The sequence below is a fragment of the Neobacillus sp. KR4-4 genome, from assembly GCF_042136325.1.
GTDB lineage: Bacteria > Bacillota > Bacilli > Bacillales > Cytobacillaceae > Neobacillus.
In genome coordinates, this window is record NZ_JBHHJU010000019.1 from 57672 (window position 1) to 107922 (window position 50251).

The following is a 50251-nucleotide window of genomic DNA, read 5'->3' on the forward strand; positions in this document are numbered from 1 at the left end:
GCTGTATGAGTCAGCAGAAAAGGGCGAAGCAATTAAATTAAGTGAAGATGTAACTGTATAAATAGTCCAATCAAAGAACAGCGGTTAAAGAAATTTAACCGCTGCTTTAAAAAAAGGGGTTGTTTGTTAAATGAGTAAAATAGGTTTACAGTTTTTTTCTGTTTGGAAAGATGCTGAAAAAGACTTTTTGGGAACGTTCCAAAAAGTAGCTGGTCTTGGATATGAAGGTATTCAATTTGCAGGCTTTTATAATACTCCAGCCAAAAAGGTTAAACGGTTATTAGATGAACATGAAATGGCTGCTGCCGGTGCACATGTAGGGATTCACCAACTATTACAACCAGGATTAGAAAATATTTTTGACTATCATCAAACCATTGGAAATAACTTAATTATTTGCCCGGCTATTCCAAAGGAAATGCGCGAGACCGCTGATGATTATAAGAGAACAGCAGAATTATTAAACAAAATTGGAGAAGCATGCAAAAAGGCTGGCTTCATTTTTGGTTATCATAACCATGACTTTGAATTTGAGAAATTTGGAGATAGAACGGGTCATGAACTGCTATTTGGTAACACAGAGCCTGATTTGGTAAAAATGGAACTAGATTGCTATTGGGCTAGATTCGCAGAATATGACCCAATAGAAATTATTCGAAAGTATAGAGATAGAGTCGTGTCACTCCATATCAAAGACATGAAAATTGTAAACGGTAAGAAGGCCGGCACAGAAGTTGGCAAGGGTATCTTTGATTATGCCTCTATTATTAAAGCAGCGAATGAATATGGTGTGGTATGGTTCACAGTTGAGCAGGAAGAATTTGAAGGTGATCCTTATGAAAGTCTTGCAGAAAATGTAGACACTCTTAAACATTTACTGGCGGAGGCTGCGATAAAATGACATCAATAACTCCCCGCTCGGAATATCCAAGACCAGATTTCACAAGAAATGAATGGCTCAATCTTAACGGACCATGGAACTTTGATTTTGATGATCATAATCGTGGTTTAAGAGAAGAATGGTATTTAAATCACCATTTTTCTAATAAAATTATCGTTCCATATGCATTTCAATCGAAATTAAGCGGTATTCAAACGAATGAATTCCATGATGTTGTTTGGTATGAACGGTGCTTTACCATTCCTGAAGAATGGCAGGAAAAAAAGATCCATCTTCATTTTGGAGCGGTTGATTACCGGGCAACAGTCTGGATTAATGGAAGATTTGTTTGTGCCCATGAAGGCGGGCATACATCGTTTTATGCCGATATTACTGACGCTCTAATTAGCGGAGAAAATAGAGTAGTTGTAAGGGCAGAGGATAGTTCCACTGATTTGGAACAGCCGCGGGGGAAACAATATTGGGAAGTCGACTCTGGCGGAATCTTTTACACAAGAACAACAGGTATTTGGCAGACAGTTTGGCTTGAGCCGGTAAGTCCATCCTACCTTGATCGTGTGAAACTTACTCCGAATATTGATACAGGTGAAGTCTCGATAGAATATATTGTCCAAAATAGGAAGGGCAAACAAGAACTCGAAATCGAAATTACTTCCAAGGGCCAAATTGTTGCCAATGATAAGGTCCAAGTTCATTTGGTTCAACGGAAAAACAAGCACATAGTTTCTCTTGAAGATTTCGCAAACGGCGAAGGAAAGTTATGGAGTCCAGAAACTCCGCATCTTTATCATGTAGAATTCCGTCTCAAAGAAGATGATGTACTTTTAGATAAAGTGCAAAGTTACATTGGGATGAGAAAAATATCTATACAGGATGGAAAAATTGAGCTCAATAATAAGCCATATTATATGAAACTTGTCCTTGATCAAGGGTATTATCCTGATGGCCTGTTAACAGCCCCAACAGATGAAGATATAAAAAGAGATATCGTTTTAACGAAGGAAATGGGCTTTAATGGGGTCAGAAAGCATCAAAAGGTAGAGGAACCGCGGTACTTATACTGGGCAGATCAATTAGGACTGCTGGTGTGGGGTGAAATGGCCAATAGTCATACCTTTACAGACAGGTCAGTAAAACGTATGGCCTCGGAATGGCAAGAAGCAATTGAACGGGATTATAACCATCCGTCTATCGTTGCGTGGGTGCCGTTAAATGAGAGCTGGGGAGTACCGCGACTAAAAAGGGATCCGCGCCAGGCCCATCATTTAGTCAGCATGTATTCCTTAACAAAATCGATCGATTCCTCCCGTTTAGTGATTTCAAATGATGGCTGGGAGCATACAATTTCAGATATCCTGACCATTCATGACTATGAAGGGGAAAAGGAAGTTCTAACAGAACGTTATTCAGCATTGGAGAATGTCTTAAAGTATACCCCAGCGGATCGTTCTTTATATGTAAACGGCTTTCAATATCATAATGAACCGATTATGGTTACAGAGTTTGGCGGTATCGCCTATCAGAAAAGCGACTGGCAGGGGTGGGGTTATACCGCAGCATCAAATGCTGATGATTTTATTAGACGGTACTATCATGTGGTCTCGGCATTGTTGGAGTCTCCACTAGTCCAAGGTTTTTGTTATACCCAATTCACAGACATCGAGCAAGAAATCAATGGACTATTAACCTATGACCGGCAGGCTAAAGTTGATCTCAATATCATTCGTACTATTAATGAGGGTAAGAAGCTAACCTTTACTGAATAACGATGACAGGAGTGTTTCGTTTGTATTTTACAGTTGAAAAAATTGAGAAATATTTAGGAGAATTGAAGGGTTATATTTACAAAGAAACAAAAGCAATTCCGGCTTTTCAATACAAAGAGTGGGAGTTTGGTGAAGAGGATAAATATGCCTACAAAACAGATTTTGATGACCGAAACTGGGAAAATTTTCAGATTGGAGATTCCTGGGGCGGCTATGATAAATCTGCTTGGTTTCGTACTACCGTCTCTATACCTGAAGAATGGAAGAATGAACGAATAGTCATCCACTTATTAGTCGGCCCTCGTGACGGCGGTGGGTCAACAGCTGAGTCATTATTATATGTGAATGGTATTCCATTACAAGGAATTGATGTATGGCACGAAGAAGCATGGCTGCCGCCAGAGCTTCTGCAAAACAATCAAATTCAAATTGCTATTAAAGCATGGAGCGGGGTGTTAAATCCACCTGACCGCCGAAGATTTAAAACAGCAAAGCTGGCCTGTGTCGATGCAGCGACAGAAAAATACTATTATTTAGCTCACACTCTCGTAAATACGGTAAAGGTTTTGGATGAGCATGACTTAAGAAGAACAAAAATGCTTCAATTATTAAATGAATCGATTTTAAAGGTTGATTTCTTAAAGCCTGGCACAGACTTCTTCTATCAATCCATTAAGGAAGCGTATGAATTTCTAAAATCTAAGGTCGATCAATTAGGGGAATTGAATGAATTAAAGCCATTAGTCACAGCACTTGGCCATTCACATATTGACATGGCATGGTTATGGCGTTTAGTTCATTCGCGTGAAAAAGCTTCGCGGACATTTTCAACGGTATTACATTTAATGCGCCAATATCCTAATTACAGATACATCCATACTTCTCCGCAATTATACAAATATTTGAAAGAAGACTACCCTGAAATTTTTGCGAAAGTCAAAGAGAAAATAGCCGCCGGTGAATGGGAAATAACAGGTGGTATGTGGATCGAGCCCGACACAAATGTACCAAATGGAGAGTCCTTAATCCGTCAAATCCAGTTTGGGAAACGGTTTATGAAAGAAGAGTTTGGGGTTGATACAAGGGTCGTTTGGCTTCCAGATGTCTTTGGATACTCATGGGCATTACCGCAAATCATGAAAAAGAGTGGAATTGACAGCTTCATGACGACAAAAATTAGCTGGAGTCAATATAATCGATTCCCATTTGATACGTTTAATTGGCGCGGCATCGATGGAACGGAAGTGTTCACGCACTTTATTACCACACCTGAAGAGGGCGCAAGGCAGTATACGTATAATGGCATGGTCGAACCTGCCAGCGTGAAAGGGATTTGGGATGCCTACCAGCAAAAGGAAGTAAATGATGAGCTATTACTTGCCTTTGGCTGGGGGGATGGCGGCGGCGGACCAACAAAAGAAATGATCGAAGCAGCCGAGGCTATGAAAAATCTGCCGGGTCTTCCAAGAGTTCAAATGGATACAGCAGAACCCTATTTTAAAAGGTTAAGAGACCGTGTGAAGGATCAAACATTACCAGTTTGGGATGGGGAATTATATCTAGAGTATCACCGGGGGACCTATACATCGCAAGCGTCATTAAAACGGGCTAACCGAAAAGCGGAGTTTACCTATCACAATGCGGAATGGTTAAGTGTCCTTGCTGATCAATTAACTCATCAGGCCAATTATCCACATACAACATTAAATGAAGGCTGGGAAATGCTGCTTCTTAATCAATTCCATGACATATTGCCAGGTTCATCCATTCGTCAAGTGAATGAGGATGCGCGGAAGGATTATGCAATTGTCCAAAATATTGGGGAAAAGGTTCTTAATGAAGCAAAAAGTTCGATTGAACAAAACATTCAAATAGAGCAGGACGGCATAGTGGTATACAATTCTCTTTCTTATCCACGTGATGGGTTCATTGAATTGCCAGTGTCACCAATCATTACGGAAGCAACCACCATTGTTGATGAAGAAGGAAATGCTCTCCCGGCACAAGTAATCCAAGAGGCGAATACACAAAAGGTGTTAATTCATGCTAAAAACCTACCAGCACTAGGATATAAAACCTTTAACTTAAGTAAGGGTTCCTTTTCAAAGTCCGGAATTGTGGTGAAGAAGGATTATATTGAAAATGATTTTTATCAGATTCGTTTTAATGAAAAAGGTCAGATTATTTCCTTATTTGATAAACGCACAGCCAGAGAAGTTCTTGCTGAAGGTGCAAGGGGGAACGTCCTACAAACATTTGAAGATAAACCGATGAATTTTGATGCTTGGGATATTGATCTTTATTACCAAGAAAAAATGCGCGAGGTTGATAATTTAGCGGCAGTTGAGGTTCATGAAGAAGGTCCTGTTCGCGGAAGCTTAAAATTCACTTGGAAATTCTATGATTCTACTATTACACAATATATAAGTGTTTATAAAAATTCTCCTAGAATTGATTTCCGCACGGTGGTGGATTGGCAGGAAAAACAAACCTTATTAAAAGTCGCGTTCCCTGTTAATATTCGTTCAACCAAAGCAACCTATGATATTCAGTTTGGGAATATAGAACGCCCAACTCATTGGAATACAAGCTGGGATCATGCACGCTTTGAAGTGGTGGGGCATAAATGGGTGGATATCTCCGAAGGGAACTACGGGGTGAGTTTATTAAATGATTGTAAATACGGTCACGATGTTAAAGAAAATGTTTTACGGTTAACATTAATCAAATCGGCGATTAGCCCTGATGAGACAGCGGACCGTGGCATTCATGAATTTACATATAGCTTAGTACCGCATACGGGGGATTGGCGCGAAGGAAATATTGTGAAAGAAGCGTATAACCTAAATGTTCCGTTATTAGCAGGTGAACTTAAAGCGAATCAGACTGGGAGCTTACCAGCAACACATCAATTTGTAGAAATTGACAATGACCATGTTCTACTAGAAACCGTCAAAAAAGCGGAGGATGATGAAGCAATCATTGTACGTTTCTATGAATATAAGCAATATAGGAATCAAACAAATGTCTCCTTTGCAAAAACAATTAAAAAAGCGGTTGAGTGTAACTTGATTGAAGAAGAAGAAAAGGAAGCTGATTATCAGAATAAGACTCTTTCATTCTTCGTTTCACCATATGAAATTAAGACATTTAAAATTTGGTTCTAACTTTAAAATGAAAGTCAAAATAGAAATGGAGACAACGATGGTAGAATTAAGATTACTAAAATCGGAATTCGAGTACGCACAAGCGATTCAATTAGCGGACAGAGTGTTCCGGGATGAGGATCATATATCAATGGGGGAGGCCTTCCCCCTAGTATTTTCACCTGAACTAAATCAATCATATGGAGTATTCATTAATAATGAACTAGTCTCCTTTATTGGGTTAGTGCCTTCAGTTATTCATCTAGATGCTGCTGAGATTCAGGCCTATTCAATAGGTGCCGTATGTACCCACCCAGACTATCGTAAAAAAGGCTATGCCAGCATGCTTTTAGATAGGGTGTTTACACATGTTCAGAGGGCGGACGCTTCCATTTTATTTGTATCAGGCAGTTTACCAATATATATAAAAGCTGGTTGTTCCTTTTACGGTAAATTAAATAAATATGAAATAAATAAGGGAGATTTACAAGTAAGGGGTGACTTCTTGATAAGAGAATTATCCCCATTTGATTGGTTTTATTTACGAAAATTAGGTCAATCTCGACATGTTTATTTTGAACAAAGTATAAATGATTTTTCTATCCTGAATAAGGCGGCTGGCTTTGCCAGTATCCTTAAGATGGAACACAAGATTTTGGCTGCTGAATCTGAAAATGAATTAAAGGGTTTTATCATTTTTGGTGTTCCAAATTCATCATCAGAATCTGGAGAGCAGCCAGCACGGGTGATTGAATGGGGAGGGGAGCCGGAAGCGGTTAAAGCTATTTTAGCTCAAGCCTTCGAGAAAGGAATAAGTTCATTGAAATTTTCCATTCCTACATACGAAAGAGAGCTTAATAGACTCCTAGACACGATTGAGAAAACAGCAGCACCATTTCCAGGCACTAGTAAAATTATGGACCTAGATTTGTTATTAAAACAAATACAACCTTTCCTTCATGGAAAAATCAAAATAATAAATCATGATATGAGAAGCAAAGAACTAATATTCAACCAGAAATCAGTAGTCTTAGATAATGTTTCGTTAGAAAAATTAATCCTTCAAGGCGATCCAAATCTTGACGCTTATTTAAACGATATTTTTCCCATACCACTTCCATTCCCTGAAGGCTTAAACTATGTATAAGGGGTTATGAAATTATGAGTACTTTATTAATCCGTAATGTTCGTTGCGTAAACGAAACTGAACTTAATCGTAAATCCCTGCTTATTCATAATGGTAAAATTGAATCAATCCATAATGATGAAGAATCCTTAGTTCGTAAGGCTGATTCTGTCATTGATGGAAATGGGCAATTGCTTATCCCTGGCATGATTGATGTACATATTCATGGGGCGGATGGTTTTGATATGATGGACGGCACTATTCGTAGTGTGGAAGCCGTTTCCAGAGCCTGCGCTCGAACAGGATGTACTTCTTTCTTAGCAACATCTGTATCGTCTTCATTCCATGACCTGCTTAAAATGATAAGAAATGTAAAAGAGGCGGCCGGGAGAGAGCCCGGCGCCGGGATCGTTGGCCTCCATATAGAAGGACCCTATTTAAATGTGAAGCGTAAAGGAATGCAAAATGAGCTATATTTAAGGCATCCTGAATTGGATGAAATGAAAATCATTTTAGAGGCATCTGGTTCGCTGCTGCGAATGGTGACACTAGCTCCGGAACTGCCTGGCGGTCTTGAAATGATCCGTTTTTTAAAGAAGCAAGGAATCATTGCGTCGGTTGCTCATTCTGACGCAACCTATGAAGAAGCAAAAGCTGCATTTCAAAGTGGTGCCAGCCATGTAACTCATTGCTTTAATGGAATGCGGCCCATTCATCATCGTGACCCAGGGGCGGTCATCGCTGCTTTTGAGGATAGTGCTGTTAGTGTACAAGCTATTGTTGATGATGTGCACCTCCACCCTGCCATTGTAAGGTTAATGTATCGGGAAAAGGGCCCAGATCATATGGTGCTTATTACAGATGCTCTTCAGGCTATGGGGATGGGGGATGGAACCTATTTATTCGGAGGGCATGAGGTGAAGGTGAGTCACGGAGTCGCTACATTAAGTGACGGTACACTTGCATCAAGTACTGTCACAATGAATCAAGCAGTAGAGAAAGCAGTTCGATCGGGAATCCCTTTGAAAGATGCTGTTACAATGGCAACAAAGACACCTGCAGACATTTTAGGATTGTCCAATAAAGGCAGGATTGAACCAGGAGCAGATGCGGACTTAGTCCTTATGAATGACCAATTCGAAGTGTTGTGGACTGTTGTGAATGGAAAAATGGTCTATAGACGAGATTAGGGAAATTTTCACGATAAACAGGCATGAATCCACTTAGCTGGATTCATGCCTGTTATTTAGGAAGTAAAACCACGTAAATAGTCTATCGAACGTTGAACATCCTCACCCATCGTCCGGCGAGGCTGAATACTGTCGGGATGCCATAGTTCGAGTGCCAGCCAACCGTTATAGTGAATGGAATCTGCAGAAGACATTAAGGAAGAGAAATCAATATCTCCTTCAAGCAAGTCTTCGGATGGCAGGTTCCCATGCTGGTTACGTAAATGAAAAGCATAAATCCTTTCTGGATAGGTATTGACCCACTCAATCGGATTGCATCCAGAAACAAAAGCCCAGCCAGTATCAACGCAAAGTCCTACACTCATATCTGCATATTGGACGACCGATCGCAGGTCACCTGATGCATTGTGATTGTCAGCAGCATGATTATGCAAGCAAACCCTTAGCCCCAATGGGGAAACAAGTTCAGAAATACGGGATAAGTTTTCACCTTGCTGTTTAAAATGGTCCTCCGACTTGGCAATAACATTTTTCCAATTGATTGGATCAGCATTTAGTAACAAATCAGAACCTTCAACAGCTGCTAAACGTTCGGCGAAAGGCAAAATCGACCGCTCCACATCAAGAGTGTTAAATGGTACGTGTAATGGGAGGCCAATATAGGAGGCGGAGACTGCCAAACCATAGGAACGTGCTAATTTAAGTTTTTCTGTATCGGCATCAATTTCAACAGCATCTAGTCCTGCTTCGGCACAAGCACGGAAAAGTTCATCCCACTCAGGTGTTTTGCCATCTCTTTTCCAACGCTCAGCCCAGCCATACATATTTGATGAAAATCCTCGAATGTTCAAATAATTACCCCCTTCTGAATTAAATTAATCGTTTGTTTTTCACTCATTCTCGCGGCATTATATAGAGATGTAATACAGTGGAAATTATTCAGAACCTGCTGATTGACGTTTGCGTGTGAGTCAAGACCTCTAACTTTTCGATAAAATTGAAGAAGAGGGTTTTCAAAAATAGTGAACTCACTCCGAGGTCCGGTTTCAACTTGTTCCTCAACAATTTTTCCCTGCATATCGTATCGTCTGTAGACAGGCTGTCGTGAATCGAATGGCGTCCAGCGAACTGAGCCTATTGTCCCTTCGATTTCCGCCCTTACGTATTCCTCACCATGAGCACATGAAGCTCTTTCATAATGAACATGGACAGGATGATTATCGCAGATGTATGTCATTGATGCCCCAACATGTGTTTCCACATCAAATGGTGTATCTAAGGGGTCAATTTCTGTTATGGGTTTGGCCGTCCAAGCGGAGTTTACTTCTATAACGTCCGGATGGAGTATGTCATTCAAGGTGGCAAAGTCATAAGGTCCCCAATCCATTAGAACACCTCCGCCGCTTTGGGTTGAATCAAGAAACCAGCGGCTTACAGGCTGGTATTCAATTCCGGAGCGACTTCGTTCCCACTTGTTTACAAATGTAACATGATAAATATCTCCGAGACAGCCGGAGCGAATGATATTTTGACTGCTTCCATGTGAGGCATTCCCTTAAAACGGACGCTGCAGCAGCCTAGTAACCGATCATGCTTTTCTGCAAGCTGAACCATCTCTTCGGCTTGTGATAGATTCATAGCAAGAGGTTTTTCACAAAGGACATGGCGGCCAGACATGAGTGCCAACTTTGCTGGATCTAAATGCGCCAATGGAGGGGTGCAGATGATTACGATATCATCATTTTCGACCGCTTCAGAGTTAAGCATTTCTTCCACGTTTGTAAAACCAATTGCTTCAGGGAACTGATCACAGAAAGCAGCCAGTGCGATAGGATTTGTATCAGCCACTCTCAATTTAACCGGTTCGGAAAGTTTCTTTGCCGTTTCTGCATGTGTACGACCGATGACACCCGCGCCTATAATATATAATCTCAAAACAATCACCTCAGTTAGAATTAATGGTTCCACTCTAACATAATCAAAAAATTAGATTCTCCTCCAATTAGGATAAATACTAATCAAATTGTACAGAGGAAAATTTGTTAAAATAGTATAGGGGTGAAAAAATGTACGTTGAACATTTACAATTACAACGCTCGTTTGCATTTTGCCGAGTCTGGGGGTCAGATGAAGAGCATGATTTACATATTCATGATTGTTTAGAAATTGGGGTTGTGCTTAAAAATGAGTTGGAATATCAGTTTAATGATCATACTTACATTGGCAGGCCAGGAGACGTGTTCTTGTGCCGTCCTTTCGAGCCTCATTGGAGTTTTTCTAAACCTGATCAACCGTTCGAATGTATTCTTGTTCTGTTCACACCCTCTTCCGTCCATAAAATTCCAGATGGTAATCAGCTAATTAAGCCCTTCTACACCACGAAAGGTGTTCAGCCCTTAATACCTGCTAACACGAATTTCGCAAAAACAATAAGTAAAGCAGCGACTTTAGCTGTGGAAGCTCAGGAACAGGGGAAGGAAGCCTGGGTGACTCATCAATTCATGCATTTTATTGATATTTTGTTACAGGTGAATCAGTATGTAAAAGAATCTCAATCTACGGACGTTCACAAACTGCCGTCTTCTGGAATTGTTAAAGCCGTGGGGTACATGCTTGATCATTATCATCTGCCTCTTGATATTGAAAAACTATCATCGCAGGTAGGATTAGGGAGAACAATGTTTTTTTAAGAGTTCCGCCAGTTGACAGGCCTGACTCCCAATGAGTTTCTTAATCGGCTCCGGATACAGAGTGCTAGCGATTTACTTCGTACCACAAATAAAAGTATGATTGATCTCGCCTTTGCAAGCGGATTTCAGTCATTAAGTGCCTTTAACAAGCAATTTAAAAGATATACCGGCCAAGCTCCACGAGAGTATCGTAAGAAGTCTAATACATAAGAAAACCTTTTATTTGCATTATACAGATGGATAAGTAATAGTTATACTATCTAGGTAAAGTTCAAATTAAGAAGGAGATTAGCAATGGCAAATCATAATAAAAATAAGAAAAAAGAAGCAAAATCATCATCTTCCTTTACTTTTTGGATGATCGGATTGGTTGCCGTTTTTATTTTAGGTTTCATTTTTCTAGGCAATCACTCTAAACAACAAGATAAAACCACATCTACAAAAATTAATTATAGCAATCAGCCATACATTGGTAAGGAATCAGCGCCTGTTTCAATTATTGAATTTGGTGATTATAAATGCCCTAATTGCAAAAACTTTGGCAAGGATGTTGTACCTATTATTCAGAAGGAACTAGTTGATACCGGTAAAGCAAAGTTTTATTTTATGAATGATTCGTTTATTAACGTTGATTCCGAACGATCAGCAAAATTTGCGGAATCCGTATACGCGGAACTTGGCAATGATACGTTTTGGAAATTCCATGAGCTCCTTTACGAAAAACAGCCCGAAGATACCAAATATGAGAAAATGGACGTTTTTACAGAAGAATTTTTGACTAATACCTTAAAAGAAATGGCTAGCGATAGCGATGTTGACAAGGTCGTAAAGAACTTTGATGCTAAGAAATCCAATGATGCTTGGCAAAAAGATATGGATTACGCTGAAAAATTAGGTGTTACAGGTACCCCAACCCTTTACGTTAATGGGGAAAAGTTTGAAGGACAAACCATTGATGATTTAAAAGACATGGTTGAAAAAGCTGCAAAGGGTGAATAAGCATGAATAAGTCCTTACTTCTCGCCTGGATAGCAGCCATCATTGCCACGCTAGGCAGTCTCTACTTTAGTGAGGTGATGCACTTCATACCATGTATGCTCTGTTGGTATCAAAGGATATTTATGTACCCGTTGGCGATCATCCTCGGAGTCGCAGTTTACCGGAATGACCGAGGCATCTATAAATACGCACTTCCGTTGTCTATCATCGGTCTTCTAATCGCTGGATACCATACCTTATTACAGAAAATACCATATTTACAGCAATTTGAAATGTGTACAACCGGAGTGCCTTGTTCCAAGGATTATATTAACTGGCTTGGCTTTGTTACTATTCCGTTATTAGCTTTGATTGCATTTACGGTTATTACAATCTGCTTAATCATTATCTCTCGCGGCAAAGAGGAAAATAGGGATCAATAAAAAAGAGCGGTGAAACCAAAAGGTTTCCCGCTCTTTTCAGTTGTCAGCAAAGCATCAATTAGTACATAAAGGATGCGCCAACAATGATTAATAAAATAAACAACACAACAATTAAAGCGAAGCTGCTGTTATTTCCATGTCCCATAGTAATCACCTCCTCCATTGATGAGTTATTACAATGTATGTCAGAAGGGAAGGAGCTGAAATGGACAAACGTTGACTACTAGAAAGAAATTAATTTATTGAGGAAAAACGTTTGCAAAATTTTGATAAATAAATAATTTAATAGAGCATTTTATTGTAGTATAATAATATACAGTTATTTGGATTATTGGAAAAGGCAGTCATATTTCTTAGGAGAGGTGTTAGGCTATGGCAAGAGTTTTAGTAGCAGGTGAGATCCCACAAAAGGGGTTAGAGATGTTGTTAGAACATCACGAGGTTGAAGTATTTTCAGGAGAGAAATTGATATCTGATACAGAATTAAAAGAGCGAATCAAAGATAAGGATGCTCTTCTCAGTTTATTATCTACCCCGGTAACAAAAGAGGTAATTGACCAAGCCCCTGACCTAAAAATCATAGCAAACTATGGAGCTGGATTTAATAATATTGACTTTGAATATGCGGCATCTAAAGGAGTCCCGGTTACCAATACTCCTATGGCGTCTACTGCTGCAACGGCAGACTTAACTATTGCCCTTTTACTTGCCTCAGCAAGGAGAGTAGCTGAAGGGGATGAAGTCTGTCGGACGGTTGGTTTTAATGGATGGGCCCCTCTTTATTTTCTAGGAAGAGAAGTAACTGGGAAAACTATCGGAATTATTGGATTTGGTCAAATTGGCCAAGCGGTTGCAAAAAGAGCAGCTGCCTTTGATATGAAGGTTCTATATACGGGTCCAAATCGAAAAAGCCAAGAAGTTGAACAAGCCCTAAACGCGACCTACGTATCTTTTGATGAGTTAGTAGCAGAATCAGATTTTATTACGATAAACTGTTCGTATAATCCAACATTGAAACACATGTTCAGTACGAAGCAGTTTGAAATGATGAAATCAACTGCCTATTTAATTAACTGTGCCCGTGGCCCAATCGTTGACGAGGAGGCACTAATCCAGGCCTTATCAGAGAAACAGATTGAGGGAGCAGGAATTGATGTATTTGAATTTGAACCTGAAATTAGTGACGGTTTGAAAAAGCTGAAAAACGTTGTATTAACTCCGCATATCGGGAATGCTACTTATGAAGCACGCGATGCTATGGCGATTATGGCAGCGGGAAACATTGTTAAAATGTTAAACGGTGAAGCACCATCGTATGTGGTTAATGGGGTTAAAGAAACAATCCTCGTTTAAAATCAAATGATTAGCAATAAAAAAGACGGCAGCTGCCGTCTTTTTTTATGAATACTGTGGGCGGAGTTTTGACCGTTTATTGACGTGCTGCTCGGCACTTAAAGCTGCAATCGCCCCGTCAGCTGCTGAAATAACCGCTTGTTTTATCGGTGTTCTTCTAGCGTCACCGCCAGCGAAGACGCCGTCAACATTGGTACGAAGGTACTCATCTACTAAACAATAGCCTTCTTCATCGCGGATAATCGCTCCTTTTAAGAAGTCTGTTCCTGGCATCATTCCGCCGAGGTATAAGAAAATTCCATCCACGTCCCATACCTGCTCTTCTTTTTTATCGGTAAGAACAACAATTTGCTCCACACTCTCTGTTCCAATAATTTCTCTTACACGATGACGTTTATAAATTTCTACATTTGCGTTATTTTCCAAAGCAGAAAGATCTACATCGCCCTTTAATTCAGTTGGAATTAACAATTTCACTGTTTTACAATACTTGGCCAATGTTTCCGCCTCGTGGATGGCTTCATCATTATCACCAACAACAGCGACCACTCTGTCCTGATAAAACGCGGCATCACAAGTTGAACAATAGCTTACACCACGTCCTGTGTATTCTTCTTCCCCTTTAATCTTTCCGGAAGGCGCTTTTGCCCCTACGGCAATAAAGACACTTTTAGCTTTAATGGTCCCTTCGGCTAATTCTATCTTTTTTAATTCCTCTGAAAAATCAACCGATAGGACAGTTGAACGAACAAATTCTGCTCCAAAATCCTTTGCTTGTGACTGCATTCTTGTTAACAGTTCAAGCCCTGTTACTTCTTCACGTACGCCAGGGTAGTTCGCGATTTTATGGGTGATTGCGAGTGTACCAGCTTTTGGAGCTTTATCGATCACGAGTGTTTTTAGTTTCCCTCGGGCCGCATAAACAGCTGCAGATGCTCCTGCGGGGCCGCCGCCGATGGTAACAAAATCATAGACTTCTTCAAGAACATTTTCATTGACTGCTTGAAAAATAGTATCCGCATTTGCGTCGCTAGATTCTGTCTTTCCAGAACTCACCACGGCTACTTGGTCTTCTGATAGTCCCAGCAATTTGTTTAATTTTTTCTCTTGAAAGCCAAGGACTAGTTTTCCATTAATAAGCGTGGCTGGTGTTCCATAAATTTTCCGTTCCTTTAATTGCTCAAAATATTCTTTATGTATGGAAGCGTTCCGTTCGTCGAAATCAATGTTGTGATCCTTTAGGAAAGATTTTACTTTTTCACAATAGGGACAGCCGGTACTGCTATAAACGATCACTTCAGGTTTAGACAATTTTACAACCTCCAATTATTTGATGATTTTATAATAATATAAATATTAAATAAAAGTCAATATTTTTTAATAATTATTATAAATAAAAAATCAGTCCAACCAATGGTTGGACTGAAGGATAATTCTAAATGGATCTGCCTAAGAAAGCCGTTAGCATCCAAACATGTTTCTCAAGATCAGAATGTATCGCAAGCAGCATATCTCCTGTTGTTTCATCATGATTCTCATCGGCAAAGCTCATGCCTTCTTTCAATTCACCAATAATAATTGAGAAGTCTTTGATAATTGATTCAACCATTTCATCTGCAGATTCGTTACCGGACGCTTCTTTAATTGAAGAGATTTCAAGGTATTCTTTCATTGTAGCAGCGGGTTTTCCGCCGATTGCTAGCAAACGTTCGGCTAGTTCATCGACATGAATGCCAGCCTCATTATAAAACTCTTCAAATTTGACATGTAAGGTGAAAAATTGTCCACCTTTCACATACCAATGATAGTTATGTAACTTCGTATACAGTACAGACCAGTTTGCAATCTGTTTGTTAAGTACGTTTACTAATTGATTTTCCATAATAAATAGCCTCCTTTTTAACTCTACTTATATTATTACCAAAGATGGAGGTCCAATCCTGTATGAATATAAGGAATTTGTTGTCAATTTTGTGAAGAATCATTGGTTTTAAGTGTATTACGCTCTTTTTTATTGTTACAAGCCTGAAACAATTTGTAATAATTCGACCTATCCTTTCCATGACGTCCATCTAATGGAATTTATATATTGATGGGGAATAATTCCTTTTAGTAGACAAATCCCTTCATGCTGGGCACTATTTAATCCCATTATTCGTTACCACTTTTTGGGTAATGAATCCGATTGTAACAACTGTTAGCCTTATTAGTATGACAAGCGCGGAACAAATATTGGAGGGAATAAAATATGAATAAATTTAAAAAATTACTAATTGCGACCGGACTTATCCTATCCATGTCAGCATTTACTTTAAATGGAACGACTGAAGCGGCAACAACGACACATAAGGTACAATCAGGTGAAACTTATTGGAAAATTGCCGCGAAATATGGTGTGACAGTTAATAATTTAAAAAAAGCAAACAACAAAACTAGTAATCTTCTTTATGCGGGATCTAATCTAGTAATCCCGAATTCTTCCATTACAGCAGCAGAAAAGGATTTAATGGCACGTCTAGTTCGTGCTGAGGCAGTGGGTGAGCCGTATGCAGGGAAAGTGGCTGTTGCAACGGTAATCCTTAACCGTGTTTCCAGCCCAGATTTCCCTAATACCGTAAAAGGTGTTATTTATGAAAAGTCGAATGGCTATTATGCCTTCACGCCTGTAAAAAATGGTACCATTAATCAACCAGCTGATGCTGCTTCAAAAAGAGCTGTGAATGAAGCACTTGCCTTTAGAGGACAGGGGAACGGTTCATTATTTTTCTATAATCCAAAAACAGCCGTAAGTAAGTGGGTCTATTCTCGACCAGTAACAGTAACGATCGGTAACCACAGATTCGCGAAATAAAAGCTAGTATAAAGTAGTATTTCAAAAAAAATTGTAAACTAAACAAAGAAGCAGTGATTTCCTAAAAATGGAATCACTGCTTTTTTTTATAGAACTAAAAACCTTATTTAATTTTTAGTGCAACGAGACTAGCGAATTCGTGAATGATGGTGGCAGCCAGTAAAGATGTAATCTGAGTCGGATCATATGGCGGCAAGACCTCGACTAAGTCAAAACCAATAAAGTGAAAATCAGTTAGAGATCGGATGATTTGCAACGTTTCAAAACTATTTAAACCACCAACTTCTAGTGTTCCCGTCCCAGGTGCACATGAAGGATCAACAAAATCAATATCAAAGCTCAAGAAACAAGGTGTATCACCAATTTTTTCTTTCAACTCATGAATAACATTTTCGATTCCTCGTTGCTTTAGCTCAGGGGTTGTAATCACGTGATAGCCTAAATCCGTGCTGGCGTCAATATCACCTGGATGATTCAGGGTTCCGCGAATTCCTACTTGGAAAACTTTATCCGGAATGAGGAGATTCTCTTCATAGGCTCGGATGAATGGTGAACCATGCCAATATTTTTCCTCATAATATGTGTCCCAAGTATCTGTATGAGAATCAAAATGAATTAAGGCAACAGGACCGTGTACTTTTACTGCGGCCCGAAGATGAGCTAATGTAACCGAATGATCCCCCCCTAGTCCAATTGGAATAATCCCTTTTTCCATCAGGTCCATCATTGCTTTTTCAATTACCTCATAACTGCGATGGATGTTATGCGGAATGACAGACACATCACCGATGTCAATGGCATTACATTCGTCAAAAGGATAAACCTTGTGAATTGGATGATATGGGAATAGCGTCATCGACGCCTGACGAATTGCCTGTGGTGCGAACCGTGCTCCGACACGAAACGAGGCTGCCGTATCAAACGGAACACCGACAATAGCCAATTTAGCATTTTCCCTGTGGGAGGGTAACCTCATGAAGGTACCAGTGGTACAAAATTCTGGTTTAACATCTGGTGATAATGGATAGTGCATATAAGATTCCCCCATTTCTTATTTTCATATACTGTAAAATGCAAGAATTGTGCCAGATGATTATTGACAGGAATCGTTGTGAATGAAGCGAAAAACTATTTAATTGGGAATATTCTATGCATAGATGAATAATTAAAAAGACTTTGGCTTGATTATTTGAGCCCCTCCTTAGAGATTATTAAAAAAATATAGAGTGGCACGAAATTTGCAATGATATATTTGAATTTTCAAATAAGTGAGGGGGAATAAAAAATTTTCAGAAGAGAAAATTCTTATTACTTAATGAAAGCGTTTTAATCAAAAGGGAGGTATGATAGGTGGAAAATGGCGTAAAGCTGAAAAGATCGTTAAAGTTGTGGCAGGTCGTAATCATGGGGTTAGCTTATATGACACCCATGGTGGTTTTTGACACATTTGGAATTGTTTCAGGTATAACCGAGGGGCATGTACCAACAGCCTATATTATTGCATTGATTGGGATGCTGTTTACTGCGTCAAGTTACGGGAAGCTTGTGAAGGTCTTCCCTCAAGCAGGCTCTGCCTACACGTATACCCAAAAAGCGATGAACAGACATCTTGGTTTTCTAGTTGGATGGTCTTCGCTGCTTGATTATTTGTTTTTGCCAATGGTCAACGCTTTGTTAACAAAACTGTACCTCAATGCATTGTTTCCATCTGTGCCAGATTTTATTTGGGTTTTAGTGTTTGTAGGAATTGTGACATTCTTAAACTTGCGAAGCGTAAATGCCCTGGCAAATTTCAATACATTATTTGTTCTTGTTCAAATACTGATTATGGTCGTCTTTATTATCCTTGTGATTAAAGGTTTACATTCAGGCGAGGGGACAGGAACTGTTTTTAGTTTAAATCCATTTTTTGTTGAAGGTATGAACCTGCCAGTCCTTGTTACCGGTGCAACGATTCTTTGCTTCTCTTTCCTGGGTTTTGATGCTGTTACGACATTGTCTGAAGAAACGCCCAATCCGCAAAAGACGATCCCAAAAGCAATATTGCTTACAGCTTTATGGGGAGGGGTTATTTTTATTACCACATCGTTTTTTATTCAATCCTTTTTTCCGGATATATCCAGATTTAAAGAACCTGATGCTGCACTTCCAGAAATTGCTTTATACGTAGGTGGAAAGCTTTTCCAATCGATTTTCTTGTGTACAACCTTTGTTAATACACTCGCCTCCGGACTTGCATCACATGCAAGTGTTTCGCGACTCTTGTATGTAATGGGGCGTGACAAGGTATTCCCGGAAAAATGGTTTGGATACGTTCATCCAAAATGGCGGACACCTGCAATTAATGTTGTATTTGTGGGTGTCATCTCCTTGTCGGCATGGTTCTTCGATCTAGTTACGGCGACTTCGTTAATTAATTTCGGTGCGTTAATGGCTTTTACGTTTGTCAACCTTTCTGTTGTTAGTCACTTTGCCGTTCGTCAAAAGATGCACAGGACACCTAGAGGTTTTTTTGATTACATTATCATGCCATTAATTGGTGCGGGAGCGGTTGGGATCCTTTGGATTAATCTAGAGGTTAGTTCTTTGATTATGGGAATTCTTTGGTTCATGACTGGATTTACTTACTTGCTTTTTCTAACAAAGGCATTCCGAATAGCGCCGCCCCAATATAAAGCGGAGGAAGCATAAACGAATAATTTTTTATGAAAGCAGTGGATTCTAGGATATGTAAAGTGTTCTACTTTCGGGTGCTTTCTTATTAAAAGACGTATGAATTGGCATACGTCTTTTCTTTATTTATCAAGGTTTCTAGAAATAAGAGGGTCCGCAATTACGCCATGGAGATCAGGTTAACGCCCGAGTGGATCAATAGACGGAAAAATTCCGCTTATTTTGTAATTATTATTAAAAAAGGCTTAAATAGGCGGAGAGATTCCGCCTATTTACTCGAAAAATTCAAAAATGTGAGATTTTGCTTTGTCATAACCGGAAAACCTTCCCTTATTTACCACGAAACAAGCGCCATTCTGAAAATAACCGGAAAATCTCCGTTTATTTTATTTTTGCTGGTCAATCAACTCGATAAAGGTTAAGACATGCGTTCTATTCAAACCTGAGTAGGTTATGCATTTTTTCATAAAAATTTTGATTAAAGATAACATTTAAAAGGAAAGATGATTGGCATGAAAATTGCAACTATTTTAAATAGTTAGATTAGTAGGTAGAATGGAAGGAGGAGTAGATCTGCAATTATTTTAGTGATTTAAGTTTTTCATTGCTAAAACAAAATGAAAGTGCTTACAAAGTCTTACTAATAAACAAATAGCCGGTTAGAAAAGGAGAGATGGTAAAATTGGAGAATACTACTCTTAAGCGTTCACTTGGGCTATGGGCAATCGTTATGCTTGGATTGGGCTATATGACACCAACGATTGTGTTTGATACATTTGGAATTGTCTCTGAAGAAACGAATGGGGTCGTCCCGCTCGCATACCTCACAGCACTAGTAGTTATGGCATTTACGGCAATTAGTTATGGGAAAATGGTCCGGGTGTTTCCAAGTGCGGGATCGGCTTATACGTATACACGCGAGACCATCAGTCCTCATCTTGGATTCATAGTCGGCTGGGCAGCGTTGCTTGATTATATATTGCTTCCTATGGTTAATGCATTGATTATTCGTATTTATATGGTTTCCGTATTTCCAGAGGTGCCAGCATGGATTTGGGTTGTTGCATATGTTGCGATCGTCACGGCGCTTAATGCTTGGAGTATGGGAAAAACATCGAGTTTAAATTCCCTGCTTGTCATTTTTGAAGTGGTTTTAATTGCGGCATTTATCGTTCTTGCCTTTGTCCAGCTCTCCAAAGGAATGGGACAAGGAACCATTTTCACCACAGCACCGCTCTTCCATTCTGATATTCACCTCGGGGCCGTTTTGACAGGAGCTACGGTAGTTTGTTTCTCCTTCATAGGTTTTGATGCAGTAACTATGTATGCAGAAGAGGCTATCGATCAAAAAACGATGCCGAGAGCGATTATGTTAACGGTCTTTATTGGCGGCGCCATTTTCTTCACCTGCAGCTATTTCGCCCAAGCGCTGTTTCCAGATATTTCGGGCTTTAAGGTAACCGATGACACACTACCTGAAATCGGATTGTTTGTGGGTGGAACCCTTTTTAAACTGGTTTTCCTTTCCGGTGCTTTTGCAGCCACTGTAGCTTCTGGGCTTGCCTCCCATGCCAGTGTATCAAGACTTTTGTACGTTATGGGGAGAAATGGGGTTTTGCCCAAAAAGGTGTTTGGGTATGTTCATCCCAAATTCCGGACACCGGTTTTTAATGTCATCTTGGTTGGGGGCGTCTCATTACTTGCGATTGCTCCAAGTTTAGAGCTCATTTCTTCATTTATAAATTTTGGTGCATTAATTGCTTTTACATTTGTAAACTTATCGGTCATCGCTCATTTTATTTTTCGCCAGAAGAGATATAAAACAGCGAAAGATATATTCTCCTATCTCATTATGCCGGTCATTGGAGCAGGATTAACAGGAATTTTGTGGGCGAACTTACAACTTGATGCGCTCATTGGCGGGATTGTATGGATCGTTATTGGTGTAGTGTATATGCTTTACCAAACAAAGTTTTTCCAAATTAAAATAGCTGATTTAAATATCGATGATGCGGAGAAAACCTCTACCTTATAAAAATTAACTTGAGCCAAGCGATAACGCTTGGCTTTTTATTGTTCAAAAGAGTTTTGTATGCAGAATTGAATACTTGACTCATTTCTTCATAGGACTTCTTCTTTTTTTACTAGATTATCTATTCAAACCGCTATTTCTAAGTTGGCACGAAACTTGCTTTTACCTTAAGTAACAATAAAAAATGAGGTGTTAGAATGGCTGTCGAATCACTAGATTTAAAGAATATGAAAGGAATAGAACAGGATAATTCCCTTGTTGAGTTTCAAGAAATTTTAAAAGAAGCAGTGAATATTCTGAATTACCCACCCCAGGTATTCGAATTTCTAAAGAAGCCAATGAGGTTTTTAGAAGTCAGCATCCCTGTTCGAATGGACAATGGTCAGACAGAAATATTCCAAGGGTACCGTGCTCAGCATAATGATGCCTCTGGTCCAACTAAAGGAGGTATCCGTTTTCATCCAGATGTCACGCCAGATGAGGTAAAGGCATTGGCCGGATGGATGAGCTTAAAGTGCGGTATAACCGACCTTCCCTATGGCGGTGCTAAAGGGGGAATTATCTGTGATCCTCGTAAAATGAGTTTAGATGAATTGGAAAGGTTGAGTCGTGGCTACGTTAGGGCGGTTAGTCAACTTGTGGGTCCCACAAAGGATATTCCTGCACCTGATATGTATACAAACTCGCAAATTATGGCATGGATGCTCGATGAATATGACCATATCCGTGAATTCGACTCCCCTGGTTTTATCACCGGAAAGCCACTTGCACTCGGGGGATCTAAGGGAAGGGAAACAGCAACATCAAAAGGAGTTTTATATACGCTGCAAATGGTTTGTGAATTAAAGAAAATGAAGTTAAAAGATACACGTGTCATCATTCAAGGGTTCGGTAATGTCGGCAGTTATCTTGCCCAGTATTTATATGAGATTGGGGCAAAAGTAATTGGTATCGGCGACATGCTTGGCGGTGTATATGATGAGAACGGACTAGATATACCATTTCTACTTGAAAATAGAGATTCCTTTGGCATTGTTTCTAATCGCTTTACTAGCTCCATTACTAACCAAGATTTATTAGAAAAAGAATGTGATATCCTTATTCCTGCTGCAATCTCTGGAGTAATCAATAAGTATAATGCCAGTCAACTTAACTGCGGCATTATTATTGAAGCTGCCAATGGACCCACCACAAAGGAAGCGTTAAAAATTTTAGATGATCAGCAAATCCTTGTTGTCCCTGATATCCTCGCCAATTCCGGCGGTGTCATTGTCTCTTATTTTGAATGGTGTCAGAACAATCAAGGTTACTACTGGACCGAGGAGATTGTTGATGAACGTCTCAAGGAGAAAATGACAGAAAGCTTTTTAAAGGTTTACCATACCTCTAATCGGTTTGGTGTAAATATGAAAATTGCTGCTTATATTGAAGGAATTCAAAAACTAGCGGAGGCTTCCAGGCTTCGTGGCTGGTTGAAATATTAAAAAGTGAAATAGAAAAAGGAGGAAGTTATTCATGAAGCTGGATATACTAGCCGAACAAAAAGAACAGCAGCAGTTACATTATTTTTGTTTAATTTCACATAACCATCGCTACGATTTGATGATAGCCTATTCAGAGCAATTCTTTGGGAAAGCGATGGTCACTTCGATTCAGTCAGGGAACATGGTTTTACTTTGTCAAGAAGACACTATATCAGATGATCATTGGTCAGAAAGATTGGGAATCGAGGCGGAGGATATCCCAGAATTTCAGGAATTTTTTAGTCAAGTATTACAGACACGACCTTTTCACGAGCAATATTAGTAAACGAAAAAGGAGAGAGATTCCATGTATTATGGCGTTGTCCTAAGCCCATGTTATGGCAAGGTGGAAAGGATTTCAATTAATAGCGATTCGAGAATTTATGAGTGGGAAACCCTATTTATCCTTACTTCCGAAGCAGGAAAGAAGGAAAGGGTTCAGACATGTTTAAGTGGTGAAGTCAAATCGCTTGAAGTACAGGAAGGAGATTATGTTATTCCCGGGATGGTTCTCGCGTATATAAAGGAAGATTTATTTGTCACTGGTAGTGACTAATGGCAAGAAAAAGAAGATGGGTTGCTCATCTTCTTTTTCTTGCCATATTTAAATTAAAATATTGCAAATAAAATGATAGTATTAGATTGATAAGGTGTTAAGGGGGAAGTAAACGATGTTTTCTGTTGCCAAAGAAAAAGTGAAACCAATTATTTCAGTGGACGTGGATGAAAGTGAAGTAGTTTTTCGATCAACCTTTAATAACCTTAAAGAACCGTTTTTGTTTTTAAAAAGACAAAATCATTTATTTGCGTATGTCATACTTGAAAACAACAATAAAGAGCAAGCCTCTATTGAATCATTACTTGAACAAGCGAAATCTCTTGAAAGCATCTGCCATCTTAGTGAACAAATCTCTTTGCCTGCGTTGTTCCAAATTATTGGCGAACCTTTTGCGATTATTAGAGATGTGGATGGTCATCCAGCTGGTTACATTAGCAGAGAAGATGTTCTTGCTGAGCTTTTTAAACAGGAAAATAAAAGTGTCGACTTACTTAAAATTATTCTGACCTCGATTCCGATGGGCATTTTTGTGTTGGATAAAGAAAAGAGAATTATTAATTATAATGAAGCTGGTTTAAAAATGATTCGTTCGACCGCAGAAAAGGTTATGAATCTTCCAGCAGGAGAGATTTTTAGCCGCACCCATCTTGAACAGGTATTTTCCACCGGTAAGACGCTTCTTAACCATTTGGTTATCAAGAATGAAATGGGGATTCTCGTCGATTATAGCCCTATCTTGAACTATGAGAATGAAGTCGATGGAATCATCATTGTTGCCCAGGATTTGCCAATGGTCGAAGAAATGGCTATGGAAATTGAGTATATTAAAGATTTAAATAAGGACCTGCATGCGATTTTGTCTAGTATCTATGATGAAATTCTCGTGGTGAATAACAAAGGAGAGCTAATCAGGTTTAGTGAAAACATTATCCAAGATTTCTGGAAAGTTGATTTAAAAGAGCTGATTGGAAAGAATATTCTCGAACTTGAAGACCAGGGGCTGTTTACACCTTCGGTCACAAGACTTGTTTTGGAGAAAGGAAAGAAGGTCTCTGTTGTTCAAGAAACCAAAACGGGGAGAAAAATTCTTGCCGTGGGAAATCCGGTCTTCAATGATCAAAATGAACTTGACCGGATTATCATTGCATCTCGTGATATTACCGAAACCACCCGACTAAAAAGTGAACTGCAGGAAATGAAAAAGATATCAGAACAATATAAGAAGGAATTGGATGATTTTAAGAGTAAGGACCGTTTTTTGAAAAAGCTCATTTATTGTAGTCCGAAGATGGAGAAGGTGATTAATCAGGCCAAGAAAATTGCTGATTTTTCCTCCACCGTCCTTTTGAACGGAGAATCTGGGGTTGGAAAAGAAGTAATTGCTCAAGCGATCCACCAATTAGGCAGACGCCAGGCGAAGCCCTTTCTTAAATTAAATTGCGGGGCAATTCCCGAGAGTTTACTCGAAAGCGAACTATTTGGATATGCGAAGGGATCTTTTACCGGTGCTGATAAAAATGGAAAAGAAGGCTACTTTAAACAAGCAGATGGCGGTATTTTGTTTCTAGACGAAATCGGTGAGATGCCCATTCATTTGCAGGTGAAGCTATTACGAGTTCTTCAGGAGCAGGAAGTTATTCCAATTGGCAGTACTACCCCGATTAAGGTGAATGTGCAGATCATTGCAGCTACGAATAAAAAATTAGAAAAAATGGTTGAGGAAGGGACATTCCGTGAAGATTTATTTTATCGCCTGAATGTCATACCGATTCATATCCCGCCCTTAAGGGAAAGGACAGAGGATATTTCGCTGCTTGCCTTTCATTTCCTCCAGCAATTGAATGAGAGATATGATCGGAATTACCATCTAACTCCTGATGCTATTAATGTACTAGAGTTTTATCCGTGGCCGGGTAATGTCAGGGAACTTCAAAATATTATTGAAAGATTAGTAGTTACGGCCGAACATCCGTCGATTGATGCAGAGTTCGTCAGCCAATTTTTATCCACGGGCTTGGAACATAAAAAAATGAAGCCAGTCTTTACAAGGGTCATTCCGTTACAGGAGGCTATCGATCATGTCGAGGAGCAGTTAATTGTGATGGCAATGAACCAATACAAAACGACAACGAAAGCAGCAAAGGCCCTAGGAATTAGTCAGTCATCTGTTAGTAGAAAGTATCAAAAAATAGTAAATGAGAAAAATATTAAAATGGAAAACCTATCACCCTTTTAATTGAGCTGCTTCAGGTCTAATGATCTGAAGCAGCTTTTTTTTATTAACTTGTAAATTTTGATTTAATATGTTCCCCCTATTCAATCAATCATAGGGTTATGCAGATTTGAATAGTAATCAATCAAATTTCTTGAGAGATATTTATTTTGGCAGGTTTTAAAGGTTGGCACGCTTCTTGCAACTATAGTTAATGAGGGTGAATAAAGGAGGAATTTAAATGGTCGAGGTAAAAAAACGAGTGGTAAACCTGAAGATGTTTATTGATGGTGAATGGAAAGATGCCGAAAATCAAGAAACACGCCCAGTATTTAATCCCGCAAGTGGTGAGGTTATATCATATGCGCCTGAAGGAACAAGAGCTGACGCCCGTGCAGCTATTTATGCAGCACGCAGGGCTTTCGAAGAAGGTGTATGGTCTGGGATTTCTGCACAGGAACGATCCTCCTATTTATTAAAAATTGCTGACAAAATTGATGAATATGCCGATGAATTGACACACCTGGAAACGATGGATAATGGGAAGCCATTAAGAGAGGCGGGTTTTGATGTCGGTGATGCAGCCGCCTGTTTTCGCTATTATGCAGGATTGATTACAAAGCCTGATGGGCAGACCTATCATGTCGCCGATCCAATACAGGCTATGGTTGTCCGTGAACCGGTAGGGGTATGCGGATTGATTGTTCCGTGGAACTATCCACTGTTAATGAGTGTGTGGAAGATTGCCCCAGCCTTAGCCGCAGGAAATACAATTGTCTTTAAACCATCGGAAGTGACACCAGTTACACCGAAAAAACTCTTCGAGATATTTGAAGAAGTTGGTTTGCCAAAAGGGGTTGCTAATCTGGTAATGGGAGCTGGTGCGGTGGTTGGAAATGAAATCGCCTCCCACACTGAGGTCGATATGATCTCATTTACAGGTGGTACGAAAACGGGCAAGCATATTATGAAAACAGCAGCTGATACGATGAAGAAAGTTTCGTTAGAGCTAGGCGGTAAATCACCGAATATTATTTTTGCTGATGCTGACTTTGAAACGGCAGTGGATTATGCGTTATTTGGAATCTACGCAGGTTCTGGTCAAGTATGTTCCGCTGGTTCCAGGATCCTTGTTGAAGAAAGCATCTATGATCAATTTGTCCAGCGTTTTGTTGAAAGGGCAAAACAAATTCAAGTAGGACCTGGTGATGATCCTGCAACGGAAATGGGTCCGCTTGTCAGTCAGGAGCACTTAGAAAAAATCCTTTCCTACATTGAAATCGGCAAGGAAGAAGGTGCCATAGTTGCTTGCGGTGGAAAGCGGGTTGTCGCTAATGGGTTAGAAAAAGGTTATTTTATTGAACCGACGGTATTTGTCGATGTCACCCAAGAGATGAGAATTGTTCAAGAGGAAATCTTCGGTCCCGTTGTAGTCATTCAGAAGTTCAAGGACGAAGCAGAAGCTATTAAACTTGCCAATGGTACCGTTTATGGGTTAGCCGGTGGTGTATTTTCTAATAATGGTGCAAAGGCACTAAGGGTCATTAAAAAGCTGCGTGCAGGGATTACTTGGGTAAATTCCTATCATCCTACCTATAACGAGGCACCGTGGGGCGGTTATAAGCAAAGCGGAATTGGCCGCAGCCTTGGAACGTTTGGACTTGAAGAGTTTCAAGAAATAAAACAGATAAATATTAATTTACAGGTTGAACCAATTGGCTGGTTTTCTAATTAATCATTTAATAGGAGGAATAAGATTATGAGTATCGATTTAAAAAATGAATTAAAATGTGAGCAAAATCAAAAGGTTAGTGAATATATTAATAAGGTTTTAAACTTAATAGAAAAAGAGGAAATTAATAGTGAGGAAGCGGCTTGGATTACCAAAGAAACCGTTGATGGTTTCCGTGAACACGTAAATCCAGGATTCTTAGAATACCGGAAAACAGTTACGGAAGGCGGCCAATTTGCAGCAGTGGAGTGGTCTGATAATGGATCCTGCTTTAAGGATGTCAATGGCAAAGAATATATCGATTGCCTTGGCGGATTCGGCATCTATAATGTAGGTCATCGTAATCCGAAGGTGGTTAAGGCAGTAACTGACCAATTAAAACGTCAAGCGCTCCATAGTCAGGATTTGCTAGATCCACTTCGTGCAATGCTAGCAAAAATTTTAGCAGATATTACCCCAGGGGATTTAAAATATGCTTTCTTTACAAACAGCGGAACAGAAAGCGTTGAAGCATCCCTGAAACTTGCCAAAATGTACAGCGAGCGGACAACGTTTATCTCTACGACTCGTGCGTTCCATGGGAAAAGTTTAGGCTCGTTGTCAGGTACCGCGAAAGGGATGTTCCGTAAACCCTTCTTACCATTAATCCCGGGCTTCCGTCATGTGCCTTTTGGAGATATTGATATGATGAGAAAAACCTTTGAGGTCTGTGCCTCGGTTGGTGAAGATGTCGCTGCTGTTCTTTTAGAGCCGATTCAAGGTGAAGGCGGAATTATTCTTCCACCGGAAAACTACTTAAAGCAAGTTCGTGAACTATGTGATCAGTACGGATCCTTGCTTATATTTGATGAAGTACAAACAGGAATGGGCCGAACGGGGAAAATGTTCGCCGCAGAACTGTATGAAGTAGTTCCAGATATTATCTGTCTAGCAAAAGCATTTGGCGGCGGCGTGATGCCAGCTGGGGCTGTTGTAGCTAGTGAAAAAGTATTTAAGAGCTGGTTTGATAATCCATTTATGCATACAACCACCTTTGGCGGCAATCCGTTAGCATGTGCCGCAGCGATTGCCACAATTGGAGTATTAATTGAAGATAAGTTACCAGAGAGAGCAGCGGAAGTGGGGGCCTATTTCCTTGAAGAACTGAAGAAGGCAGCAAAAGGCCATGAAGATAAGATACAGGAGATTCGTGGTCAAGGCTTAATGATTGGCATCGAATTCCATCAAGATGAAATTGGATACGAGGTCTCAAAAGGAATGTTTGATAGAGGAATCCTTGTAGCTGGGACATTAATTAATTCAAAAACCATTCGTATTGAACCGGCATTGACCATAAGCTATAAAGAGGTTAATAAAGTAGTTAGCACCTTCAAAACCGTCTTAGAACAATTAGATGCTTAATAATTTTTTTAAAAGGGGGAGCACAGTAGTGGAAAAGAAATACGTCAAGCTCCAAACAGAAATACCCGGTCCTAAATCGAAGGAAATTTTGGAGCGAAGAAATAAATATGTCCCAAAAGGAATCAGCAATAACTGCCATTCCTTTGTTAAAAAGGCACAAGGAGCTCTGGTAGAAGATGTGGACGGTAATTGTTATATTGATTTTGCTGGTGCTATTGGAACGATAAACGTCGGTCACTCTCATCCTAGAGTAGTTAGAGCCCTTCAGGAACAAGCAAGCCAATTTATCCACACTGGCTTTAATGTAATGATGTATGAATCGTATATCGCTTTAGCCGAGCGGCTTTGTCAGCTTGCACCGGGTGACTTTGACAAGCAGGCTGCCTTTTTTAACAGTGGTGCCGAAGCGGTTGAGAACGCGGTAAAGATTGCCAGGAAATACACAAAGCGCCAAGGAATTGTCTCGTTCACAAGGGGGTTCCATGGCCGGACGTTAATGACCATGACGATGACAAGTAAAGTGAAGCCTTATAAGTTCGGCTTTGGACCATTCGCTCCAGAAGTATACAAGGCACCATACCCATATGCGTACCACCGCCCTGAAGGAATGGATGAACAGCAATATAGTGCTATGATGATCGACCAATTTGAACAATTTTTACTGGCAGAAGTTGCACCTGAAACGATTGCTGCCGTTGTGATGGAACCTGTGCAGGGAGAAGGCGGATTTATAGTGCCTGACACCGCTTTTGTTAAACGGGTCAGAGAAATCTGCACACAGTATGGTATCTTGTTTATAGCCGATGAAATACAAACTGGGTTCGCTCGGACAGGAAAGTACTTTGCAATTGACCATTTTGGGGTGGTACCTGATTTAATTACGATTTCGAAATCAATGGGTGCTGGCGTTCCTATTAGCGGCGTGATTGGCCGTGCGGAAATTATGAATACTGCCGAAGTTGGGGAAATCGGTGGAACCTATGCTGGGAGCCCGCTCGGTTGCAGGGCAGCACTGACAGTATTAGATATTATTGAAAATGAACAGCTAAATGACCGGGCAAGACAAATAGGTGATCGTGTACTTGAAAAGATGAACCTTCTTGCAGAGCGTTTCGAGGGGATTGGTGATGTCCGCGGTCTTGGTGCGATGTGTGCGATGGAAATAGTGAAGGACCGACAATCCAAAACACCAGATAAAGAGGCGACGGGGAAAATTGTAAAAGCTGCTGGAGAACGCGGCCTGATGTTACTAAGTGCTGGGATTTATAGCAATGTGATTCGCCTTCTCATGCCAATTACCATCACTGATGATCAACTCGAAGAAGGTTTGCAAATTATGGAAGAGGCGATAGAAGCAGTGTATACAAATGATCCTGCCTTATCGGTTGGAGGGGAATAAAAATGGATATTGTAAATAAAAATTATCAAATCTATCCCATGTATATTAATGGGGAATGGGTTGGCAATGATTATGAGGTTTTAACAGAAATAAATAATCCAGCTACAAAAGAAGTAATTGGTGCTGTTCCAACAGGTGGTGCTTATGAAGCAGAACAAGCAGTGGATGCTGCCTATAAAGCATTTAAACTCTGGTCGAAAAAAACAGCGGATGAGCGCTATCAACTCTTGATGAAATGGTTTTACTTAATTGAGGAAAACAAACATGAAATTGCAAGGATCATGACCATTGAACAAGGTAAACCACTTAAAGAAGCACTGGGTGAGGTTCAGTATGCAAATGGTTTTATCTCCTGGTATGCCGAAGAGGGGAAACGAGTATATGGTGAGACGATTCCAGCCGCACATCCAAATAAAAGAATACTAGTTAGAAAAGAACCGGTTGGCGTAATCGCAGCGATTACACCGTGGAACTTCCCGGCGGCCATGATTACGAGAAAAGTAGCACCTGCATTAGCAGCAGGTTGTACGGCTGTTGTGAAGCCTGCAAACCAAACGCCTCTTACAGCATTAAAAATGGCGGAGCTAGCCCAAGAAGCAGGCATTCCTGCAGGGGTGCTGAACGTGATTACTGGAAGGTCGTCAGAAATTGGCGAAGCGTGGCTGAAGGATCCACGCGTAACAAAGATTACCTTTACAGGGTCAACCGAGGTTGGAAAGACGTTAATGCGTGGGGCCGCTGATACTGTCAAAAAGGTTTCCCTCGAGCTTGGTGGGAATGCCCCATTTATTGTAATGGATGATGCAAATTTAGCGAAGGCCGCTGAAGGACTTTTACAATCAAAATTTCGAAATGCTGGTCAAACCTGCATTTGTACAAATCGTGTTTATGTACAGGAAGGGATTGCAGATGAATTTACTAAGCTTTTTCAAGCAGAATTAGAAAAGCTTAAAGTCGGCAACGGACTGGAAGCGGGAACGGATATTGGTCCATTAATTGACCATGCCGCTTATAAAAAAGTAGATGGGCTGGTTAAGGACGCAGTTGAGAAAGGTGGAAAGGTCATTTATAGCGGGCTTACCCCAGGTGAAAATAACGGATATTTCTATGCACCCACAATTTTGACCAATATTAATGATGAGATGGAATGTATGAAAGATGAAATATTTGGCCCGCTCGCTCCGATTTCCACTTTTAGTACCGAAGAAGAAGTTATTGAACGGGCTAACAATTCTTGTTACGGATTGGCTGCCTATGTATATACAGAGAATTTAAGCCGTTCCTTTAGGATAACGGAACAACTAGAGTACGGTATTATTGGCCTAAATGATGCCCTGCCTTCAGTCGTTCAAGCCCCATTCGGTGGTTTTAAGGAGAGTGGTCTGGGACGCGAAGGTGGACACTACGGCATTGAAGAGTTTTTAGAAGTAAAATATATATCGATAGGTTTGGATATTTAGTAGACCTTTTTTCATCCAGATACGGACAGACTAAAAGCCAGTGGCACAATCAAAGTATTTCTGAATATTGATTGTTAGCGCTGGCTTTTTTTTGGACTTAGGGAGGCTTTTGCTGATTTTATATTTATTTCTCTATTATGAAAATTAATAGTTTTTTTAATAGAATCACTCTACCAATTTAAAAGAAAGGAGGTAGAAAAAAATGCCTGGGCCGCTCCACCGATTAAAAATTATCGATTTATCACGTGTGCTAGCCGGTCCTTATTGCACGATGATCTTAGGCGATATGGGCGCAGAAGTAATCAAAATTGAAAGTATCGAAATTGGGGATGAAACACGGGGGTGGGGACCGCCCTTTTTAGAAGGAGAGAGCGCCTATTATTTGTGTGCTAATCGTAATAAACAGGGGATTACTTTAAACTTAAAAACCCCTCAGGGCCTTGAAATCTTAAAAAAGCTTGTGAGCGATGCTGATGTGGTTGTCCAAAATTTTAAGCCGGGAACCCTCGACAGATTAGGGTTCGGATATGAGGAAATGAAAAAGGTGAATGAAGGAATTATTTTAGCCTCAATCAGTGGTTTTGGCACTACTGGCCCTTATTCCCATCTTCCAGGTTATGACTATATTATTCAAGCCATGTCAGGTTTGATGAGCATTACAGGTGAAAAGGATGGGCAGCCTGCAAAGGTCGGTGTTGCCATAGCAGATGTACTCACCGGTCTTTTCACCTGTATCGGTATTTTAGGCGCCATCCAGCACCGCAATAGGACTGGAGAGGGGCAAGAGATAGATATTTCATTATTTGATTCACAGTTGGCTGCGTTAGTGAATGTTGCCAGTAATTTTTTATGCTCTGGGATCATCCCTGAGAGACTCGGAAATGCGCACCCCAATATAGTTCCATATCAAGTGTTTGCCGCAAAAGATGGCGAATTTATCCTTGCTGTTGGAAATGACCGGCAATATCAAAAACTAGCCATCCTGCTGGAAGATGAAGTCCTTTTAAGTGACCAATATAAAAAAAACTCCGGGCGCCTGCAAAAAAAGGATGAACTGGAAAAAATCATCACGGGAAAATTAAAAACGAAATCAAGGGCAGAGTGGAAAGTGTTACTTGATGAAGCTGGGATCCCGAATGGACCGATTAACAATGTGATGGAGGCTTTGGATTCTGAACAAGCGATCGCAAGGGAAATGGTTGTGAAGATAAAGCATCCAACGATTTCTAACTTAAAACTTGTCGGTTCACCATTAAAGTTTTCAAAATCCCCAGTAAAAATCGATAGGCATCCGCCATTGCACAGTGAGCATACAGATGAAATCCTGTTTAAACTGGGTTATTCCAAGTATGAAATCGTAAAAATGAAACAAGATCATATTATCTAGGGGAGGTACTTATTATGAATTTTTCTTTATCTGAAGAGCAAAAAAGCGTTAGAAAGGTGGTTCGATCATTTGTAGACCGAGAAATTCTGCCCTATATCAAGGAGTGGGATGAAAAAGGTCATTTTGAAATTAATATTTTAAAAAGATTAGCAGAATTACAGTTAATGGGTGTATGTATTCCTGAGGAATATGGCGGAGTGGGCATGGACTATAATACCCTCGCCATTGTTTGTGAGGAACTAGAACGAGGCGACACGGCCTTCCGGACCGCGGTATCAGTACATACTGGTTTGAACAGTATGACATTATTACAGTGGGGGACTGAGGAGCAGAAACGAAAGTACCTTCTTCCACAGGCAGCCGGAAATAAAATAGGTGCCTTTGGATTAACAGAACCGAATGCTGGCTCCGATGTGGCGGCCATGGAAACGACAGCCGTCAAAGATGGAGATTACTATATTTTAAATGGATCAAAAACTTGGATCTCTCTATGTGATGTGGCTGACCACTTTTTAATTTTTGCAAAAACAGACACGAAAGCTGGTCATCATGGGATCTCTTGTTTTATTGTAGAACGGTCATTTGCCGGGCTTTCTACTAAAGCCATAAAAGGGAAATTGGGAATTCGGGCAGGAAATACGGGGGAGATATTCTTAGATCATGTCAGGGTTCCAGCAGAGAATTTGTTGGGCTATGAGGGAGAAGGCTTTAAGATTGCCATGTCCGCCCTCGACAATGGCCGCTTTACAGTAGCTGCAGGTGCATGTGGTACCATTATGTCTTCGCTGGAAGCTAGCGTCAAATATTGTGAGGAGCGGAAGACCTTTGGCAAAGAAATTGGCAAACATCAGCTCGTTCAGCAAATGATTGCAAAAATGTCCGCTAATCTAGAGATTTCACGTTTGCTAGTCTTTAAGGCTGGCTGGCTAAAAAATAAGGGCAAACGGAATACCCAAGCAACGTCTTTAGCCAAATGGGTTTCCTGTGACGCCGCCTTTGAGGCTGCAAACGATGCGGTCCAAATTCACGGGGCGTACGGCTTCTCCAATGAATTCCCAGTGGAGCGTTATTTACGAAATGCCAAAGCACCTGTAATTTATGAAGGAACAAGAGAAATCCATACCATCATGCAGGGAGAATATGCCCTAGGCTATCGTGAGGATAAACCACTAAGGAAGATGCTTCCAGCCTGGCCGTTTGAAGAAAGTTTAATAAAAGGGTAAATTTATTTAAAAAGAACAAGCCGTACAGTTGGAAAACTGGTACACTGCTTGTTCTTTTACTATTATTGTATTATTAAATAATTTACTTCAAATAAGTTGTCCTACTGTGTTACGATAACGTAATAAAGCAAAGATGAAATGAGGGTGAGACTTTTTGATTAAAACCATTTTATTTGATGTTGATGGGGTACTATTAAGCGAAGAACATTATTTTGATGCTTCTGCTTTAACTGTTTGGGAAATGCTGATCAGCCCTAATTACTTGGGGCTCGAACCGATGCAGTTTAAAACAGACTATAATGATGAGGAAGTTCAGGAAATAAGAGAATTAGTATTTGAAAACGATAAAGTTCTAAAGTTTATGAAATCACGCGGCCTAAACGCCAACTGGGACATGATCTACCTATCATTCAGCCACCAGCTGATCCACCTGCTCTCGCAAATTAAAGATACTGAATTGGAGAAAATTAAAAACTGGTGTCAGGCACCAATTGATCGTGAAACCCTGGTTGAGATGGGAAAGGTGTTAAGTAACTACCATGTGAAACTAGATTTCAGTTTGTTTGAGCAGGAGTTTGCACGCTCAGAGGCAACGAAGCAGGAGTTGTTTAGTTATTTGAACGAACTAGCCTCAGAGAAAATGGGGGTTGCAACTTCTATTTTTAACAAGGGTGAACTTTGGTCCGTTTGTGAGCATGTTTCCCAAGAGTGGTATGTGGGGGATGAACATGTCCTCGCTTCGACTGGAAGGCCATCCGTTCAACATGGGAAAAAGGGCTTCTTGGCCAATGAAACAACATTAGCCCCTAGACAAGAAATTGACGAGTTATTCCAATTCCTGAATTCATCAGGATACATGATTGGTATCGGTACAGGCAGACCAGAATTGGAAACTATTCAGCCGTTTCAACATTTAGATTGGTTGAAGCAATTTGATGTAAATCGAATCGTAACCGCTGATGATGTGCTAAAGGCGGAATTAGAGCTTCCAGAACGAATGTCGCTATCGAAGCCCCATCCATTTACATATATCATGGGACTCCTTGGGAAGGAGACACCTATTCAAGCGTGTTTAAATACAAGACTACCGCTTGAAAATGCTGAGACCGTTTTAGTCGTAGGGGACTCCTTGGCCGATCTATTAGCGGCAAGAAAACTTGGCTGTCAGTTTGCAGCCGTTCTAACCGGCCTATCAGGAAAAGATGCCAGGGGTGACTTTGAAAAACATAAAGCAGACTACATTCTTGATACGGTCCTCGATTTGAAAAGGATATTATGATAAATATAGAAAAGGGATTGCTCCGTTGCAATCCCTCAATTCTTATCTATATATTTTCTATCTTCTCTAACTCCACTCGCCCAGGTTCAAATGTATCCACATTCGATAACTCCAGTACTTGTGCTTCTTCGAGTCCATCAATTAATTTTAAGATATGAATGACGTTGGCATTTAATGTTTTGTCCACAGTTAATACCATGATTGCCTCACCGCCTACTTCTGTACGCCCCACCTGCATCGTCCCAATATTGATTTGATGGTCTCCTAAGAGTGAACCAACCTGGCCAATCATTCCCGGAACATCTCGATGTTTGATATATAATAGGAATTTTTCTGGTTTAACGTCAATTCGGTATTGGTTGATTTTTAGAATTCTCGCTCCATACCCGTTTAAGACGGTTGCCCCAATTTTGGCTGTTTCATGATCATTGGAGACACTTAGTTCCATATAATTAGCAAATCCTTTATTTGTTGCATTTTTAACGACATTATACGAAACTCCTTGCTCTTTTAGTAAGTGCAAAGCATTAATTAGATTAACAGAATCGCTTAAATGATAGGACAAGACACCCTTTAACATGGTACGTGTCAACAATTCTGTATCTTCATCAATTAAATCGCCATAATAATTGATTTCTATTTTAGCAGGAGCCTGTTTATTTAATAATTGAATGACAAGTTGCCCCATTTGGTCCCCCAGAAGGAGGTACGGCTGCAGTTTCGTTTGGGTTTCGCCTGACATTTGCGGCATATTCACAGCGTTTTGAATCGATTGAGATTCAAAAATCTCAATGATTTCCGCACTTACCTCTTGGGCCACTTTTTCCTGTGCTTCAACGGTAGAAGCTCCAAGATGTGGTGTTACAATAATATTTGGATTCTGCAATAATTCTGGGTCGGAAGCAGGCTCTTTTTCAAACACGTCAAGAGCTGCACCTGCAACATGGCCGGACTGAATGGCTCTAACCAGTGCCTTTTCGTCGATCACACCACCACGGGCACAATTGACAAACCGGACACCTTTTTTTGTTTTCCGTAAATAGGCATCATTAATCAGGCCTCTTGTGTTATTAGTAAGAGGTGTATGAATGGTAATAAAATCTGATTCTTGTGCAATTTCATCGAGGCTCGCTTTCGCAATTCCCAGCTTTTTTGCTCGCTCTTCGGACAGGTAAGGATCAAATCCTAAAATGTTCATCCCGAAGCTTTTTGCCCGTTTCGCCACTTCTGTTCCAATTTTGCCCATGCCGATAACGCCAAGAGTTTTTTTGTACAATTCCACACCCTTAAAAGAGTTACGGTCCCATTGTCCCGATACTGTCTTTTGGTGGGCTTGAGGAATTTTTCGTGCCAAGGATAGCATCATTGCTAAGGTATGCTCCGTTGCTGCAATGGTATTGGCACCGGGGGCATTGATGACAATAATCCCTTTTTTCGTTGCCGCATTCACATCAATATTATCGACACCAACACCTGCTCTAGCAATTACACGGAGACGGCCCGCTGCTTTGAGCAGTTCTTCACTTACTTTTGTTTGACTCCGGACAATCAGAGCATCGTATTCTCCAATGATATTTTTTAACCCCTCTGTCGGTAGTGTTGGCTGTCGTTCTACGGTAAAATTAGGGTGTTCAATTAAGCTTTTTAATCCTGTGCTGCTAATTCCATCGGTTACAAGTACCTTATACATGCTCGTAATCCTCCTTTAATTCTTTAATTAAAAAACGCCCCTCATAACAGACGGATTTGTCTTGTTATGAGGGACGTGTATCGACGTGTGGTACCACCCTCGTATGCTGGACCATATTCTTAATGTCGTCTTCCTCATCACTTGTCATGTATAGAATAATATAATTGATTGAATATTCAAAAATAAACTAAATATAGGGATTATTCTACAACCAAACCTTAAGGATTGTAAAGGGAAAGAAGAAAAAATTAATAAAATTTATGACGAAAAATTTTGTTCAAAAAATGTTATCCTTTTATGACGCGGCAGTAAGCGTTTACACAATGGAAAGCTAGAAACAAATCTATTGTAAAAAAATTCAGAGAATAATATAATGTCTACAATACAAAAACAAATGTGCGCCACACAAGGACATTTGTAGGGGGGGAAAACACATGAAGGCAATCACGATTGGGTTATTAGGTTTAGGTACTGTTGGTTGTGGTGTAGTGAAAATTATCAAAAAAAATCAAGATAAATTGATCCACCAAGTGGGGTGCCCGGTTGTTATTAAAAAGGTCCTTGTTAAGGATATACATAAAAACAGACCCGTAGAAGTAGATACTAAGCTATTAACCTCAAATGCAGATGAAATCCTTTTTGATGATGAAATAGATGTTGTGATCGAGGTAATGGGCGGGCTTCAGGATACCAAAGATTATTTAATTACTGCACTAAGACAAGGCAAGCATGTTGTCACTGCTAATAAGGATTTAATGGCTTTACACGGCTCTGAACTGTTAACAGTTGCTTCTGAATACGGCTGTGATTTGTTTTATGAAGCAAGTGTGGCAGGGGGAATTCCAATTCTAAGAGGATTAGTTGATGGACTTGCCTCTGACCGAATTAAACAACTTATGGGAATTGTAAATGGAACAACCAATTATATACTAACTAAAATGAGTGAAGAAGGCCGTACCTATGAAGAGGTCCTTAAAGAGGCACAAGAGCTTGGTTTTGCTGAAGCTGATCCGACCTCAGATGTAGAAGGACTAGACGCTGCTCGTAAAATGACGATCCTAGCTACATTGGGCTTTTCTATGCATATTGATTTAGAAGATGTCCAAGTTTCAGGGATTTCCAAAGTTACCGATGAAGATTTGAGCTATGGGAAACAATTGGGATATACCATGAAACTAATAGGTTATGCTCATCGTGAAGGGGAGAAGGTTGAGGTTAGTGTCGCACCAACTTTCCTTTCCAATAATCATCCGCTGGCATCTGTTCAAAATGAGTATAATGCCGTTTATGTCTATGGTGAGGCGGTAGGTGAGACTATGTTTTATGGCCCTGGTGCCGGAAGTTTGCCAACAGCAACGGCCATCGTTTCAGACTTAGTTGCGGTAATAAAAAACCTGAGGCTAGGGGTAAATGGAAGAAGTGCGGTGACTCCACAATATCCAAAGCAATTGAAAGATAATGATGAAAAATACTCTAAATACTTTTTAAGAATCCATGTGCAAGATGAAGTGGGTGTTTTCGCTGACATCACCACCATTTTTGCAAAATATGGCGTTAGTTTTGAAAAAATCTTACAGCTTCCTGTTAAGAAAAATGAAACATCAGAAATTGTGCTTGTCACTCACAAAGCATCATTATCCAATTATGATAAAATATTAGTAGAATTGAATGACCTCCATGCGGTTAAGGAAATTAAAAGTGCTTATCGAGTGGTGAGAAAAACGTTATAAGAGGGACAGAATTAGCATAAAAGCAGTCACACAACATAGTCGAGGAGTTGTCCATGGGTGACCCTAAATGATCGTTTTATTATTAAAGTACCAGCTAGTACAGCTAATCTAGGTCCAGGTTTCGATTCAATGGGCCTTGCAGTCGATTTGTATTTAACGTTAGAAGTCGAGAAAAGTGACAAGTGGAACATTCAATCAGTTAGTGATGAATTGAAGGACTTCCCAACAGATGAGACCAATTTTATCCTGCAAATTGCCATTAAAACTGCTAGTAAATACGGAGTCAATTTACAGCCATGTCAAATCCAAGTGGCCAGTGATATTCCTTTGGCTCGTGGTTTGGGTTCAAGTGCCGCAGCCATAATTGCAGGGATTGAACTTGCTGATTCAGTAGGAAATATCGGTTTAACTCAGCAAGAAAAATTGCTTATCGCGACAGAAGTGGAAGGACATCCTGACAACGTGGGTGCATCCCTGTTCGGCGGATTATTCATTGGCTCTTATCAGGATAACGAAGTAGACATGCTCAGCATCTCTAACATTTCTTTTGAGATGGTTGCTGTCATTCCAGATGAAATTCTCTTAACGAAGGATTCCCGCGGGGTACTCCCTGCAGAATTATCTCGTGAATGTGCAATCCAAGCCTCTTCTACGGCTAATCTGTTGGTTGCAGCTCTCTTAACTCAAAACTGGGGATTAGCAGGGAAAATGATGAGCCAAGACCTTTTTCATCATCCATACCGTAAACCACTTATTCGCGCTTATCAGGAAATAGAAGAAATGGCTAAAGAACTTGGTGCGTTCGGTGTGGCGTTAAGTGGTGCAGGACCAACTGTTCTATGTTTTACAGAGAAAGGGAAAGGGAAGGTTGTCGAACGTGGCTTGAAAAGTGAGTTTTCAAGGATGTCTACAAAAATCCTGACGATTGATTTTAGTGGAAGCAGTGTTAGCTCAGTGGAGAGATTTGTGAAATAATCTCTCCACTTTTATTTTGAATTTTTTTGAAGAAAATGCTCAAATTCTTGCTTATTTAAAGGCTTACTGAATAAGTAACCCTGCATATATATGCAATCTTTCGATAATAGGAATTCTTTTTGATACTCTTTTTCTACCCCTTCAGCGATTACATGAAGATGGAGACTGCGTGCAAGATTAATAATCGCTTCAGGTATCTCTGAATTAGCGTAATCTTCATGGATATCTTGTATGAATGATTTATCAATTTTTAAGATATTAATCGGTAAATTCTTTAAATAGTTCAAGGAAGAATAACCTGTTCCAAAATCATCAATGGAAATCCTAATCCCCATTTTCTGAAGGCTTTTTAATGATTCGACAATTTCAGAGGAATTATTTAAAAGAATACTTTCCGTAATTTCTATTTCAAAATTGCTTGGCTCTAATTGACTTGCAGCTAGAATTTCCTTGACCTGATTTACCATATTGCAAGGTTCTTGAAATTGCCGAGCTGAAAAATTGACTGAAACAGACAGGGGGAGCGAACGTGTTTCGTTCCACTTACTAACCTGTTGACACGCCTCCTTCATGACATATTCCCATAAGGGATGGATTAATCCAGTATCTTCAGCAATCGGTATAAACAAATCAGGAGAGACGTAACCTAATTCTTCATCTTTCCATCTTATGAGGGCTTCCGCTCCAAAAATTACCCCTAATTCAACATTAACCTTCGGTTGATAGTAAACTTCCACACTTCCACTTTCGATTGCCCTCCGTAACCGTGCTTCTAGTTTTGGTCTTTCGATATTCGATTGAATTAATTTTTCCGAATAAACGATGGCTTTGTTTCCCCCCAGCTTTTTAGCTGAGTACATCGCAAGGTCTGCATAAACGATCAGTGTGTCCATATTGTCCGTATGTTCCGGGAACAAACTAATACCGCAGCTGGCACTGAGATAAATCTCGTTTCCATCTAAAAGATATCCCTTTTTTAGATTATTGACGATTTTTACTGCTGCGGACTTTGTTTCCTTAAGACTATGACTTAATAACAAAATAATAAATTCATCGCCGCCTTGCCGGGTAATAATCGCATTATTACTGGATAAACTTGCGTTAATCCGTTCAGCAATGATTTTCAGTATCTCATCCCCTTTGTTATGTCCAAAAGAGTCATTCACATGTTTAAAACGGTCCATATCGATGAATAAAACTGATACGGTTTCACTAGTTTGATTTGCCTGTTGGAAAAATGATTGTAACTTTTCTTGCAAATATCTCCGGTTAAGCAAACCAGTTAATGGGTCGTGATATGCCTGATATTCAATGAGCTCTTTACTCTTGTTTAAATCATTTACGTAATTCTGCAGGTCTTTCGATAAGGCATTCACATTTTCTGTGAGCAAACCTAATTCATCTTTTCTGTTTAGATGCATTATATTTCCAAAGTTACCCTGTGCAATATCATTAACCTGTTCAACAATATACCCAATTGGCTGAGTAATGGAGCGGGAGAAAATCAAACTGATAATAAAGACAATCATCATAACGATAAAGGAGAGCAGAACATGGACCATTAGTTCATGTGTGAGTTCTTTCCTAATGAGTCCGTAATCATAAGCAAGTCCTATGACAAATGGTTCTGGTGTGGAATAAACAGGAACGAAGGTTTTCATCAAATTTCTGCCCTGTATATCATCCTTGTAGGATAGTACTCGTTTTGAATTTATCGCCCGTTTAATATAGGAGGCATCAACTTTTTCGTTACGGTACTTATATGAGCCATACCATACTTGTTGGGCGGATATCCGAATATAACTATTCCCGTTTAAATGGACAATTTCTTTCTTTTTACCAAAGTTTTTGGGATTGAAAACAGTGATTTCTAAAACCCCGCGTTCTTTTGTAAAACCTTTAATTACCTTTCCTGGACCAAATCGTCTTTCATAATCTAATACTGCATTGTCACGAAAGTATGGATTAATAATATAGTTCGTCGTCCCATCAAAAAAATAGCCCCATTTATCGGTATGATCTGGATTGGAGGAAGCAACCTCTATCGGACCAGACCAAAAATGGGGAAGGATTAAACCTTTTCCAACAGAAACAGGAGTTAGATTAAATAGCTGCTGGAAGGCATCATACCAATATCCCCAACCCTTTGTGGACATATTAATTTCTTTTGGGTCAGAGGATTTTACTCCAATAATATCATTTTCTGTTTTTGCTAGCAGGGTTATATGTGACACTCTTACTTCTTGGGCCAGTTTTTTTAACTGTTCATTTGTAATATCCTTATAGTTTGGCGGCAGTGCGTGCTTAATCGCCAACGAAGCCGTTCGTAAGTCTTTGCCAAGAATATCTTCAACATACAATGAGCCCTCTCTAATATTTTCAACTTGGAACGACACTTCTTTAGTGATCATATCAATTTCTCTTTCGTTATTTGAAAGCAGCTGATTTTTTGAACGAAGAAAATGAATCGTATTATTCGTTACTAAAATTAAAAATACTAGCAAGCAAAAAATCAGTGGCATCTTTTTTTTGATTGACAATGACACAACACCTCAGGTTAAGCTGTGACCCATAGGATATTACAGGATGAGTCATAACTGTTTTGATAAGAATCCATTCCAAAGACCTTTAACCTTTGAGACCTTCGAGCCATTCTTGATAACATTCATCACACAATGTTTCATCTCTTTCTTTGTTTGAAGAGATAAAGGATACATGGTGCATCTGTCTTTCATCAACATCATTGGTACAATAAAAACACTTTTCAGGCATTGGAATCCCCCTCTAATTTGTTTTATTACAATAGTTTTTTCATCAATAATTCTTTTTGCATAGAAAAAATCTCCACGCATGTTTTAACTTAGTTTGGCACGTATAATATGTTTAAATACAAATAAAAGAAGAAAAGGTGGGAGACTAATGGATTTTATAAATAAAGTGGTCATTGTAACAGGTGCTGCCAATGGGATTGGAAAAGGTATTGCTAGTGCATATGCCACCGCTGGTGCTAAAGTCATCCTGGCAGATGCTGACGAAGAAATAGGGAATTTAACGACGGAAGAGATGCGAAGTTGCGGAGGGGACGTTCTATTTGTAAAGACAGATGTTAGAAGAGAGAAAGACATAATTCGGCTTGTAGAAGTAACAAAACAAAAGTATGGAAAAATTGATGTTTTAATTAATAATACAGGCAAAGGGGTATTTAAGTCTCCCCTAGAATTAACAATTGAAGAATGGGATGATGTGATTCATACAAACCTAAGAAGTGCCTTCCTCTGTTCTCGAGAAGTGGCTAAATATATGCGGGAGAATGAATCTGGAGGATCAATTGTCAATATTGCCTCAACACGGGCCATTATGTCAGAGCCTAACTCGGAAGCTTACGCTGCTTCAAAAGGAGGAATTGTTGCGATTACCCATGCTTTGGCTGCGTCTTTAAGTGAATATCGAATTACCGTCAATGCTATATCGCCTGGGTGGATACATAATGGTGATAAATCACAATTAACAAAACTCGACCATGAACAGCATTTCTCAAAACGTGTTGGTGAACCAAGTGATATTGCTCGAGCATGTTTGTATCTAACCCATCGTGAAAATAATTTTGTCACAGGGATAAATTTAGTGGTGGATGGGGGAATGACGAAAAAAATGATTTACGAGGAATAGAACAAACAAACTGGGCTCCAGACCGAACAGTCTCAGCCCAGTTTGTGCAAATTGCCGTCGACTAAATGCACGGCACTATCAATAAATAATTTTGATAATAGGGATTGTGTTTTATTAATGTTATAGACTAAATAAAAGTATCTTTCTTCGTCAAATTCATTTATTGCATGCATCTTAAGCATGTTGTTGGAAGAATATACTTTTGCCGCGATTTCGGAAATTATCGAAATACCAATGTCTTGGATGACAAACTGCATCAAGCTTTGTCCGCTTTCCGTATAGGCAATGATATTTAATTGCTCCTTGTGAATGTTATTTTTTTTAAGAACCCGTTCCAAAAGGGCATTTGTTCCTGAGCTTGAATTACGCATCACAAACGGATAGTTTAAAATATCGCGAATATTTACTGGACCAACCATTTCGTTTTGGTTCGATGTAATTAGGACTAATCTTTCTTTTAAAAGTGGGATAAAGCGAAGTTTTTCATTATCATATTTTTCACCTAATATACCGATATCCACAGAGCCGTTTAACACTTTTTCAGCAACAATTTTTGATGAGGATTGGTTGATATGGAATATTACTTCAGGATATTGTTCCCTAAATTGTTTAACCATGCCTGGAATCATAAATTGCCCTGGGACAGAGCTGGCGGCAATCCGAATCTTCCCCTTCAGATCTGTCATTCCCTCTTTTAAATCGAGCAATGCTTGGTCTTTAATTAATAAGAGTTTAAGGGCCCATTGATACAAACGTTCCCCCTTCGGCGTAAGAATACTCTCTCTTCCCACTCGATCAAAAAGCTTTATATTAAGCATTTTCTCTAATGCCTGAATATGAGAACTAACCGTTGATTGGCTTAAAAATATTTCATCTGCTGCTTTAGAAAAGCTTTTGTGTTCGACCACCTTTGTAAAAACATACAACTGATGTAAATCTATCTTAATCATCCCCTAATATATAAATCGATAATTCACATTGGTAAAATAGATAAAATATTGAAATCATTATATCATCTCCTGTGTATGAAGTAATTTTAGCAATCAAATAAAAAGAAGGAGTGCAGATATCATCACTCCTTCTTTTACCTTATACAATTAGAGAATGCTTTTCCTCCGCCAGGCATAAATCTAATATCCATGGCCATTTTCCGTGTCCTGACTGTGTATTTATGTGACCTGCATTAGGGATGGTGATGGAAGGAAAGCTAAGATTTGAATAGCTTTTTACATCTGCCCAGCTGCAATATGGATCATTAGTTGAATGGATAAATAATGTATTTTCAGCTGCATTCTTTAGGTTGTTTCTATCCAAAGGTACAGGGTAGAATGATTTTGCTTCAGTGAGAATGTGGTTTGGAGAAGGCGGTGCGACTAAAATCACCCGGTTGGCAATTGGTTTATTTTGAGTAGAAGCATAATGAAGCCATAATAAGCAGCCTAGACTGTGTGTAATGACTGTTAAATTATTTTCCTCTGGGACCATCTGCAGATTAGTAGTCAATTCCTCCAGCCAAACGCTCTTATTAGGCGAGTCGAAGTTTGTAAAAGTTGGATATTGTACATGATAATTCTTTCTAGTTAATTCATTTGCCAGCCAAGTTTGCCAATGATCAGTTCCACTACCGCCTAATCCATGAATGATTACAAAACTTTGTTGGTTCATTTAATCCCCACCTAATTTTTTAATTTTTACTATTCCGATGAAATAAGTTGGTTTTATTGAGATTATAGTTGTTTTAAACGAAAAAGGCAATCAATGTCTCATAATTTATTAATTTTTTGGATAAACAACTGAAAAGTATATTTGCAATTGTATTGATAAACAATCAAAATAAATTGATTGGATAAATAGAAAGTAGGGGTATTTTTGTCAGATTTTTTATCATTAGGTATTTCAGAACCACTCGTGGAAACATTACGTGGTCACGGTATTGCTAAACCAACACCGATTCAACAACAAGCCATTCCATTTGTGATCAATGGTATCGATATCATAGCACAGGCGCAAACAGGAACGGGAAAAACGTTTGCATTCATCCTGCCAATATTAGAAAAAATTAAACGTGAAGCGGAGCATGTCCAGGCATTGATCGTAACGCCAACGAGAGAATTAGCCCTGCAAATAACAGAGGAAATTGAAAAACTAATTTCCAATCTAACAGGTATCGATGTTCTAGCCGTATATGGAGGCCAGGATGTTGATAAACAATTAAAAAAGTTAAAGAGGGGAATGCAGATAGTCGTAGGAACACCCGGGCGACTCTTGGATCATATTAGAAGGGAAACCATTCGTTTATCAGAAATAGATTACCTTGTTTTAGATGAAGCAGACCAAATGCTCCATATTGGGTTCCTCAATGAAGTGGAAGATATTATAAGAGAAACACCAGTAGGCAGGCAAACGATGCTTTTTTCAGCAACCATGCCGGCTGAAATTCGTAAATTAGCAAAAAAGCATATGAGAGATCCAGAATACATTCAAATTGAAAAAACCCAAGGACCTGCTGAAACGGTGAAACAAATTGCGATTCATACGACTGATCGTGGGAAACAAGGCACGCTTATTCAACTAGTAGAAACGTATCGTCCGTTTTTAGCGGTTATTTTCTGCCGGACCAAACGCCGTGTAAGTAAACTGTTTGATGTCCTGAAGGCAAATGGATTTTCTTGCGATGAATTACATGGGGATTTGTCTCAAGCAAAGAGAGAGCGGGTGATGAAACGGTTTAGGGATGCAGAGGTACAATTGCTCGTTGCGACAGATGTGGCGGCAAGAGGACTTGATGTTGAGGGGGTCACCCATGTGTTTAATTATGATATCCCTCAAGATACGGAAAGCTATGTCCATCGCATTGGCAGAACAGGAAGAGCTGGGATGACTGGTCTGGCCATTACCTTTTATACTTCGATAGATCGACCTATGCTTGAAACAATTGAAGCTGAGCTAAATATCACGATTCCAAAACAAAATATGGGAAATACCAAAGAGGGCAATGAGCGCAAAATAAACGATAATAAAGAGCATAGTACTCAAAAAGTGAAACATGGAATTAGAAAAGCAAAACCAAGTACACCACGAAATCGAAACGAATCAGGAAGAAGAGAGAATAGATCAGATCGAAGTGGGGGATTTGAAAGAAGGTCCCATACTAGTAAGCCTGGAAGTAACCGTTCAAAAAGTGGCGCTGGAAGAAAAGGACAAAAGTAAATTTCTTAGGAAAAGTTCAATAAGGATAATGAAAATGGGACTGACGCAATTCAGTCCCATTTCATTTTTTATTATCCGCCAATGTTAATGCCAGTATTAGACTTAACCAAAACTTCTTCATATCTTTTCACATCTGCTTTTTGACTCGAGAATATCGTTCCAAGGTAACCCGCGATAAATCCTAGTGGAATCGAAACAATTCCAGGAGTTGTATATGGGAACCATGGTTCGCCAACAAAAATGGCTTTTCCAACTTCAGGGCTGAACACATTCGGGCTGACAATCACCAAACCGATGGCTGAAATAAGGCCAACTACCATCGCCCAAATGGCACCAGTTGTATTGAAGCGTTTCCAGTAAATAGTATAGAGAATCACCGGAAGATTGGCGCTGGCTGCGACTGCGAACGCGAGTGACACTAGGAAGGCAACATTTAGGGTTTGTGCCCCTAGAGCTAGAATAATAGAAATAACTGAAACGCCAACCGCTGCCCAGCGTGCCATACCAACTTGCTGCTTCTCTGTTGCTTTTCCTTTTTTCAGGATGACGTTATAGAAATCATGAGCAAATGCAGAGGCGGCTGTCAATACTAAGCCAGCCACAACAGCTAATATTGTCGCAAAAGCAACGGCTGAAATGAAAGCAAATAGCATATTCCCGCCAATTGCTTGTGCTAAAAGTGGGGCTGCCATATTTCCTGCGGGATTGGCAGATACAATTGCACTGTTACCAACAAAGGCTGCGGCGCCGAAGCCAAGGAAAATGGTCATAACGTAAAAAATCCCAATGATCCATGTGGCATAAACTACCGAAGAACGAGCAGTTTTGGCATCCTTTACCGTAAAGAAACGAACAAGAATATGTGGAAGACCAGCTGTTCCAAGAACCAATCCCATATTTAGCGATATAGTATCAAGGCCAATTTTGTATTTTACACCTGGATTTAAGAAGGTTTCCTTTAATGGCGTGGCAGTTTTCATTTGCGCAAACATATCGGTAATACTCCAGTTAAATTTGGCAAAAACAATAATTGAAATAACTAAGGTACCACCCATTAATAGAACAGCTTTTATAATTTGTACCCAACTTGTTGCATGCATACCTCCAAAAATAACGTATACGGTCATAAGGACTCCAACGATTAATACCGATGTGGTATATTCTAAGCCTAATAATAATTTAATAAGTGCACCTGCACCAACAAGCTGTGCAATCATATAAAAAATAGAAATCGTAACCGTGTTCATGGCAGCGAAGCCACGGACCTTTTTAGCATCAAAACGAGCAGCAATCATATCAGCAAATGTATACTTTCCTAGGTTTCTTAGTGGTTCAGCAACTAAATAAAGTACAACAAGATAGGCTACGAGAAAACCAATACTATAAAAGAAACCATCAAAGCCTGTTAAGGCAACTGCACCTGCAATTCCAAGGAATGAAGCAGCAGACATATAGTCCCCAGCAATGGCAAGTCCATTTTGCCAGCCAGTTAAACCACCGCCAGCTGTATAGAACTCACTAGCATTCTTTGTTCGTTTTGAAGCGTAGTATGTAATTACCAATGTTACAAAAACGATACAAAGAAACATTGTAAAAGCAGCAGTATTCATTAGTTAGCCCCCTTTTCCTGAATGACTTCATTCGCCAATTCGTCGAATCTTGCTGCTTTTTTCGAATAAATCATACATAAAGCCCAAGTCATGACAAATTGTAAGAAAGCAAAAACCCATGCCCAAGTAATACTGCCGATAAACTTGTGATTTAACACAGTAGAATAAGAAGTTAGTACAGGTAAAGCAAAGTAAAAACAAAAAAAGAATATGGTGACAGGGATGATGAACTTTTTCTTTTCGGAGAGTAATGTTTGAAATGATGAAGACTGGACAATTGAGGTGTAATCGCTTTCAGAAAAAGTCTTAGTTTTTTTGGCCTCCATGGAAGGTCCTCCTCTCAAATAAAACCTATTGTTCAAATTGAGGTAAATAAAGACAATGCTGATTGTCGGTGTCTGAGGAAACGATAGATTGAAGCATGTTGAATAACTTAATTAGAGAATTCTCCCTCCTTAAATACAGATTTTTCTAAATTTTTAAATTACATTTATGATTTTATTATAGTGATAAGGTAATATGCAATAGGAAATTAAAAAAAAGGTAAAAATACCCACTAGTGGGTATTTTTACTGTGGTGATGGGGTTATATTAGATGGGCCGTTGAAAAAAAAGAAAACCTCTGCAGCGCAAAGGTTTTCGAATAATGGAGAATAGGGGGCTCGAACCCCTGACCTCTTGCATGCCATGCAAGCGCTCTCCCAGCTGAGCTAATCCCCCAGATATTTGGTACAAGAAAAATTATATCTGTATTATTATAATCTTGCAAGAGAAAATTTAAGTAAGGATAAATTTTTTTAACTTATACTTTCAATTTCTACTTTTTGAATACCTTCTAAATTAGAAACAGAGGCATACACATCAGTTGTTTTTTCACGATAGTCAACGGCAACTAATATTTGAACGAGATGGTCGCCATTATCTAAATCCTTAATCTTGAGCCTGCGAACGATATAATTTTTTTCGATTAGGAAGGAAATAGCTTTTTCAATTTGACCTTGATCCCTAATAAATAGTTGCAGCATAATTTCTTTTTCCCTTAATTGTTTCGGCCCAATGATTTTCATTAAAAATGGAACAAATTCAACACTAAGTATAAGTAATGCTACCCCAGCAAATGCTTCTATGAAAAAACCAGCTCCGACTGCAATTCCAATTCCTGCTGCACCCCAGATCATTGCTGCCGTTGTTAAACCAGATATACTATCATTTCCACGTCTTAAGATTACACCTGCACCTAAGAAACCGATCCCTGAAACTATTTGTGCTGCTAAGCGAAGCGGATCCATAGTTATTTTGACATCATCTGAATCAGGAAACATGTACGCTGATTCAATGGATACAATCGTTAACAGACAACTTACAACAGAAATAACTAGGCTTGTTTTGAGGCCTACCGGTTTCCTTTTTAATTCACGTTCAAGACCAATAATAAGACCAAACACTGCAGAAACACCAAGTTTAATTAAAATTTGCATATCGACACTACTCATTTTAAATCACGTCCATTTATACAGTCGTTGACTGAAATTTTGATTCTTGAAAAAATACTGATTACAAAATAAATATAGAATACCTTTCCTTAATTCTACACATAAACGAGTATCTAATGGAAGAAGCATATAAATGTTGTTTGCCTTACTTAGTTAGAAAGCAGTTTCGAAAAAAAATCAAAAATTATATTGCAAACATTTATTTATCATGTTATATTAAATCTCGTCCTCATCGAGCGGGTCAACAAGTGAAAAAAGAAATTAAAAAGTTGTTGACACCACTATGTAAGATGTGATAAATTAGTGAAGTCGCTTTCGAGCGGTCGATTGAAATTCAAGTGATTTGTTCGCTTATTAGAAATTGTTCTTTGAAAACTAAACAAACAAAATCGTGCAAACAAACAATAAATTTTAGTTTCAGCAATGAAACTAAGCCAACGTAACAAATGAGCTAATCAACTTTCTTGGAGAGTTTGATCCTGGCTCAGGACGAACGCTGGCGGCGTGCCTAATACATGCAAGTCGAGCGAGACTCTTCGGAGTCTAGCGG

General features: G+C 39.5%; 44 protein-coding genes, 1 tRNA gene and 1 rRNA gene (1 of these 46 running past the window's edge). 30 read left to right on the top strand and 16 right to left on the bottom strand.

Annotation, left to right across the window (positions count from 1 at the left end; genetic code table 11):
• The 6 genes from ACE198_RS18245 to nagA form a co-directional block, all read left to right on the top strand.
• Window positions 1–61, top strand: the end of a protein-coding gene (locus ACE198_RS18245) for a Gfo/Idh/MocA family protein (protein ID WP_375376572.1). Its footprint begins 998 nt before the window's first position; only the last 61 of its 1059 coding nucleotides appear in the window; its start codon lies off the left edge, out of view; its stop codon occupies window positions 59–61.
• A gap of 69 nt (window positions 62–130) precedes the next feature.
• Window positions 131–901 carry a sugar phosphate isomerase/epimerase family protein gene (locus ACE198_RS18250; RefSeq protein WP_375376573.1) on the top strand — a complete coding sequence of 257 codons (771 nt, stop codon included), beginning with the start codon at window positions 131–133 and terminating at the stop codon, window positions 899–901.
• Window positions 898–2667, top strand: coding sequence for a glycoside hydrolase family 2 protein (locus ACE198_RS18255; RefSeq protein WP_375376574.1), 1770 nt, complete (start codon window positions 898–900; stop codon window positions 2665–2667). Before ACE198_RS18250 ends, ACE198_RS18255 begins: the two co-directional genes overlap by 4 nt.
• Window positions 2668–2687: 20 nt before the next feature.
• Entirely contained in the window at window positions 2688–5834 is a 3147-nt protein-coding gene (locus ACE198_RS18260) for an alpha-mannosidase (RefSeq protein WP_375376575.1), read from the top strand.
• 37 nt (window positions 5835–5871) lie between these two features.
• A complete protein-coding gene (locus ACE198_RS18265) occupies window positions 5872–6960 on the top strand; it encodes a GNAT family N-acetyltransferase (protein WP_375376576.1) in 1089 nt (362 codons plus the stop codon).
• Window positions 6961–6974: 14 nt separating this feature from the next.
• Window positions 6975–8129, top strand: a complete 1155-nt coding sequence (gene nagA, locus ACE198_RS18270; protein ID WP_375376577.1) for an N-acetylglucosamine-6-phosphate deacetylase — start codon at window positions 6975–6977, stop codon at window positions 8127–8129.
• Window positions 8130–8185: 56 nt separating this feature from the next.
• Here the strand turns inward: nagA and ACE198_RS18275 are convergent, their stop codons facing one another.
• Genes ACE198_RS18275 through ACE198_RS18285 form a run of 3 tightly spaced genes read right to left on the bottom strand, consistent with a single transcriptional unit; the run spans window position 8186 to window position 10064 of the window.
• Complete coding sequence (locus ACE198_RS18275; protein ID WP_375376578.1) at window positions 8186–8980, bottom strand: sugar phosphate isomerase/epimerase family protein; 795 nt, start codon at window positions 8978–8980, stop codon at window positions 8186–8188.
• Window positions 8977–9654, bottom strand: coding sequence for a Gfo/Idh/MocA family protein (locus ACE198_RS18280; protein ID WP_375376610.1), 678 nt, complete (start codon window positions 9652–9654; stop codon window positions 8977–8979). The genes ACE198_RS18275 and ACE198_RS18280 overlap by 4 nt, the downstream gene beginning before the upstream one ends.
• Window positions 9606–10064: a Gfo/Idh/MocA family protein gene (locus ACE198_RS18285; RefSeq protein ID WP_375376579.1), complete on the bottom strand. Its 459-nt coding sequence runs from the start codon at window positions 10062–10064 to the stop codon at window positions 9606–9608. Before ACE198_RS18285 ends, ACE198_RS18280 begins: the two co-directional genes overlap by 49 nt.
• Before the next feature lie 131 nt (window positions 10065–10195).
• Between ACE198_RS18285 and ACE198_RS18290 the strand changes: the two genes are divergently transcribed.
• The 4 genes from ACE198_RS18290 to ACE198_RS18305 all read left to right on the top strand — a co-directional run bounded on the left by ACE198_RS18290 (window position 10196) and on the right by ACE198_RS18305 (window position 12240).
• A complete protein-coding gene (locus ACE198_RS18290) occupies window positions 10196–10819 on the top strand; it encodes a cupin domain-containing protein (protein WP_375376580.1) in 624 nt (207 codons plus the stop codon).
• A 12-nt stretch (window positions 10820–10831) separates the two neighbouring features.
• Window positions 10832–11029, top strand: a complete 198-nt coding sequence (locus ACE198_RS18295; RefSeq protein ID WP_375376581.1) for a helix-turn-helix domain-containing protein — start codon at window positions 10832–10834, stop codon at window positions 11027–11029.
• A gap of 84 nt (window positions 11030–11113) precedes the next feature.
• A complete protein-coding gene (locus tag ACE198_RS18300) occupies window positions 11114–11818 on the top strand; it encodes a DsbA family protein (RefSeq protein WP_375376582.1) in 705 nt (234 codons plus the stop codon).
• 2 nt (window positions 11819–11820) lie between these two features.
• Window positions 11821–12240 carry a disulfide oxidoreductase gene (locus ACE198_RS18305; protein ID WP_375376583.1) on the top strand — a complete coding sequence of 140 codons (420 nt, stop codon included), beginning with the start codon at window positions 11821–11823 and terminating at the stop codon, window positions 12238–12240.
• Between the two features lie 58 nt (window positions 12241–12298).
• Here the strand turns inward: ACE198_RS18305 and ACE198_RS18310 are convergent, their stop codons facing one another.
• On the bottom strand, window positions 12299–12385 hold the full coding sequence (locus ACE198_RS18310) for a YjcZ family sporulation protein (protein ID WP_311315819.1): 87 nt from the start codon (window positions 12383–12385) through the stop codon (window positions 12299–12301).
• A 227-nt stretch (window positions 12386–12612) separates the two neighbouring features.
• Here ACE198_RS18310 and ACE198_RS18315 point away from each other — a divergent pair, with 227 nt between their 5' ends.
• Window positions 12613–13593, top strand: coding sequence for a 2-hydroxyacid dehydrogenase family protein (locus ACE198_RS18315; RefSeq protein ID WP_375376584.1), 981 nt, complete (start codon window positions 12613–12615; stop codon window positions 13591–13593).
• A 45-nt stretch (window positions 13594–13638) separates the two neighbouring features.
• Here ACE198_RS18315 and ACE198_RS18320 read toward each other — a convergent pair whose 3' ends face one another.
• Both ACE198_RS18320 and ACE198_RS18325 read right to left on the bottom strand, forming a co-directional pair.
• The gene (locus ACE198_RS18320; protein WP_375376585.1) at window positions 13639–14904 is read right to left on the bottom strand and encodes an FAD-dependent oxidoreductase; all 1266 of its coding nucleotides are present in this window, start codon (window positions 14902–14904) and stop codon (window positions 13639–13641) included.
• A 124-nt stretch (window positions 14905–15028) separates the two neighbouring features.
• Window positions 15029–15475, bottom strand: coding sequence for a Dps family protein (locus ACE198_RS18325; protein WP_251457684.1), 447 nt, complete (start codon window positions 15473–15475; stop codon window positions 15029–15031).
• A 366-nt stretch (window positions 15476–15841) separates the two neighbouring features.
• On the opposite strand from ACE198_RS18325, the gene ACE198_RS18330 reads away from it, so the two are divergent.
• Window positions 15842–16444: a cell wall hydrolase gene (locus tag ACE198_RS18330; RefSeq protein ID WP_375376586.1), complete on the top strand. Its 603-nt coding sequence runs from the start codon at window positions 15842–15844 to the stop codon at window positions 16442–16444.
• 103 nt (window positions 16445–16547) lie between these two features.
• Here the strand turns inward: ACE198_RS18330 and speB are convergent, their stop codons facing one another.
• Window positions 16548–17477: an agmatinase gene (gene speB / locus ACE198_RS18335; protein ID WP_375376587.1), complete on the bottom strand. Its 930-nt coding sequence runs from the start codon at window positions 17475–17477 to the stop codon at window positions 16548–16550.
• A gap of 317 nt (window positions 17478–17794) precedes the next feature.
• Here speB and ACE198_RS18340 point away from each other — a divergent pair, with 317 nt between their 5' ends.
• From ACE198_RS18340 to ACE198_RS18400, 13 genes are all read left to right on the top strand, one after another.
• Window positions 17795–19135 (top strand): APC family permease, encoded by a 1341-nt coding sequence (locus tag ACE198_RS18340; protein ID WP_375376588.1) that lies wholly within the window; start codon window positions 17795–17797, stop codon window positions 19133–19135.
• Between the two features lie 655 nt (window positions 19136–19790).
• Window positions 19791–21152: an APC family permease gene (locus tag ACE198_RS18345; protein ID WP_375376589.1), complete on the top strand. Its 1362-nt coding sequence runs from the start codon at window positions 19791–19793 to the stop codon at window positions 21150–21152.
• A gap of 194 nt (window positions 21153–21346) precedes the next feature.
• Entirely contained in the window at window positions 21347–22633 is a 1287-nt protein-coding gene (locus tag ACE198_RS18350) for a Glu/Leu/Phe/Val family dehydrogenase (RefSeq protein ID WP_375376590.1), read from the top strand.
• Window positions 22634–22664: 31 nt separating this feature from the next.
• Window positions 22665–22955, top strand: a complete 291-nt coding sequence (locus ACE198_RS18355; protein ID WP_375376591.1) for an SAV0927 family protein — start codon at window positions 22665–22667, stop codon at window positions 22953–22955.
• Window positions 22956–22979: 24 nt separating this feature from the next.
• The gene (locus tag ACE198_RS18360; RefSeq protein WP_375376592.1) at window positions 22980–23228 is read left to right on the top strand and encodes a biotin/lipoyl attachment domain-containing protein; all 249 of its coding nucleotides are present in this window, start codon (window positions 22980–22982) and stop codon (window positions 23226–23228) included.
• Window positions 23229–23343: 115 nt separating this feature from the next.
• Window positions 23344–25467: a sigma 54-interacting transcriptional regulator gene (locus ACE198_RS18365; RefSeq protein ID WP_375376593.1), complete on the top strand. Its 2124-nt coding sequence runs from the start codon at window positions 23344–23346 to the stop codon at window positions 25465–25467.
• 238 nt (window positions 25468–25705) lie between these two features.
• A complete protein-coding gene (locus ACE198_RS18370) occupies window positions 25706–27178 on the top strand; it encodes an aldehyde dehydrogenase family protein (protein ID WP_375376611.1) in 1473 nt (490 codons plus the stop codon).
• Between the two features lie 24 nt (window positions 27179–27202).
• Complete coding sequence (locus ACE198_RS18375) at window positions 27203–28576, top strand: putrescine aminotransferase (RefSeq protein WP_375376594.1); 1374 nt, start codon at window positions 27203–27205, stop codon at window positions 28574–28576.
• Window positions 28577–28604: 28 nt separating this feature from the next.
• Window positions 28605–29975 carry a 4-aminobutyrate--2-oxoglutarate transaminase gene (gene gabT, locus ACE198_RS18380; RefSeq protein WP_375376595.1) on the top strand — a complete coding sequence of 457 codons (1371 nt, stop codon included), beginning with the start codon at window positions 28605–28607 and terminating at the stop codon, window positions 29973–29975.
• Window positions 29976–30013: 38 nt separating this feature from the next.
• A complete protein-coding gene (locus tag ACE198_RS18385; protein WP_375376612.1) occupies window positions 30014–31435 on the top strand; it encodes an NAD-dependent succinate-semialdehyde dehydrogenase in 1422 nt (473 codons plus the stop codon).
• A gap of 202 nt (window positions 31436–31637) precedes the next feature.
• Window positions 31638–32822, top strand: coding sequence for a CaiB/BaiF CoA transferase family protein (locus tag ACE198_RS18390; RefSeq protein WP_375376596.1), 1185 nt, complete (start codon window positions 31638–31640; stop codon window positions 32820–32822).
• 14 nt (window positions 32823–32836) lie between these two features.
• On the top strand, window positions 32837–34045 hold the full coding sequence (locus ACE198_RS18395; RefSeq protein ID WP_375376597.1) for an acyl-CoA dehydrogenase family protein: 1209 nt from the start codon (window positions 32837–32839) through the stop codon (window positions 34043–34045).
• A 154-nt stretch (window positions 34046–34199) separates the two neighbouring features.
• A complete protein-coding gene (locus tag ACE198_RS18400; protein ID WP_375376598.1) occupies window positions 34200–35324 on the top strand; it encodes an HAD family hydrolase in 1125 nt (374 codons plus the stop codon).
• Window positions 35325–35370: 46 nt separating this feature from the next.
• On the opposite strand, the gene serA is transcribed toward ACE198_RS18400, so the two are convergent.
• The gene (serA, locus tag ACE198_RS18405) at window positions 35371–37014 is read right to left on the bottom strand and encodes a phosphoglycerate dehydrogenase (RefSeq protein ID WP_375376599.1); all 1644 of its coding nucleotides are present in this window, start codon (window positions 37012–37014) and stop codon (window positions 35371–35373) included.
• 434 nt (window positions 37015–37448) lie between these two features.
• Between serA and ACE198_RS18410 the strand changes: the two genes are divergently transcribed.
• Both ACE198_RS18410 and thrB read left to right on the top strand, forming a co-directional pair.
• Window positions 37449–38744 carry a homoserine dehydrogenase gene (locus ACE198_RS18410; protein WP_098572906.1) on the top strand — a complete coding sequence of 432 codons (1296 nt, stop codon included), beginning with the start codon at window positions 37449–37451 and terminating at the stop codon, window positions 38742–38744.
• 57 nt (window positions 38745–38801) lie between these two features.
• Window positions 38802–39719, top strand: a complete 918-nt coding sequence (thrB, locus tag ACE198_RS18415; RefSeq protein ID WP_375376600.1) for a homoserine kinase — start codon at window positions 38802–38804, stop codon at window positions 39717–39719.
• An 11-nt stretch (window positions 39720–39730) separates the two neighbouring features.
• On the opposite strand, the gene ACE198_RS18420 is transcribed toward thrB, so the two are convergent.
• Entirely contained in the window at window positions 39731–42259 is a 2529-nt protein-coding gene (locus tag ACE198_RS18420; protein ID WP_375376601.1) for an EAL domain-containing protein, read from the bottom strand.
• Between the two features lie 88 nt (window positions 42260–42347).
• Window positions 42348–42491, bottom strand: coding sequence for a hypothetical protein (locus tag ACE198_RS18425; protein WP_180230054.1), 144 nt, complete (start codon window positions 42489–42491; stop codon window positions 42348–42350).
• Window positions 42492–42638: 147 nt separating this feature from the next.
• Here ACE198_RS18425 and ACE198_RS18430 point away from each other — a divergent pair, with 147 nt between their 5' ends.
• Entirely contained in the window at window positions 42639–43388 is a 750-nt protein-coding gene (locus tag ACE198_RS18430) for an SDR family oxidoreductase (protein WP_375376602.1), read from the top strand.
• A gap of 32 nt (window positions 43389–43420) precedes the next feature.
• On the opposite strand, the gene ACE198_RS18435 is transcribed toward ACE198_RS18430, so the two are convergent.
• Window positions 43421–44338: a selenium metabolism-associated LysR family transcriptional regulator gene (locus ACE198_RS18435; protein ID WP_375376603.1), complete on the bottom strand. Its 918-nt coding sequence runs from the start codon at window positions 44336–44338 to the stop codon at window positions 43421–43423.
• 139 nt (window positions 44339–44477) lie between these two features.
• A complete protein-coding gene (locus tag ACE198_RS18440; protein WP_375376604.1) occupies window positions 44478–45053 on the bottom strand; it encodes an RBBP9/YdeN family alpha/beta hydrolase in 576 nt (191 codons plus the stop codon).
• 204 nt (window positions 45054–45257) lie between these two features.
• On the opposite strand from ACE198_RS18440, the gene ACE198_RS18445 reads away from it, so the two are divergent.
• Window positions 45258–46598: a DEAD/DEAH box helicase gene (locus ACE198_RS18445; RefSeq protein ID WP_375376605.1), complete on the top strand. Its 1341-nt coding sequence runs from the start codon at window positions 45258–45260 to the stop codon at window positions 46596–46598.
• 71 nt (window positions 46599–46669) lie between these two features.
• On the opposite strand, the gene ACE198_RS18450 is transcribed toward ACE198_RS18445, so the two are convergent.
• From ACE198_RS18450 to ACE198_RS18465, 4 genes are all read right to left on the bottom strand, one after another.
• Window positions 46670–48208, bottom strand: coding sequence for a solute symporter family protein (locus ACE198_RS18450; protein ID WP_375376606.1), 1539 nt, complete (start codon window positions 48206–48208; stop codon window positions 46670–46672).
• Window positions 48208–48534 (bottom strand): DUF485 domain-containing protein, encoded by a 327-nt coding sequence (locus ACE198_RS18455; RefSeq protein ID WP_375376607.1) that lies wholly within the window; start codon window positions 48532–48534, stop codon window positions 48208–48210. Before ACE198_RS18455 ends, ACE198_RS18450 begins: the two co-directional genes overlap by 1 nt.
• A gap of 321 nt (window positions 48535–48855) precedes the next feature.
• Window positions 48856–48928: transfer RNA gene (locus ACE198_RS18460), tRNA-Ala, on the bottom strand.
• Window positions 48929–49005: 77 nt separating this feature from the next.
• The gene (locus ACE198_RS18465) at window positions 49006–49701 is read right to left on the bottom strand and encodes an MgtC/SapB family protein (RefSeq protein WP_375376608.1); all 696 of its coding nucleotides are present in this window, start codon (window positions 49699–49701) and stop codon (window positions 49006–49008) included.
• 461 nt (window positions 49702–50162) lie between these two features.
• Between ACE198_RS18465 and ACE198_RS18470 the strand changes: the two genes are divergently transcribed.
• Window positions 50163–50251, top strand: a 16S ribosomal RNA gene (locus ACE198_RS18470); the annotation flags it as partial.

Excerpts from the sequence above, each read along its gene's own strand:
- ACE198_RS18250 (WP_375376573.1), top strand. The coding sequence starts at position 131 with ATGAGTAAAATAGGTTTACAGTTTTTTTCTGTTTGGAAAGATGCTGAA.
- ACE198_RS18255 (WP_375376574.1), top strand. The coding sequence starts at position 898 with ATGACATCAATAACTCCCCGCTCGGAATATCCAAGACCAGATTTCACA.
- ACE198_RS18265 (WP_375376576.1), top strand. The coding sequence starts at position 5,872 with ATGGTAGAATTAAGATTACTAAAATCGGAATTCGAGTACGCACAAGCG.
- nagA (WP_375376577.1), top strand. The coding sequence starts at position 6,975 with ATGAGTACTTTATTAATCCGTAATGTTCGTTGCGTAAACGAAACTGAA.
- ACE198_RS18290 (WP_375376580.1), top strand. The coding sequence starts at position 10,196 with ATGTACGTTGAACATTTACAATTACAACGCTCGTTTGCATTTTGCCGA.
- ACE198_RS18300 (WP_375376582.1), top strand. The coding sequence starts at position 11,114 with ATGGCAAATCATAATAAAAATAAGAAAAAAGAAGCAAAATCATCATCT.
- ACE198_RS18305 (WP_375376583.1), top strand. The coding sequence starts at position 11,821 with ATGAATAAGTCCTTACTTCTCGCCTGGATAGCAGCCATCATTGCCACG.
- ACE198_RS18310 (WP_311315819.1), bottom strand. The coding sequence starts at position 12,385 with ATGGGACATGGAAATAACAGCAGCTTCGCTTTAATTGTTGTGTTGTTT.
- ACE198_RS18315 (WP_375376584.1), top strand. The coding sequence starts at position 12,613 with ATGGCAAGAGTTTTAGTAGCAGGTGAGATCCCACAAAAGGGGTTAGAG.
- ACE198_RS18325 (WP_251457684.1), bottom strand. The coding sequence starts at position 15,475 with ATGGAAAATCAATTAGTAAACGTACTTAACAAACAGATTGCAAACTGG.
- ACE198_RS18330 (WP_375376586.1), top strand. The coding sequence starts at position 15,842 with ATGAATAAATTTAAAAAATTACTAATTGCGACCGGACTTATCCTATCC.
- speB (WP_375376587.1), bottom strand. The coding sequence starts at position 17,477 with ATGCACTATCCATTATCACCAGATGTTAAACCAGAATTTTGTACCACT.
- ACE198_RS18345 (WP_375376589.1), top strand. The coding sequence starts at position 19,791 with ATGGTAAAATTGGAGAATACTACTCTTAAGCGTTCACTTGGGCTATGG.
- ACE198_RS18350 (WP_375376590.1), top strand. The coding sequence starts at position 21,347 with ATGGCTGTCGAATCACTAGATTTAAAGAATATGAAAGGAATAGAACAG.
- ACE198_RS18355 (WP_375376591.1), top strand. The coding sequence starts at position 22,665 with ATGAAGCTGGATATACTAGCCGAACAAAAAGAACAGCAGCAGTTACAT.
- ACE198_RS18360 (WP_375376592.1), top strand. The coding sequence starts at position 22,980 with ATGTATTATGGCGTTGTCCTAAGCCCATGTTATGGCAAGGTGGAAAGG.
- ACE198_RS18365 (WP_375376593.1), top strand. The coding sequence starts at position 23,344 with ATGTTTTCTGTTGCCAAAGAAAAAGTGAAACCAATTATTTCAGTGGAC.
- ACE198_RS18375 (WP_375376594.1), top strand. The coding sequence starts at position 27,203 with ATGAGTATCGATTTAAAAAATGAATTAAAATGTGAGCAAAATCAAAAG.
- ACE198_RS18385 (WP_375376612.1), top strand. The coding sequence starts at position 30,014 with ATGTATATTAATGGGGAATGGGTTGGCAATGATTATGAGGTTTTAACA.
- ACE198_RS18390 (WP_375376596.1), top strand. The coding sequence starts at position 31,638 with ATGCCTGGGCCGCTCCACCGATTAAAAATTATCGATTTATCACGTGTG.
- ACE198_RS18395 (WP_375376597.1), top strand. The coding sequence starts at position 32,837 with ATGAATTTTTCTTTATCTGAAGAGCAAAAAAGCGTTAGAAAGGTGGTT.
- serA (WP_375376599.1), bottom strand. The coding sequence starts at position 37,014 with ATGTATAAGGTACTTGTAACCGATGGAATTAGCAGCACAGGATTAAAA.
- ACE198_RS18410 (WP_098572906.1), top strand. The coding sequence starts at position 37,449 with ATGAAGGCAATCACGATTGGGTTATTAGGTTTAGGTACTGTTGGTTGT.
- ACE198_RS18425 (WP_180230054.1), bottom strand. The coding sequence starts at position 42,491 with ATGCCTGAAAAGTGTTTTTATTGTACCAATGATGTTGATGAAAGACAG.
- ACE198_RS18430 (WP_375376602.1), top strand. The coding sequence starts at position 42,639 with ATGGATTTTATAAATAAAGTGGTCATTGTAACAGGTGCTGCCAATGGG.
- ACE198_RS18435 (WP_375376603.1), bottom strand. The coding sequence starts at position 44,338 with ATGATTAAGATAGATTTACATCAGTTGTATGTTTTTACAAAGGTGGTC.
- ACE198_RS18440 (WP_375376604.1), bottom strand. The coding sequence starts at position 45,053 with ATGAACCAACAAAGTTTTGTAATCATTCATGGATTAGGCGGTAGTGGA.
- ACE198_RS18450 (WP_375376606.1), bottom strand. The coding sequence starts at position 48,208 with ATGAATACTGCTGCTTTTACAATGTTTCTTTGTATCGTTTTTGTAACA.
- ACE198_RS18455 (WP_375376607.1), bottom strand. The coding sequence starts at position 48,534 with ATGGAGGCCAAAAAAACTAAGACTTTTTCTGAAAGCGATTACACCTCA.
- ACE198_RS18465 (WP_375376608.1), bottom strand. The coding sequence starts at position 49,701 with ATGAGTAGTGTCGATATGCAAATTTTAATTAAACTTGGTGTTTCTGCA.